44 protein-coding genes and 1 pseudogene (1 of these 45 running past the window's edge) are annotated in these 57,671 nt (G+C 65.1%); 22 read left to right on the top strand and 23 right to left on the bottom strand.

Annotated elements, in window-relative coordinates; translation table 11 throughout:
• The 5 genes from bchY to ACQY4S_RS08085 form a co-directional block, all read right to left on the bottom strand.
• On the bottom strand, positions 1-59 hold the 5' end (the start) of the coding sequence (gene bchY, locus ACQY4S_RS08105) for a chlorophyllide a reductase subunit Y (protein WP_428484700.1). The gene continues 1,441 nt to the left of window position 1, outside the view; the window shows 59 of its 1,500 coding nt (coding positions 1-59); its start codon is at positions 57-59; its stop codon lies beyond the left edge, outside the window.
• 1 nt (position 60) lies between these two features.
• Positions 61-1,053 (bottom strand): chlorophyllide a reductase iron protein subunit X, encoded by a 993-nt coding sequence (locus tag ACQY4S_RS08100; RefSeq protein ID WP_428484699.1) that lies wholly within the window; start codon positions 1,051-1,053, stop codon positions 61-63.
• Positions 1,050-1,985, bottom strand: a complete 936-nt coding sequence (gene bchC / locus ACQY4S_RS08095) for a chlorophyll synthesis pathway protein BchC (RefSeq protein WP_428484698.1) — start codon at positions 1,983-1,985, stop codon at positions 1,050-1,052. The genes ACQY4S_RS08100 and bchC overlap by 4 nt, the downstream gene beginning before the upstream one ends.
• Positions 1,986-2,121: 136 nt before the next feature.
• Positions 2,122-3,303 (bottom strand): methyltransferase, encoded by a 1,182-nt coding sequence (locus ACQY4S_RS08090; protein ID WP_428484697.1) that lies wholly within the window; start codon positions 3,301-3,303, stop codon positions 2,122-2,124.
• A gap of 441 nt (positions 3,304-3,744) precedes the next feature.
• On the bottom strand, positions 3,745-4,611 hold the full coding sequence (locus ACQY4S_RS08085; RefSeq protein ID WP_428484696.1) for a polyprenyl synthetase family protein: 867 nt from the start codon (positions 4,609-4,611) through the stop codon (positions 3,745-3,747).
• Between the two features lie 178 nt (positions 4,612-4,789).
• On the opposite strand from ACQY4S_RS08085, the gene crtD reads away from it, so the two are divergent.
• The 6 genes from crtD (at position 4,790) to ACQY4S_RS08055 (ending at position 14,454) form a co-directional block, all read left to right on the top strand.
• Positions 4,790-6,271 (top strand): 1-hydroxycarotenoid 3,4-desaturase CrtD, encoded by a 1,482-nt coding sequence (gene crtD / locus ACQY4S_RS08080; protein ID WP_428484695.1) that lies wholly within the window; start codon positions 4,790-4,792, stop codon positions 6,269-6,271.
• Positions 6,272-6,342: 71 nt separating this feature from the next.
• The gene (locus tag ACQY4S_RS08075) at positions 6,343-7,266 is read left to right on the top strand and encodes a carotenoid 1,2-hydratase (protein ID WP_428484694.1); all 924 of its coding nucleotides are present in this window, start codon (positions 6,343-6,345) and stop codon (positions 7,264-7,266) included.
• Between the two features lie 595 nt (positions 7,267-7,861).
• Positions 7,862-8,503 (top strand): DedA family protein, encoded by a 642-nt coding sequence (locus ACQY4S_RS08070; protein WP_428484693.1) that lies wholly within the window; start codon positions 7,862-7,864, stop codon positions 8,501-8,503.
• A gap of 355 nt (positions 8,504-8,858) precedes the next feature.
• Complete coding sequence (locus tag ACQY4S_RS08065; protein ID WP_428484692.1) at positions 8,859-10,226, top strand: TolC family protein; 1,368 nt, start codon at positions 8,859-8,861, stop codon at positions 10,224-10,226.
• Positions 10,223-11,413 carry an efflux RND transporter periplasmic adaptor subunit gene (locus ACQY4S_RS08060; protein WP_428484691.1) on the top strand — a complete coding sequence of 397 codons (1,191 nt, stop codon included), beginning with the start codon at positions 10,223-10,225 and terminating at the stop codon, positions 11,411-11,413. Before ACQY4S_RS08065 ends, ACQY4S_RS08060 begins: the two co-directional genes overlap by 4 nt.
• Positions 11,410-14,454 (top strand): efflux RND transporter permease subunit, encoded by a 3,045-nt coding sequence (locus ACQY4S_RS08055; protein ID WP_428484690.1) that lies wholly within the window; start codon positions 11,410-11,412, stop codon positions 14,452-14,454. The genes ACQY4S_RS08060 and ACQY4S_RS08055 overlap by 4 nt, the downstream gene beginning before the upstream one ends.
• 99 nt (positions 14,455-14,553) lie before the next feature.
• Here the strand turns inward: ACQY4S_RS08055 and ACQY4S_RS08050 are convergent, their stop codons facing one another.
• The 6 genes from ACQY4S_RS08050 to ACQY4S_RS08025 form a co-directional block, all read right to left on the bottom strand.
• Complete coding sequence (locus ACQY4S_RS08050) at positions 14,554-16,182, bottom strand: ATP-binding protein (RefSeq protein WP_428484689.1); 1,629 nt, start codon at positions 16,180-16,182, stop codon at positions 14,554-14,556.
• A gap of 275 nt (positions 16,183-16,457) precedes the next feature.
• Positions 16,458-18,419 carry a prolyl oligopeptidase family serine peptidase gene (locus ACQY4S_RS08045; protein ID WP_428484688.1) on the bottom strand — a complete coding sequence of 654 codons (1,962 nt, stop codon included), beginning with the start codon at positions 18,417-18,419 and terminating at the stop codon, positions 16,458-16,460.
• Between the two features lie 74 nt (positions 18,420-18,493).
• On the bottom strand, positions 18,494-19,117 hold the full coding sequence (locus tag ACQY4S_RS08040; protein ID WP_428484687.1) for a 2-hydroxychromene-2-carboxylate isomerase: 624 nt from the start codon (positions 19,115-19,117) through the stop codon (positions 18,494-18,496).
• 4 nt (positions 19,118-19,121) lie between these two features.
• Positions 19,122-19,865, bottom strand: a complete 744-nt coding sequence (locus ACQY4S_RS08035; protein ID WP_428484686.1) for an SDR family NAD(P)-dependent oxidoreductase — start codon at positions 19,863-19,865, stop codon at positions 19,122-19,124.
• A 113-nt stretch (positions 19,866-19,978) separates the two neighbouring features.
• On the bottom strand, positions 19,979-20,503 hold the full coding sequence (locus ACQY4S_RS08030) for a phosphate-starvation-inducible PsiE family protein (protein ID WP_428484685.1): 525 nt from the start codon (positions 20,501-20,503) through the stop codon (positions 19,979-19,981).
• 362 nt (positions 20,504-20,865) lie between these two features.
• On the bottom strand, positions 20,866-21,288 hold the full coding sequence (locus tag ACQY4S_RS08025) for a GtrA family protein (RefSeq protein WP_428484684.1): 423 nt from the start codon (positions 21,286-21,288) through the stop codon (positions 20,866-20,868).
• Between the two features lie 169 nt (positions 21,289-21,457).
• Between ACQY4S_RS08025 and selB the strand changes: the two genes are divergently transcribed.
• The 5 genes and pseudogenes from selB to tnpC (ACQY4S_RS08000) all read left to right on the top strand — a co-directional run.
• The gene (selB, locus tag ACQY4S_RS08020; RefSeq protein ID WP_428484683.1) at positions 21,458-23,392 is read left to right on the top strand and encodes a selenocysteine-specific translation elongation factor; all 1,935 of its coding nucleotides are present in this window, start codon (positions 21,458-21,460) and stop codon (positions 23,390-23,392) included.
• A 3-nt stretch (positions 23,393-23,395) separates the two neighbouring features.
• Positions 23,396-24,001: a histidine phosphatase family protein gene (locus ACQY4S_RS08015; RefSeq protein WP_428484682.1), complete on the top strand. Its 606-nt coding sequence runs from the start codon at positions 23,396-23,398 to the stop codon at positions 23,999-24,001.
• 266 nt (positions 24,002-24,267) lie between these two features.
• On the top strand, positions 24,268-24,660 hold the full coding sequence (gene tnpA / locus ACQY4S_RS08010; RefSeq protein WP_428484681.1) for an IS66-like element accessory protein TnpA: 393 nt from the start codon (positions 24,268-24,270) through the stop codon (positions 24,658-24,660).
• A complete protein-coding gene (gene tnpB / locus ACQY4S_RS08005) occupies positions 24,657-25,004 on the top strand; it encodes an IS66 family insertion sequence element accessory protein TnpB (protein WP_428484680.1) in 348 nt (115 codons plus the stop codon). Before tnpA ends, tnpB begins: the two co-directional genes overlap by 4 nt.
• Positions 25,005-25,156: 152 nt before the next feature.
• Positions 25,157-25,996: pseudogene (gene tnpC / locus ACQY4S_RS08000) on the top strand (IS66 family transposase); the annotation flags it as partial.
• Here the strand turns inward: tnpC (ACQY4S_RS08000) and ACQY4S_RS07995 are convergent.
• Positions 25,988-27,649: a recombinase family protein gene (locus tag ACQY4S_RS07995; protein ID WP_428484679.1), complete on the bottom strand. Its 1,662-nt coding sequence runs from the start codon at positions 27,647-27,649 to the stop codon at positions 25,988-25,990. The pseudogene tnpC (ACQY4S_RS08000) and the gene ACQY4S_RS07995 overlap by 9 nt on opposite strands.
• Positions 27,650-27,981: 332 nt before the next feature.
• Between ACQY4S_RS07995 and tnpC (ACQY4S_RS07990) the strand changes: the two genes are divergently transcribed.
• A complete protein-coding gene (gene tnpC / locus ACQY4S_RS07990; protein ID WP_428486243.1) occupies positions 27,982-28,569 on the top strand; it encodes an IS66 family transposase in 588 nt (195 codons plus the stop codon).
• Between the two features lie 227 nt (positions 28,570-28,796).
• On the opposite strand, the gene ACQY4S_RS07985 is transcribed toward tnpC (ACQY4S_RS07990), so the two are convergent.
• The 3 genes from ACQY4S_RS07985 to ACQY4S_RS07975 form a co-directional block, all read right to left on the bottom strand.
• A complete protein-coding gene (locus ACQY4S_RS07985) occupies positions 28,797-29,555 on the bottom strand; it encodes an SDR family oxidoreductase (RefSeq protein WP_428484678.1) in 759 nt (252 codons plus the stop codon).
• 82 nt (positions 29,556-29,637) lie between these two features.
• Positions 29,638-29,931, bottom strand: coding sequence for a putative quinol monooxygenase (locus ACQY4S_RS07980; RefSeq protein ID WP_428484677.1), 294 nt, complete (start codon positions 29,929-29,931; stop codon positions 29,638-29,640).
• Between the two features lie 271 nt (positions 29,932-30,202).
• On the bottom strand, positions 30,203-30,556 hold the full coding sequence (locus tag ACQY4S_RS07975) for a winged helix-turn-helix transcriptional regulator (protein WP_428484676.1): 354 nt from the start codon (positions 30,554-30,556) through the stop codon (positions 30,203-30,205).
• Between the two features lie 339 nt (positions 30,557-30,895).
• Here ACQY4S_RS07975 and ACQY4S_RS07970 point away from each other — a divergent pair, with 339 nt between their 5' ends.
• Positions 30,896-31,471, top strand: a complete 576-nt coding sequence (locus tag ACQY4S_RS07970; protein ID WP_428484675.1) for an HdeD family acid-resistance protein — start codon at positions 30,896-30,898, stop codon at positions 31,469-31,471.
• A gap of 64 nt (positions 31,472-31,535) precedes the next feature.
• Here ACQY4S_RS07970 and ACQY4S_RS07965 read toward each other — a convergent pair whose 3' ends face one another.
• The 3 genes from ACQY4S_RS07965 to ACQY4S_RS07955 form a co-directional block, all read right to left on the bottom strand.
• Positions 31,536-33,047, bottom strand: a complete 1,512-nt coding sequence (locus tag ACQY4S_RS07965) for an MDR family MFS transporter (RefSeq protein ID WP_428484674.1) — start codon at positions 33,045-33,047, stop codon at positions 31,536-31,538.
• Between the two features lie 271 nt (positions 33,048-33,318).
• Positions 33,319-34,863: a peptide ligase PGM1-related protein gene (locus tag ACQY4S_RS07960; RefSeq protein WP_428484673.1), complete on the bottom strand. Its 1,545-nt coding sequence runs from the start codon at positions 34,861-34,863 to the stop codon at positions 33,319-33,321.
• Positions 34,864-35,111: 248 nt separating this feature from the next.
• Positions 35,112-36,443, bottom strand: coding sequence for an ATP-grasp domain-containing protein (locus tag ACQY4S_RS07955; protein ID WP_428484672.1), 1,332 nt, complete (start codon positions 36,441-36,443; stop codon positions 35,112-35,114).
• Positions 36,444-36,619: 176 nt separating this feature from the next.
• Here ACQY4S_RS07955 and ACQY4S_RS07950 point away from each other — a divergent pair, with 176 nt between their 5' ends.
• On the top strand, positions 36,620-37,537 hold the full coding sequence (locus tag ACQY4S_RS07950) for an enoyl-CoA hydratase/isomerase family protein (RefSeq protein ID WP_428484671.1): 918 nt from the start codon (positions 36,620-36,622) through the stop codon (positions 37,535-37,537).
• Positions 37,538-37,787: 250 nt separating this feature from the next.
• A complete protein-coding gene (locus ACQY4S_RS07945; protein ID WP_428484670.1) occupies positions 37,788-38,378 on the top strand; it encodes a Uma2 family endonuclease in 591 nt (196 codons plus the stop codon).
• An 80-nt stretch (positions 38,379-38,458) separates the two neighbouring features.
• On the opposite strand, the gene ACQY4S_RS07940 is transcribed toward ACQY4S_RS07945, so the two are convergent.
• Positions 38,459-40,627 carry a CoA transferase gene (locus ACQY4S_RS07940; protein WP_428484669.1) on the bottom strand — a complete coding sequence of 723 codons (2,169 nt, stop codon included), beginning with the start codon at positions 40,625-40,627 and terminating at the stop codon, positions 38,459-38,461.
• Positions 40,628-40,757: 130 nt separating this feature from the next.
• Here ACQY4S_RS07940 and ACQY4S_RS07935 point away from each other — a divergent pair, with 130 nt between their 5' ends.
• Complete coding sequence (locus ACQY4S_RS07935) at positions 40,758-42,398, top strand: long-chain fatty acid--CoA ligase (protein ID WP_428484668.1); 1,641 nt, start codon at positions 40,758-40,760, stop codon at positions 42,396-42,398.
• Between the two features lie 7 nt (positions 42,399-42,405).
• Here ACQY4S_RS07935 and ACQY4S_RS07930 read toward each other — a convergent pair whose 3' ends face one another.
• Complete coding sequence (locus tag ACQY4S_RS07930; protein WP_428484667.1) at positions 42,406-43,530, bottom strand: ring-opening amidohydrolase; 1,125 nt, start codon at positions 43,528-43,530, stop codon at positions 42,406-42,408.
• 339 nt (positions 43,531-43,869) lie between these two features.
• Here ACQY4S_RS07930 and ACQY4S_RS07925 point away from each other — a divergent pair, with 339 nt between their 5' ends.
• From ACQY4S_RS07925 to ACQY4S_RS07915, 3 genes are all read left to right on the top strand, one after another.
• On the top strand, positions 43,870-45,603 hold the full coding sequence (locus ACQY4S_RS07925; protein WP_428484666.1) for an MFS transporter: 1,734 nt from the start codon (positions 43,870-43,872) through the stop codon (positions 45,601-45,603).
• A gap of 517 nt (positions 45,604-46,120) precedes the next feature.
• The gene (locus tag ACQY4S_RS07920; RefSeq protein ID WP_428484665.1) at positions 46,121-47,392 is read left to right on the top strand and encodes a hypothetical protein; all 1,272 of its coding nucleotides are present in this window, start codon (positions 46,121-46,123) and stop codon (positions 47,390-47,392) included.
• A 166-nt stretch (positions 47,393-47,558) separates the two neighbouring features.
• Complete coding sequence (locus tag ACQY4S_RS07915; RefSeq protein WP_428484664.1) at positions 47,559-49,880, top strand: xanthine dehydrogenase family protein molybdopterin-binding subunit; 2,322 nt, start codon at positions 47,559-47,561, stop codon at positions 49,878-49,880.
• Positions 49,881-49,994: 114 nt separating this feature from the next.
• On the opposite strand, the gene ACQY4S_RS07910 is transcribed toward ACQY4S_RS07915, so the two are convergent.
• The gene (locus ACQY4S_RS07910; protein WP_428484663.1) at positions 49,995-50,510 is read right to left on the bottom strand and encodes an ester cyclase; all 516 of its coding nucleotides are present in this window, start codon (positions 50,508-50,510) and stop codon (positions 49,995-49,997) included.
• A 299-nt stretch (positions 50,511-50,809) separates the two neighbouring features.
• Between ACQY4S_RS07910 and ACQY4S_RS07905 the strand changes: the two genes are divergently transcribed.
• The gene (locus ACQY4S_RS07905) at positions 50,810-52,312 is read left to right on the top strand and encodes a flavin-containing monooxygenase (RefSeq protein ID WP_428484662.1); all 1,503 of its coding nucleotides are present in this window, start codon (positions 50,810-50,812) and stop codon (positions 52,310-52,312) included.
• Between the two features lie 289 nt (positions 52,313-52,601).
• Positions 52,602-53,544, top strand: a protein-coding gene (locus tag ACQY4S_RS07900) for an IS630 family transposase (RefSeq protein WP_428483280.1) whose coding sequence is annotated in 2 segments (ribosomal slippage) — positions 52,602-52,937 and positions 52,939-53,544 — 942 coding nt in all. Because the reading frame shifts where the segments join, the coding sequence is not laid out codon by codon here.
• Positions 53,545-53,556: 12 nt separating this feature from the next.
• On the opposite strand, the gene ACQY4S_RS07895 is transcribed toward ACQY4S_RS07900, so the two are convergent.
• Together ACQY4S_RS07895 and ACQY4S_RS07890 are read right to left on the bottom strand one after the other, a co-directional pair.
• Positions 53,557-54,933: an NAD(P)/FAD-dependent oxidoreductase gene (locus ACQY4S_RS07895; RefSeq protein WP_428484661.1), complete on the bottom strand. Its 1,377-nt coding sequence runs from the start codon at positions 54,931-54,933 to the stop codon at positions 53,557-53,559.
• Between the two features lie 183 nt (positions 54,934-55,116).
• Positions 55,117-56,424: an NAD(P)H-dependent oxidoreductase gene (locus ACQY4S_RS07890; RefSeq protein WP_428484660.1), complete on the bottom strand. Its 1,308-nt coding sequence runs from the start codon at positions 56,422-56,424 to the stop codon at positions 55,117-55,119.
• A gap of 281 nt (positions 56,425-56,705) precedes the next feature.
• Here ACQY4S_RS07890 and ACQY4S_RS07885 point away from each other — a divergent pair.
• The coding region (locus ACQY4S_RS07885; protein WP_428484659.1) for an ISAs1 family transposase at positions 56,706-57,671 on the top strand (966 nt) is incomplete at its 3' end.

The raw sequence follows: 57,671 nt of genomic DNA, 5'->3' as shown, positions 1-57,671 counted from the left end.
GTCTCCCGGCCACCGTGGCAGCCGGATGCGGTGTCGGGAGGGATGATCGATCCGTCCATCTCAGGCGCCTTCGTAGATTACTTCGAGCGACGGCTTTTCCAGGATTGTCGCCGCGCACATGTCCTCCAGCGTTGCCGGGTCCAGCACCACGTCGCGGCCGACGGCATCGCCGGCGAACAGGCCGAGCAGGGCGTCCTGGGTCAGCGGCGAGGGACGCACCGGGGGGGCAAGGGCGACCTGTTCGGCGAGCTGTTCGAACACCGAGGCCCAGCGGCCGCCGGGCTTGCCGATGATCTCGTAGCTGGCGCTCTTGCGGCGGATGTCGTCGTCGGCGGGGATCGCCGACAGCACCGGGATGCCGACCTTGCCGGCGAAAGCCTGCGCCTCCCCGGTGCCGTCATCCTTGTTGATGACCATGCCGGCAACACCGACGTTGCCGCCCATCTTGCGGAAGTAGTCCACCGCGGAGCAGACGTTGTTGGCGACATACAGCGACTGCAAGTCGTTCGAGGCGACAACGATTACCTTCTGGCACATGTCGCGAGCGATCGGCAGGCCGAAGCCGCCGCAGACCACGTCGCCGAGGAAGTCCAGCAGGACGTAATCAAAGCCCCAGTCATGGAAGCCGAGTTTCTCCAGCAGCTCGAAGCCATGGATGATGCCGCGGCCGCCGCAGCCACGGCCGACCTCCGGGCCGCCCAGCTCCATCGCGAAGACGCCGTCGCGCTTGAAGCAGACATCGCCGATCTTCACCGCCTCACCGGCCAGCTTCTTCTTCGACGACGTCTCGATGATGGTCGGGCAGCTCCGGCCGCCGAACAGCAGCGACGTGGTGTCGCTTTTCGGATCGCAGCCGATCAGCAGCACGCGCTTGCCCTGCTGCGCCATCATGTAGGACAGGTTGGCCAGGGTGAAGCTCTTGCCGATGCCGCCCTTGCCGTAGATCGCGATGACCTGGGTTTCCTTCTTTACCGGACCGCTCGCCGGCGCGTCCGGCTCGATCGCCGCTTCGGAGCGGAGCCGTGAAAGGGCCGCATCGAAAGGTGCGTTCATGCGCTGGCTCTCCAATTGAGGATCATTTTCAGGCAGGTCGAATCGTTGAAGGCGGTGCGGTAGGCGGCCTCCGCCTGGGCGGCTTGCATGCGGTGGGTGATCAGGCCGTCGAGCGACAGGCTGCCATCAGCGATCAGGCGGCGGACGGCCGAGAGGTCGTCGGGCTGCCACTGCGCGGCGACGCGGAACCGGGCTTCCCGCATGAAGGCCATGGGAAACGCGAAGGACAGTCGTTCGGCGTAGAAGCCGGCCAGGACGATCTCGCCGCCGGGGACGAGGCGCTGGACCAGCGTGTCCAGCAGGTTGGCATCGCCGCTGGCGTCGCAGATGCAACGGTAGTCGCGGCGCGGATCGACGTCCGGGTGCAGCACCTGATAGCCCTGGGCGCCGTCCACCCGCCGCGGGTTGATTTCCCAGACCATGGGCGGCGCACCGCCGGCCGCCAACACGAGGCGGGCGAGCAGCCGGCCGACGACGCCGTGGCCGACGATCAGGTCGGGCAAAATAGTGCCGGCGATCGCATGTTGGGCGGTCGCGGCCAGCGCCAGCAGCACGCCGTGTTCGGCCAGATCCGGATCAATCGACAGCGCCCGTTCGGACCGGACAACCAGGCGGGAGGCGGCGCCGCCGAACAGGCCGCGGACCTCGCCAAAGCAGCTTGCGCCGGGCACGAAGACGGTCTCGCCGACCCGTCCGGCGAAGTCGGGTCCGGCGGCGACGATCTGGCCGACCGACTCGTAACCGGGAACCAACGGATAGCCCATGCCGGGGAAGGCTGGCATGCGGCCCTGCCAGAGCAGACGCTCGGTGCCGGTGCTGATACCGCTCCAGGCGATGTCCACGACCACGTCCGCATTGCCGGGTGGCGTCAGGACGAGACGGTTGACCGAGAGAGATTCAGGTTTGCTCAGCACGACAGCCAGCGCTTCCATCCTAGGCACCTCCTGCCGGGCCCATGCGGGCTAGACTTTTACGACGTCGGCTTTCATGACGTCCCGGCCTTTGTGTCATCCTAGATTGACATTTAAGACTGTCAACTCCGATTTACGACCGGCGAGGTATTCCGGGTCATGCGTCTGGTTTCGTGGCAACCATGACGCGTACCAGCATGGGCCGGCGGGTTGGCAGCAGGCGCATCCGGGCAAATCCCGCCTTTGCCATCAGGCCGGACAGTTCTGCCGCGGTGCGCGGCCGGCCGCTGCCCATGGCGAGCAGGTAGAAGCCGAAGTAGGCGCCGACCGACTCGGCGCCGGCGGTGCCTGCCATCGGTTCCGCCAGCAGCAGCGTGCCCCCTGGCGGCAGCGCTCGGCAGGCGGACCGCAGGATCGCCAGCGCGATGTCGTCGTCATGGTCGTGGATGACGCGGATCAACGACACGATGTCAGCACCATCAGGCAACGGACCGGTGCGAGCATCACCGCCAACCGCCTCGGACCGGCCGCTCAGGCCGGCTTTGGCAAATCCCGCCTGTGCCCGCTCCGCCACCGCTGGCAAGTCGAACAGGATCAGCCGCAGCTCTGGTGCCGCAGCGGCAGCCTGGGTCAGGAAGCTGCCGTCGCCGCCGCCGACGTCCAGCAGGCAGCGATGGCGGTCGAGCCGATACGCCGCCAGGATGTCGGCCGCTACCAGGGGCTGCGATGCCGCCATCAGCGCGCTGTAGGCGGCGACCTCCGGTGGCCCCAGCGCCGCCGAACGATCGCGGGCGGCGTAGGGCCAGAGGCGGCCGAGCGCGGTATCCGGCTGCTCGCCACGTAACAGCGCCACGGGATCGCGCAGGTCGGCATAAAGCGCCGTATGGTGCTCGATCATGGCCGCGATCGCTGGGTTGCCGTGCAGCGCGGCGCCCAGAACACCCAGGCCGAAGCGGCCGCCACGGCGGTGTTCGGCCAGCCGCAGCGCCGCTGCCGCCGTCAGCAGCCGCGTTGTCGCGTCAACTGAAAGTGACAACTGGGTGGCGAGGCGGTCCAGAGTCTGCGACCCCTCCGCTAGGATGTCGAACAGGCGCAGCCTGACGCAAGCGACCAGCACCTGGCTGTAGACGAACCCGGCTGTGATATCGAAAAGCGCCCGTGCTCGGCGGTTGGCGATCGGCCGGGTCAATGGGAAGCGGACGGCCCAGCGTTGGAACGCCGGACTGGCGAGCAACCGGTTTCGCAGCGCGAACCAGTGGTCGCCGAAGCCTCGCCCGGGCCGTTCCGGTTCGGCATGAGGCGGCGTGTCCACAATGCCGAGAGATGTCCGCACGGACATTTAGACCATAATCGTTTGAGATTGCTTCATAACCGGTGTCCGATCATGGTCTAATTCCTTGCTTGATCGCGTGCTTCACGCCTTATGACCGGTCAGTCTCAGGCGATCACGCGGCGCCACAAGCCGGGAGGGGCCGGCGTGCGCCCAATGCACATCGAATCCGAGAAGCATGTGCATCGGTCAGGCGCTGCCGCGTGACCGGGCTGCTGACCACGCGGGGGACGAGCGGCCTTGATACCGCCGACTTGTGGGAACGGTTGCGGCAAAGGCGTGGAGGGCGGGCCTTCGCCGGCCATGACGTGCGGGCGTTTAAATCGCCTCCGAGGCGCCATTTCAGCGCACCATGGCACCTCCGCCTGGCATGACGAGGTAGAGACGGTGCCCTTCTCCACGCGGTGGCGTCAGACCGTGATGGCGGCGCGCTGCCATGACAAACCCGTGTCACGCGGCCCGCTGCGACAGGTCCTTTGGCAGCAGCCGACGAGCTTCGCCGAGGGTCAGCGCCCGCAGCGCGGCGGCACCCTGGCATGGCGGAATGGAGTCCGCCGCCGCCGCCGCCAGCGACTCCAGGTGCCGCATGGCGCTGTCGATGCCCATAGTCAACGCCGCATTCGGCCGGGCCAGCGCCTGGTCGCGGCCGGTGGGCTTGCCCAGGTCGGATGCCCCGGACAGCACGTCGGCGATGTCGTCGGCCACCTGATAGGCCTCGCCCAGACGCTCCCCCAGTTCGCGCCAGGGTTCGGGTTCGGCGCCGGCGGCGGCGGCGCCCGCCACCGTGGCGGCGGCAAACAAGGCGCCGGTCTTGGCGCGCTGATACTGGCCAAGATCAATCCTGGGTTCGGATTCCCAGGCCTGACCGGCGGCGATGCCGGATGGCATGCCGGTGGCGCCGGCCACGGTCAGGATCAGCGCCGCCAGACGTGCGGGAGACCGTGCGGCACCCCAGGCAATGGCTTGGAACGCCAGCACGATCAGTGCGTCGCCTGCCAGCACCGCCAGCGGCTGGCCAAAGGCGTGGTGCACCGAAGGCCGGCCGCGCCGCGTGTCGGCATCGTCGAAGCAAGGCAGGTCGTCATGCACCAGCGATGCGCAGTGCATCAGCTCGATTGCGGCGGCGGCGGCGTCGGATGCCGCCGGGTTGTCATCCCCGCAGGCGGCGGCGACAGCCAGGCACAGCCGAGGCCGGATGCGGGCACCGCGGGGAAACACCGCGTGACGCATGGCAGCCGCGAGCAACGGCGGGCCGCCGCTGTCGGCATGATCCAGCGAGGCGGTTAGCGCCTTCTCGATCCGGATGACAGCATCCATCGCATTTCCCCCTCGTGACCTGTGGCAGGCGTGATCCGTGACAGGTGTGACCTGTGACAGACCTCATGTGTGACTCGTGCGGCGTGTGTCTATTCTGGTTGTCAACCTTGAGTGTCATGTTATATTGACACTCAAGTCAACCACGAAATTGGACACCAGCCCGGTGCGGACACCTCGCGTGACAGTGGTCGGTGCCGGCGCCGGCGGCCTGGCGGCGGCCATCGATCTGGCGACGCGCGGTGCGGCCGTGACGCTGCTGGAGCGTGCCGCCATTCCCGGCGGCAAGCTGCGCCAGATGCGGGCTGGCGGGGTCGCGATCGACGCCGGACCGACCGTGCTGACGATGCGGTGGGTGTTCGACCGGTTGTTCGCTGACGCCGGATCGTCCGTCGAGGCGCATCTGACGCTGCATTCCGCCGACCTGCTGGCCCGCCACGCCTGGAGCGCCACCGAACGGCTGGACCTGTTCGCCGATATCGAACGCTCGGCCGAGGCGATCGCCGGCCTCGCTGGCCAGAAGGAGGCGGACGGCTACCGCGCCTTCGTTGCACGGACGCAGCGGGTCTACCGCACACTGGAGGGTCCGTTCATCCGCTCGCCGCGGCCCACCGCGTTCTCCCTGACCGCTGGGCAGGGGCTGCGCGGCCTGACCGAGCTGTGGGGTGTCTCGCCGTTCGCCACGTTGTGGAAGGCCCTGGGCGAGCATTTCCGTGATCCCCGGCTGCGCCAGTTGTTCGGGCGTTACGCCACCTACAGCGGGTCCTCACCGTTCCAGGCGCCGGCGACGCTGATGCTGATCGCGCATGTCGAGCAGCAGGGTGTGTGGCTGGTGGCAGGCGGCATGGTGCGGCTGGCCGAAGCGCTGACCGCGCTGGCCGAGCGGCAGGGCGTGGTAGTGCGGGCCGGCGCGGCGGTGGCGGAGATCGTGGTGCGTGATGGCCGTGCCGGCGGCGTGGTGCTGACGACCGGCGAGCGGGTCGAAGCGGATGCGGTGGTGTGCAACGCCGATTACGCGGCCCTGGCGGCCGGCGCATTCGGTTCGGCCGTTGCCGGCCTGAAGCCTGTGCCGAAATCGGCGGCGCGGTCGCTCTCGGCGGTGACCTGGGCGCTGTCGGCAGCGACCGAGGGGTTTCCGCTGACCCGCCACAACGTGTTTTTCTGCCGCGACTACAAGGCGGAATTCGACGATATATTCCGCCGCGGCCAACTGCCGGCCCATCCCACGGTCTATGTCTGCGCGCAGGATCGCGGCGGGCCAGGCGCGCCGCCGGATGGCGGACCGGAGCGGCTGCTGGTCCTGGTCAACGCGCCGCCCATCGGCGACCGGCACATCTTTACCTCAAGCGAGATCGAGCCATGCGCGAGACAGACCTTCGGCCTGCTGGAACGGTGCGGCCTGACTATACATTACCGTCCGGAAGCGACGGCGATCGCCACACCGACCGACTTCGCGGCGCTGTTCCCGGCGACGGGCGGGGCGCTGTACGGCCAGGCGGTGCACGGCTCGATGGCGGCATTCCGCCGGCCGGGCGCGCGCAGCACGATGCCGGGCCTGTATCTGGCGGGGGGCAGCGTGCATCCGGGCCCGGGGGTGCCGATGGCGGTGCTGTCGGGCCGGCTGGCGGCGGCAAGCCTGCTGCGGGACCTGACTTCGGGGTAACGCCGCCGGCCGGCGGCTATGTCTGGTGGTATGTCGATGCGCTGAGCGACGATGGCGCCCATGGCATCACCTTGATCGCGTTCCTCGGCAGCGTGTTTTCTCCCTATTACGCCTGGGCGCGCCGGTCCTGGGCACGCGGGCAGGGCGGCGGCGATCCGCTGCGCCACTGCGCGCTGAACGTGGCGCTGTATGGGCAAGGGCGGCGCTGGGCGATGACCGAGCGAGGCCCGCGATCGGTGGCGCGCGGCGCCGATTTCCTGTCGATTGGCCCCAGCGCGCTGTCGTGGGACGGCTCCGGGCTGACGGTGCGGATCGACGAGATCGGCGTGCCGGTGCCGCGACGGGTGCGTGGAACGGTGCGGCTGTATCCGTCGGCGGTCGAGAGCCGGACGCTGGCGCTGGATACCGCCGGTCGGCACCGCTGGCGGCCGATCGCGCCGTGCGCCCGCGTGGAGGTCATGCTGGACCAACCCGGCCTGTCGTGGTCTGGCCCGGCCTACTTCGATACCAACAGCGGCGATCGGCCGCTGGAGGCGGACTTTCTGCGGTGGGATTGGAGTCGGGCGGCCGTGCCGGGCGGCACCGCCGTATTGTACGACGTGGTGCGGCGGGATGGGGCGCTAACCCTGGCCATGCAGTATGCCGCCGCGGGAGGTGTCGAGGATTTTGCCGCGCCGCCGCCGGTGGCGCTGCCGCGCACGCGGTGGCGGGTGCCACGGCGGATTTGCGCCGCAGCGCCGCGGGTGACGGAGACGCTGGAAGACACCCCATTCTACGCCCGTTCCGTCGTGCAGGCGGACCTGCTCGGCCAACAGGTCACCGCGATGCACGAGAGCCTGGCGATGGACCGGTTCAGTGCGCCATGGGTGCAGGCAATGCTGCCGTTTCGAATGCCGCGGGCGCGATCAAGGTCGCCGGCGATCGGCGCAGGCCCGATCAAGGCAACGGGAGCGGCCGAAGCGGATGAACAAGATCCATGCAGGAACCGCCGGTAGGTTAAGCACCGATGAAAGCCGCATGAAGGGATGCAGAGGCGTGAGTCATAGCGCCCAGCCATTCCATAGTCGCTCGCCGCCCCGGCGCATGCTGGCGCTGCCTATGTTGGGAACTGCTAACTTTCCATCCACGGGGAACCAACGTATCGGCGCCTATAGCGCCCTGGCATGAACATAATGTCGCGGCGCTCAGAAAGGCACCACTTGAGTGATTCGCGAAACTGGTATCCCACTGAAATGCTGAACAAAGTGATCGTCCGAGTTTCCTGCCCAGGCGTCGTTGCTTGGTTTCTTTAACCGGCCACGGCCGAATCCATCATGTCGATGGCAAGCCGGACGCGGCACCTCCAGACCGCCTGGGCGATATCCGTGGTGTTCAATCGGCGGCATCCTGCTCGTCCGGCAGAACACGCGAATGACGCGGGCAAGCGACGGAAACGGGTGCGCAGACGAATAGCCGATGCGGGTCAGTCACGGTCACTCAATCTCCTCATGACGGGCCTGCGTCAGTTATAATGTTGAACGCGTGCCGCGTCAGTGTACACAAAGCGTCTGCTGATGAGCAGAAGGCCGTTCGACGGCGGGAGCAGCACCGATGGACGGCAGTCTTGCCTCGCTTGGCGGCTGGGTCGTGACGATTATCTCGTCGGCGGGTTATCTAGGAGTCGCTGGGCTGATGGCGATCGAGTCCGCCTGCCTGCCGCTGCCCTCCGAGATCATCATGCCTTTCGCCGGGTATCTGGTCTCGACAGGCCGGTTTAATCTTGTGTTCGCGGCGACGGCTGGCGCCGTCGGCTGTAACGTCGGCTCTACCGTCGCCTACTTCATCGGCGCCCATGGTGGCCGCCCCCTGGCCGAACGTTGGGGGCGCTATGTCCTGCTTCGCCGCGAGCATCTGGATCGCGCGGACCGCTTCTTTCATCGGTTCGGCGGCCCGGCGGTGCTCATCGCGCGCGTGTTGCCGGTGGTGCGCACTTTCATCGCGCTTCCAGCGGGGATCGCCCGCATGCCGCAGGTGCCATTCCAGTTCTACACTTTCGTGGGCTCCTGGCCCTGGTGCTACGCGCTTGCCTATGTCGGCTACGTACTGGGCAAGCGGTGGAACACCGACCCGCGGCTGCAGGCCATCATGCATCGATTTGACTTCGTGGTGATTGGGCTGCTCGCGATCGGCGTCGCCTGGTTCGTCTGGCGGCAGCTGCGCGGCACCCACCGCGCGTGCGACCTGGAGCGTTGAGAATGTCGTCCCTCGCCGGATGCGGGGCATCACATCCGTTGTCGGTTCCGTCCGAGGCGAGGGCACATCCGCCGAGTGCCAACGCCGGCATCGCACGATATTGGCTCACCGGTGGCGTCATCGCAGCCGGCGTATTCGCCAAACGAGCGGGGAGCAACGCCGGTGCAGCCGCTTATCAACCGGCCGATCGTCGAGCCGGCGGCGGCGCCGTCATGTCAGGGCGGCCCCCGCGGCACACCGCGGCCGGCACTGCGGTATCAGCGCCAGACGGCATGTTGGAGGGCACGGTGGCGGACATTTCTGGTGGACGGAGCACCGCAGCCAGGGGATTTGCGCCCCATTGCGCGGAGTCGCCTTGAACCAACGTCCTGCCGGCCTGAATCCCGCCATCCTGCTCATGGCCAGCGTTCTGCTGGCTGCCTGTGCCAGCGAGCGTGCGCAACCGTTGCCGGTGCGGCCGGGGCTCGCCGGCAGCGTCGCGCAACTTGACCGGTCGCGGCCGGATGCGGCACCGATCCCCGCGGACAGGCCGCTCACGCTGGGCGAGGTCGGGCTGCTCGCGGCGCAGAACAGCCCGGACCTGCGAGCGTTGCGGGCGCAGCAAGGTGTTGCACGGGCGCAGGTGATCCAGGCTGGGCTGCTGCCCGACCTGACGCTGTCCGGCAGCTACAATGTGCTGCTGGCCGGACCGGCTGTGGCGAACGCGATCGGCGCCACCCTGACAGGCGACATCACGTCGTTGATAAGCCTTTCAGCCCGTCGCCTCGCGGCCAGCAAGCTCGCCCAGCAGGTGGATGCCAATACGGTCTGGCAGGAATGGCAGACGATCAGCCGCGCCCAGACGCTCACCATTGACCTGATCGAGCAGGGTCGCCTGCTGCACAGCCTCCGGCAGACGCTCGCCATACTGCAACGGCGTGCCGCCACATCGCAGCGCGGGGTGGCGCAGGGCAACGCGACGCTGCAGACGCTGGCTCCCGACATCGCCGCGGTGACCAGCCTGCAGACGCAACTGGATGCGGCCGTGCTTGCGCAGGACGAACGCTGGCAGAGTCTTGACGCGCTGCTTGGTCTGGCGCCAGACATCCGACCGATGCTGAACACGGCCGTGTCCGTCCCGGCGATCTCAAACGCCGACGCCGCCGCCATGGTTGAGAGCCTGCCGACGCGCCGGCCCGACCTGATCGCGCTGCAACTTGGCTACGCATCGCAGGAGGCGAGTCTGCGCGCGGCCGTGCTCGGCCAGTTCCCGGCGCTCATGCTGGGGCCGAACTACGGCGACGATACGTCCCGCGTGCAATCCTTTGGGCCGTCGGTTTCGATCGGCCTGCCGATCTTCAACCGCAATCGTGGCGCTGTCGCCGTCCAGCGCGCCACCCGCGAACAACTGCGCGCCGAATATGAGGCGCGCCTGGCGACCGCCGCGGCCGGAGCGCGGGCGCTGCTCGCCAACCTCGCGCTGCAGACGGGCCAGCTTGCCGCGGCCAAGGCTGGGCTCGCTATGGCCCAAAGGCTCGCCGCCGATGCCGAGGCGGCGCTGCGGGCCGGGCTGATCGACGAGTTAAGCTACGTCCAGCTCGTGGTCGCGCGGCTGGAGAAGGAGCGTCAGGTGATCGGCCTGGAACAGCAGGTGCTCGACGGGCGGACCGCGCTTGCCACGCTGCTCGGAGCTGGCCTGCCGCCGGTTCACCTGACCGTGCCGAAGCAGCCGAGTCTGATATGAGGCGTTTGGCCAGCCTCGCGTTCGCCGCGTTACCGCGCGCGGCGCGGGCTTTGGCACCGATCACGAGGCGGGCTTTGTCGCTGGTCGCATCGCGGGCTTTATCACTGGTCGCAGCGCTGGCGCTTTTCCCGGCCGCGGGGCTGGCTCAAGGCGGCAGCCCGCAGCCCAGCGTCCTGGTCCAGACGGCGGTGCCACACCACGGCAACCTGCCTCGCACGCTTGAGGCGTATGGCACGATGCAGGCGGCGCCCGATGGCGGCAGCGAGACCATAAGCCTGCTGCGCGGCGGTCAGTTGGTCTCGGTCATGACATTCCTGGGGCAAGCGGTCCGCAAGGGGCAGCCGCTGCTCATCGTCCGTATCGACCCGTCCGCCCTCGCCGGATACCGGCAGGCGGCTGCCGCCCTGGCCCTGGCACGCGGCGATCGAGCCCGCGCTGCGCAGATGCTGGCCCAGCATCTCGCCACACGTGACCAGTTGGCGCAGGCGGACAAGGCGGTTGCGGACGCGCAGGCGACGCTGGACGCGCTGAACCGCGCCGGCGGTGGGTCTGCGGAACAGACCGTCGCCGCCCCATTCGATGGCGTCGTCGCGAACCTGCTGGTCTCGCCCGGCGCCAGGGTGGCGGCGCAGGCGGCGCTGCTCACGGTCGTTCGCTCCGGTCGGCTGGTCGCGACGGTCGGCGTGGAGCCGGCGCAGCGGGCTCTTGTCGGCGCCGGGCAGCCGGCGCGGATCGTGCCGTTATACGGCAGCGGCGGCGAGCCAGGCAGCGTTGTCTCCATCGGGGCGATGCTTGATCCACAGAGCCGCCTGGTGCCGGTGATCGTCGATCCGCCGGACCCGCCCGTGCCGTCGGCGACCGACCCGGCGGCGTCCGCCACCGGCCTGATACCGGGCGACCCAGTGCGGGTGGTCATCCAAGTGGGGCAGATGACCGGCTGGCTGGTGCCGCGGGACGCGGTGCTGACGGACGGGAAGGGCGCCTATGTCTTTCAGCTCGATGGCGACAAGGCCGCCCGCGTCGCCGTGACATTGGTCGGTACGGTGGGCGACACCACCGTCATCGACGGCCCGATCGTGCCGGCGCGTCCGTTGGTGACATCCGGCAACTATCAGTTGCAGGATGGCATGGCCGTGCGGACCGACCAGGCCGCACCGCCGGCAAATCCCCCGCCGGCGAAGCCATGAGCGGCGATGCACCGCGCCGGGGCTTCGTGGCGCGGCACACGCGCTCGATCCTCGCCGTGCTGCTGGCACTCGCGGCGGCCGGCGGCTTCTCGGCCGTGCTGCTGCCCACTGGGCTGTTTCCCGTGGTGCAGTTCCCGCGAATCCTGGTCAACGTCAATTCCGGGGCGCGGCCGGCGGACCAGACCGTGCTGCTGCTGACCATCCCGCTCGAGCAGGCGGTGCGCGGGGTGCCCGGCGTCATCAACATGCGCTCGACCACCAGCCGCGGCTCGGTCGAGATCGCGCTCGACTTCCCGTGGGGCACCGATATGGTTGCGGCGACCACGCAGGTGGACGCGGCGGTCGCACAGACATTGCCCGGCCTGCCGCCGGGGGCCTCCTATGAAGTCCGCCGCATGGACCCAACAGTATTTCCGATCATAGCCTATTCGTTGTCGTCCACCACGGTCAGCGCGGTCGCGCAGCGCGACCTGGTGCAGTACCAGCTTGTGCCGCTGCTTACCGCCATCACCGGCGTCTCCCATGTCTCGGTGCAGGGCGGCGAGGTCGCGGAGGTGGAGGTGCTGGTTGACCCACACGCCCTGACGACGCGCGGGCTGGCGCTGTCCGATGTGGCGGCGGCGCTCGGCAAAGCCAACGTGCTTACCGTTGTGGGCCGCATGCAGGACCACGACAAATTACTTCTGCTGGCGCTCGACGACACCATGCGCCAGGCCGAGCAGGTCAGGGACACGGTGGTGCGGGGCGGCGTGGGTGGCGTTGTCCGCGTCGGCGACATTGCCGAGGTGCGGACCGGCGCGGTGCCGCAATGGATTCGGGTGGGCGAGGACGGGCACCCTGCGGTGCAATTCCAGGTCTATCAGCAGCCTAACGCCAACAGCGTCGCGATCTCGGCGGCCGTGCGCGAGGCGCTCGCGGATTTCCAGCCGCAGATGCCGGCCGGCGTGACGCTGGCCAACTGGTACGACCAGAGCACGCTTGTCACGCAATCCGCCAGCAGCGTGCGCGACGCGGTGCTGATTGGGCTGGCACTCGCGGGCGTGGTGCTGTTCGGCTTCCTGCGCAGCCTGCGGGTGACGGCGGTTGCCATGCTGGTGGTGCCCGCGACGCTGGCCATCACGGTGCTGTTGCTGCTCGGACTTGGCATGACGTTCAACATCATGACGCTCGGCGGGATCGCCGCGGCAGTGGGCCTGGTCATCGACGACGTCATCACGATGGTCGAGCACCTGGCCCGGCGGGCGGACGCCAAGGCCGGTCCGGATGCCGTGCTTCGCGCTGGGCGGGAGTTCCTGCCGCCGCTCACCGGATCCAGCACGGCGACGCTGCTGGTGTTCCTGCCGCTGGTGTTCCTGGGCGGCGTGACCGGCGCGTTCTTCAAGGCGCTGTCGCTGACGATGGCCGCGGCGCTGATCATATCCTACGGGCTAACCGCGCTCGCGGTTCCGGTATTGGCCCGGTTGATCGTCGATTTCGACAAATGGAAGGACCCCGGCACCGGGCCGGAGGGACGGGTCGGGCGTGCCCACCGCTGGCTGCTCGTCCGCCTGTTCGCGCGGCCCTGGCTGCTTGCATTCGGCCTGGTCCCGCTGCTGGTGCTGGGCTACTTCGCCTACAGCCACGTCGGCAGCGGCTTCATGCCGCAGATGGACGAGGGCGGTTTCGTGCTGGACTACCGTTCGACCCCTGGTACCTCCCTCAATGAAACCCAGCGCGAGCTGCGGCAGGTCGAGGCCATCCTCAAGTCGGTGCCCGATGTGCAGACGTTCTCCACCCGCGTCGGCACCGGCCTGGGCGGCGGCCTGAGTGAACCCAACACCGGGGACTTCTTCGTTCTGCTCAAGCGCGGCCCGCGCCGGCCGATCACCGCCGTGATGGAAGAGGTGCAGGACCGCGTGGACCAGGCCGTGCCTGGGCTGGACGTGGCGCTCGCGCAACTCATGGAGGACCTGATCGGCGACCTGACCGCCGTGCCGCAGCCAATCGAGATCAAGCTGTTCGCCAACGATCCGGCGCGGCTGGCGCCCGCCGCACGCCAGATCGCCGCGGCCATCAGCAAGGTTAACGGTGTCGTATCGGTGCTTGACGGGATCGTCATCGCCGGGGATGGGCTGAACATCCAGGTGGAGCCTGCCCGCGCCGCGATCGAGGGCGTCGACAGCGCCGAGGTCGGCACCGCGCTGAACGAGTATCTCACGGGCACCGTGGCGACTGAGTTGCCACAGACGGTCAAGCAGGTCGGCGTCCGCGTCTGGCTGCCGCCGGCGATGCGGCAGTACGACGACCAGCTCGCCCGGTTGCCGATCCGCGCGCCGGACGGGCATGTTTTCGAACTCGGCCGCGTGGCGAAGGTCTCGCCGGCGCCGGGCCAGGCAGAGGTCGAGCGCGAGAACCTGCAGCGCATGGTCGCCATCACGGCGCGGCTGCAAGGCCGTTCCCTCGGCGCCGCCGTCGCGGATGTCAAGCAGGTACTCGGCCGCGACGGCACTGTGCCGCACGGCATTCGCTACGAGCTTGGCGGCCTGTACGCCCAGCAGCAGATCGCCTTCGCCGGACTGACGCGGGTGTTCGGTGCGGCGTTGGTGGCCGAGTTCGTGCTGCTGCTGTTCCTCTATGAGCGGTTCTGGATACCGCTGATCGTGCTGACGGCGGCGCTGTTCTCCACCACCGCGGTGTTCGCCGGGCTCTGGTTCACCTGCGTGCAGCTCAACATCACCGCCATCATGGGGATGACCATGATCATCGGGATCGGCACCGAGATGGCGATCTTCCTGGTGTCCGAGTACATCGACCTCGAGCGCGAGATGCCGCCGAGACAGGCGCTGCTGGAGGCCGCGCGAAATCGCTTTCGCCCGATCGCGATGACCACGCTCGCCGCCATTCTCACGCTGATGCCGCTGGCGCTGGCGCTTGGCGCGGGCTCCGGCATGCAGCAGCCGCTCGCCATCGCGATCATTTCGGGGCTGCTGGTGCAGTTTCCCCTGGTGCTCCTGGCGATGCCCGTGGTGATCGGATTGACCTTGCCACGAGAAGATGCCTGAAAGAAGCGATTCAGGTTATGGCCCGATGAATCCGCGGATGAGGCTCCTCCCCATGCCACCAACCATACCCGCATGACCTCGCCGGCATGACGCTGAACGTCAGCGGGCCGCTTCGCCTTGGTCGAGCTGCCTTCGCGCGATCATCGCCTGCACCCGCTTCACCAGAACCGCCAGATCGAACGGCTTTGCAAGCAGCTCCATTCCAGCGCCAAGCCGTCCCTGGCCGGCGATGGCGTCGCCGGCATATCCGGTGATCAGAAGAACCGGCAGGTCGGCGCTCAATGCGCGCGCCGCATCGGCGAGCTGGCGTCCGTTCAGGCCTCCAGGCAAGCCCACGTCTGTCACCAGCAGATCCACGCCGTCTGTCTTCAGGCTGCGTAACGCGGCTTGCAAGGCCGCCAGACCCGACGGGCCGTCCTCGGCTTCCACGACCTGAAATCCGGTTTCTCGAAGCGCCTCCGCCGTGAAGCTTCGGATCGACGCTTCATCCTCAACCAGCAGCACCCGCGAGGCGTCGCTTATGGGCTGGACAAGCTGTCCTCGATCCGCTGCCGCGGTCGTCACATCGCTAGGCGCATCCTTACAGCGCGGAAGATATAGCCTGACGGAGGTGCCCGAGCCGACGGTGCTGTCCAACCGCATAACGCCCCCTGACTGACGCACGAAGCCGTAGATCTGGCTCAAGCCAAGCCCGGTGCCCTGCCCATTTGGCTTGGTCGTGAAGAATGGTTCCAAGGCATGTGCCAGCACGTCGGGCGACATGCCCGTCCCGGTGTCGCTGACGGTGATGCAGACGTAATCGCCAGGCGTGGCGCCCTCCCAATCTTGTGTGTCCGCCGCATCAAGGGTGTCGTGCGTGGTTTCGATCCGCAGGCATCCGCCGTTCGGTGACATGGCATCCCGGCCGTTGATCGCGAGGTTGAGCAGCGCGTTTTCCAACTGGTTCGGATCGCATGTCACCGGCCAACAGCCGTCCTTGAGCTGGAGGTGAAGCTTGATCGCCGGGCCGATCGTACGCTCGATCAGTTCCCACATGTCGGGAATCAAGCTGTCGAGCATCACCGGCTTCGGGTTCAACGTCTGGCGCCGGCCAAAGGCGAGCAGCCGCCGCGTCAACGCCGCCGCGCGATCGGCCGCCTCGACCGCGGCGTCGAGGAATTTGGACGCCTCCTCAATCCGGCCGGATCCGATACGTCGGCGCGCAAGCATGATTCCGCTGGTCACACTTTGCAGCATGTTGTTGAAATCGTGGGCAATGCCACCCGTCAACTGGCCGACAGCCTCCATCTTCTGGGCTTGGCGGAGGGCTTCCGCCGTCCGCGCGAGCGCCTCCGCCTGCGTCTTCTCGGTGGTGATGTCGCGACCCACGCCGTAGATACGGCTGCCCTCGGCGACGGCCGTCCAGGAGATCCAGCGCCAGGAGGCATCCCGGTGACGATAGCGATTCTCGATCTGCCGCACGCTCTTGGTGATCAGATACCCGAGACGGGCAAAGGCCGCGGCCTGGTCATCGGGGTGAAGAAACTGGGAGAAGTGCCGCCCGGCCAACTCGTCTTCACGATATCCCAATGTCGCTTGCCAGGCCGGATTGGACGCCTGGATGACCCCGTCGAAGCCGAGGACGACGAGCAGGTCGATGGAATTCCGCCAGATCTGATCAAGCTCCGCGGTTCGCTGTGACACCTGCGCTTCCAGAGTGGCGTTGAGCGCCTGTAGTTCCTGTTGCATCTTCTTCCGGCCTCGATGTCCTTTGAAACGCCGATGCGCTCAAGACGCTTCCCTTCTCGTCGCGCCAAGGCGTGACTGCGATAGGATTAGACGCGGCAGGTCGCTCGGCGTTCCGTCGAACGCGCTGAACACATGCGTGACATGCTTGGCTGGCACGCGCTGGTTGTTCCGGATCCTAAATCGGCCCGCAGTGCGTGTGCGGGCCTGCCTGATCGGCGCGGCCGCCGGAGGATAGCATGCAGCGACCGGCCGTTCGGGGGCTGCCATGATGCAGGCTAGTCATCGCCATTCCGGGGTGCGCCAGAGACGGCTGCGCGCCGAGAGAGACTGGGCGGGTCAAAGCCGAAAAGCCTGCCATAGAAGTCGAGCTCGAGTTCCATGACGCTCGCGATCGTCGCCGCCTTGCGAAAGCCATGACCCTCACCCGCGAACTCGTAATGCGCCACCGGCAGGCCCTTGGCTTTCATCGCCTCGACCATGCCGCGAGCCTGGTTTGGCGGCACCACCTTGTCATCGAGGCCTTGGAAGAAGATCACGCCCGCGGTCATCGCGTCCATGTGCCGGATTGGCGACCGCTGATCGTAGAGAGCGTCCGTCTCCGGCAGCGGTCCGACCAGGCGGTCGAGGTAGCGAGCCTCGAACTTATGGGTATCCCCGGCCAGCAGCCTGAGGTCTCCGATGCCGTAAAGGCTGGCACCTGCCCGGAACACGCTGGACGAGGTGAGTGCCGCCAAGGCAGTGAAGCCGCCGGCGCTGCCGCCCCTGATCGCCAGCCGGTCCGGATCAACGAGCCCGCGTTCCGCCAGCGCGGACGCCGCGGCAATGCAATCCTGCACGTCGGCCACGCCCCATTCGCCCTGCAGCGCCTGGCGATAGAGGCGGCCAAATCCGGTCGATCCGCGGTAGTTCACATCGACCACACCGAACCCGCGGCTGGTCCACCACTGCACGCGGGTCGACAACGTGTTCGACGTCATTCCGGTCGGGCCGCCATGGATCATGACCACCAGGGGCGGCCGTTCGCCCTCGGGTCCCTCGAAGGAGCCGTTTTTCGGCGGGTACCAAAATGCGAACGCCTCGCTGCCGCCCGCCGTGGCGAATGTGAGCGCCTCACCCACGGAGATGTCCGCTTCCGGGAAGACTGTCGGGGACGCGGCGCGGATCACCTCGATGGTCGCATCACGGCGATCTGTCAGGGTGGCCAGGACAACCGATGGCATCCGATTGACCGACACCGAGACGTAGGCGAACGCCAGATCCGGTCCGGCGAACGGGACCGGGCATTCGGCGGCACGTCCCACCCCGAGCGGCCTGAAGCCAGCTTCATCGACCGTGACCGCGGTGGTGGTCGCGTGGCTCGACAGGTTGGCGACGAGCCTGCCATCCGCCAGAAAGTCGAAGTAGCGCTGCCCGAAGCTCCAGTGCGGACCGCCAATTTCCGCGTCCACCGGACAAACGGCTTCAACCACACCGTCCTGCTCACGGTAGATATTCCACCATCCGCTGCGGTCGGAGGAAAAATGCAGCACGCCGGCGGGGGACCACAGCGGCTGCACGATTGCCTCCGGCATCGCGCCAGCGACCGTGCGCGATGATCCGAGGATCAAACCGTCATCTACCTCGGCGACATGGAGGCACGTCGCATCCCACGGCATGTCCGGATGTTCCCACGAGAGCCATGCCAGCTTGCGCCCGTCAGGGGACGGCCGCGGACTGGAGAGGAAATCGGCTCCTCGCACCAGCACCGTCCCGGCCTCGTTGGGATCGCCGTCCACCGACAGCGCCACGATGCTCGCCTCCGGGTCGGTCGGCGGCCGGTCGCAATGGTCTTCCCGCACGCACAGCAAGGTTTCAGTGCCGGGAATGAACCGGAAATCGGCGTAACGCCGGTCGCGGGCGCGCGTGACAAGCTTCGCGTCCGCGCCCGGCGCGATGATCCACACCGAGCCGTCCAGCTTGTGGCTGAAGACAACCCTGCCACGATCGACCACATAGGCACCGCCGCCGTACTCGTGCACCTGCGTCCTCACGTCGAACGGCGGCGGTGTGACATCACTGACGGCGCCATCGTTGCCGCGGCGCACCAGCACCGTGCGCCCGTTTTCCTGCGGTCGCCCTTCCAGCCAATAGATGTCGGAGCCGTCGACGGAAACCTCGGACAGCGAGACGGCCGATCCGATGACCACCTCGACCGTGAACGGTGAAGGCCATGTGCCGTACGGGGCGGGATGCTTCATGGTGCTCTCCGGAAGTCCAGGCGGAGCGTGCGAGCCTGACGGGCGGGAACGTCGGTCGGCGATGTCCTGCCGCTCTACTTGCCGCCCTGGCCGCGTTTCATCTCGACAATGGCTTCCTCGACATCGCGCAGCCGGTCCTTGCCGAAGAAGATCTCCTCGCCGACGAAGAACGTGGGTGAGCCGAACGTGCCGCGATCAACCGACCGCTGGGTATTTGTCAACAGCTCGTCCTTGACCTCCGGCGTCTGCACCAGTTCCAGGAGCCGCGCACCGTCCAGACCGGATAAATTGAGCGCCGCGGCGAGCACCGCCGGATCATCCAGCTTCTTTGGGTCCGCCCACATGTGCCGGAAGATTTCGTCGACATAGCGGTCGAACACGCGAAGCTTGCGCGCGGCGACCGCGCCGCGCATCAGCACGAGCGTGTTGACTGGAAAGAACGGGTTGGACCTGAAGCGGGTGATGCCATGGCGCCTAATGAAGCGTTGCATCTCCAGGCGTTGGTATTCCGGCTTGTTCCTGATGCCGGCGAAAGCCTCGAGTGGCGAGCGGTTGCCGGTCGACCTGAACACGCCGCCGAGGAGAACAGGCACATAGTCGAACCTGGCCCCGGTCCGGCGCTCGATGTCCGGAATGACGAGATGGCTGAGATAGGCATTCGGGCTGCCAAAATCGAAATGGAACTCGATGTTGTCCATGGTCTCACCATTTCTCGCCAAAAGGACGGATCTCGAGCTCAAAGGTCCAGGCATCGCGCGGCTGCTGGTAGAGCCGCCAATAGGTCTCCGCGACCGAGTCTGGCTGCATGAGACGATTGGGGTCAAGGTTGCGCAAGGCGTCCTCGCCTTCCCGGTCCTTGATCCGCCCGCGCACCCAGGCGGTGTCGACTCCCGCGTCGATGACCAGGTGGGCGACATGGATGTTCTTCGGTCCCAGTTCGCGCGCGGCACTCTGCGCCACCGCGCGCAGGCCGAACTTGGCGGCGGAGAAGGCGGCGTAACCGGCGCCCCCGCGCAGGCTGGCGGTGGCGCCGGTGAAGAACAACGCGCCGCCGCCATGCGGCAGCATCAGGCGCGCGGCTTCCCGGGCGGTGAGAAAGCCAGCGTAGCAAGCCATCTCCCACACCTTGCGAAACACCCGATCGGTGGTGTCGAGGAGGGGAAAGTTGACGTTGGCGCCGACATTGAAGATGCAGACCTGCAGCGGCGCTTGCCCGTCCGCCTGCCGCAGGAAGGCGGCGATGTCGGCTTCCCGGCGCGCGTCAAGCGACCGCGCCATGATACGGCCGCCCGTCGCCTCAATCTCCGTCACCAGCGGCGCCAGCTTCTCGCCATTGCGCCGCCCGGCGAACACGGTGAAACCCTCGGCGGCGAATTTTTTGGCGATCGCGCCGCCGATGAAGTCGCCGGCGCCGATCACCGCTGCCGTCGCATGTCTGGGTTCCACTTCGACCTCCTGTCGTGCTGTCGCCGGGGCGAGCGGTTTCGACGAGATTGCGCTTTACAATCGTCCCGGTCGAGTTCGCCGGCAGCAAATCCGGAATCCGATTTGGGCGCGATTCAATGCACCGAATCAGTCGACGGTTCGTCTTCGGCGTTTCCCTGATGCGCCCGCCGCAACAGGTAGATCGAGGCGACCATGACCAGGATCAGCATTCCCAGCACGCCCAGTTCGATCATCGAGGTGCGAAACAGCGTCTCATTCACCTGCACGGTATTGCCCTGCTGCTTGACCTGAGACGATTCGAGCGTAATGACCAGTACGCGCCGGATCGAGGCGATCAGGCCGACGATCAGGAACGGCTCGCAGGTCAGCGTGCCTGACCGCACCGACACACGCACCGTATGCAGGATTTCGATCAGCATCAGCACGACCAGCAGCCGGTCGATGACGGTGAAGACCGTGTCGGAGTGCGTCCAGTCGCCCAGTCCGCCCCATAGCATGACCGCCGCGGCGCCGAGGGCCAGCAGGCAGGTGACGCAAAGCAGGATCGCGAGCGCTGCGTAAAGGCCAAACTCGACCAGGACGAAAATATTGTTGGAGTGCGGACGCCAGCCGGTCCGTTCAAGTAGCTCACGTGCCATCAAGCCTCCATGTCGCGCGTCTTCCCGGTTACCGGCACATCCACCGACGCACCATCTCTTTAGAGAGGTTTCCGTAGACCATCACAAGCTTCGACAATTCAGGCCGTTCGAGGGTGTTTCGCCGCGGCTTCGACTTCCAGAAAACGGTCGCGGAGGCATAACGACCCAGATGACAAGGCAGGCGGCGCATTTGCATCGGGCGGCTTCAATAAAGGCGATCCTGGTTCCGTCGGCAATCTCTGTGCGGGTGCCGGCGACACCGGCGCTTGGCGACCGATCAGCCGAACGCCGAACTGATCGCCGAGGGCAGGTGCTGTGGCAAAGCCCGCGCAAGCCGGCCGCGACTGGCCACGAAGCTTACCTCAACGAAACACCATCCGACGGGACAGGCTGAAATTCACGAACATGCCGGCGATGGCGCCGGCCGAGGTCGCAATCACCGGTTGTGCCGCCGCCGCCGGCATGAAGGTCACCAGAAGCGCATAGGTTCCCCGATTAAGGACGAAGCCGACCATGTTCGCCGCCAGGAACTTGATCCACTGACGATGGGCCGGTCCCGATCCGTGGCCGCGAAAGGTCCACATCCGGTTCAGCGCCCAGTTGCCGCTCGCCACCACGAAATAAGACACCAGGCCAGCCCCATACAGCCCCAACGGGCCGCGCAGGCCATAAACCACCGCGGTATCACCAACCAGTCCAGCCAGCCCAACCACGCCAAAGCGAATGAACTGTTCGACCACGAGCAGGCGCGCCGGCGTTGCCACCCGGCGCAGCGGTGACGGCATCAGGCGGAGTATCATCGTCTGCATCGGTCTCTTTCGGCTGGGTTGACGAACCCAGTAGGGCGGGGCCGGTGCGGTTTGCAACACCCAACGATGTGTGCCTTGACAGGGCGCCGCCGGCAGGCACCCTGACTGTTGGCTGGAGCACCGACCGCGAGTCGAACACCTTATCATGATCATTGGCACCGCCGGCCACGTGGACCACGGCAAGACCGCGCTGGTGAAAGCTCTTACAGGCGTCGACACCGACCGGCTGGCCGAGGAGAAGCGGCGCGGCATCACCATCGACCTGGGCTACGCCTATGCCGGCGACCTCGGCTTCATCGACGTGCCGGGCCACGAGCGCTTCGTTCATACCATGCTCGCCGGTGCCAGCGGCATCGACACTGCGCTGCTGGTGGTGGCGCTTCCCGAAGGCATCCGGCCGCAGACGCGGGAGCACCTGCAGATCCTCTCGCTGCTGGGGATCGAGCATGGGGTTGTCGCGCTGACCAAGGCGGACCTCGCGACCGACCGCGTTGCTGACGTCACGGTCCAAATGAACGAACTGCTGTCGGCGACGCCGCTTGCTGGTGCGCCGATGATCCCGGTCGCGGCGCCGACGGGGCAGGGGATCGAGGCGCTGCGGGCGGCTCTGCTCGCGTCGGTCCCGGCCGCTCGCGGCTCCGGCGGACATCCCCGGCTGGCGGTGGACCGCGCCTTCACCCTTTCCGGCGCCGGCCTGATCGTCACCGGTACCCTGGTGTCCGGCCGGATCGCCGTGGAGGACCGGCTGGTGCTGTCGCCTTCCGGGCTGGAGTTGCGCGTCCGTGGCCTGCACGCGCAGAACCAGCCGGCGGATCACGCTGTCGCCGGCCAGCGGGTTGCCCTGAACATCACCGGCCCGCGACTGTCCAGGGACATGGTGACACGCGGCGACTGGGTGCTGCACCCGGCTATCCACGCGCCGACCGACAAGATCGACGCGCGGATCACGCTGCTGCCGGATTTCCGCCTCGGGCCCGACTCGGTCCGCGGCCCCGACTCGTTCCGCAGGATGGCGCCTGGCGCTCATGCGCTGCGCCAGGACGCCGAGGTGCATCTGCACCTTGGCGCGGCGCATGTCATGGCCCGCGTCTCCCTGCTGGACACCGACCGGCTGGAGCCAGGCGGGGACGCGCTGGTACGGCTGACCCTGCGGCAGCGCATCGGCGCGTTGGCGCGCGACAGGATCGTGCTGCGCGACACCGGCGCCACCCGGACCATCGGCGGCGGCATGCTGCTCGATCCGTTCCCACCCAGGCGCGGCCGGCGCACGCCGCCGCGCCTGGCGCAACTGGCGGCGCTGGAGGCAGCCGATCCAATTGCCGCGCTAACCGGCCTGCTGTCCGTGCCGCCAGGCTGGACCGATGCGGCGGCATTTCTGCGCGCCCGCAACGTCGGCGCGGATGAGCAGCTGGATTTCGGTTCGTTCGTGAGGGCGGGCGGACTATTTCTGCTAGCGAACACCTTCGATCGGGTTCGCGATTCCATTGTCGCTGTTCTCGGCGCTCATCATCGCGCCGCGCAGGAACTGCCCGGCCTGCAGGCGGAGCGGCTGCGCATGGCGCTGCCCGATCGACCGCCGGTCGCAGGATTTCGCGGCATTCTGGATCGGCTGCTGGACCAGGGTGTGATCGCGCAGGATGGTCCATGGCTGCGCCTGCCGGCACACCGCATCAGCCTGTCGCCGCAGGACGAACGGATCTGGGCCGCCGTCATGCCGCTGATCGCGGGCGAGCGGTTCCGGCCGCCACGCGTGCGGGATCTGGCGCAGGCGCTGAAGCTGCCGGAGGCGGCGATGCGCATGACGCTGAAGCGGCTGCAGCGGATGGGCAAGGTGACCGAGGTGGCGCCTGATCACTTCTTCCTGCGCGAGACCATGGCGGAGATGGCAGCGATCGCCGCGGCCACGGCGGACGCGGATGGACTGCTGACCGCCGCCGCCTTGCGCGACCGGCTGGACAACGGCCGGAAGGTGGCGATCCAGATTCTGGAATTCTTCGATCGCATCGGCGTCACGAGGCGGTCGGGCGACGTGCGGCGGATGAAGCCGGATTGGCCTAGGTTGTTTGGCGGAGGCGGCTGAGCAATGGGAAGCGACGCGGCGATCGTCTACTTCATGACGCATCCAGAGGTGGTGATCGATCCCGGCAAACCGGTGCCGGACTGGCCGCTTTCCCTCCAGGGGATCCGGCGCATGAAAGCGGCGCTGGGCCGGCCCTGGCTCAACAGCGTCGGCGCCGTGTTCAGCAGCGCGGAGCGGAAGGCGACAGATGCGGCGCAAATGGTCGCCGACCATTGCCTGCTGTCACCCATCATTGTCGATGACCTTGGAGAAAATGACCGTTCCGCGACCGGCTATCTGCCTCAGGCCGAGTTCGAGGCGGTGGCAGATAAGTTCTTCGCGCGCCCGCAGGAGAGCATATGCGGATGGGAAAGAGCCGTTGATGCTCAGCGCCGGGTGGTGGAAGCGGTGGATCGCATCATCGACATGGCCTTGTCGGATGAGGCTGCGAAGAATAGGGACATCGTCATCGTATCGCATGGTGGTGTCGGCGCGCTGCTGCTGTGCCATCTGAAGTGCATACCGATCAGCCGGGTCGAGGATCAGCCAAACAGCGGGGGCGGGAACGTCTATGCCTTTCGTGCGGCGACCCGTCGGCTGATTTCGGGTTGGTGCCGGATCGAGGATTGATGCGTCGGCCGCACCATCCGGCAAACCTCAGCTGCGTATCCGCGAATGTTGCCCCAATCCCGGTTCTGATGCTGGGAACGGCGACGAAGACGATGAAACTGTCGAGATTTGGTAAGCGTCGTCTTCGCCCCACATAGCGGCTCGGACTGAAAATATGCTGCGTTTGGCTCATGGAAACGGACGCAATACCAGCAGATCAGCCGGCACAGCCTGAGAGCGCTCGTACGAGTAGTCGTACGAGTAACGGCGGTAGTTCCCGTATCGAGTTGATCACCCGTGACGAACCGCGCCGTCGATGGTCGCTGGAGCAGAAGCAGGCTATCGCGGCGGAAAGCTTTCAGTCCGGCGTGTCGCCCACGGCGGTTGCGCGCCGATACAGTATCAGCAGCGGCCTGCTTTATACGTGGCGCAAGGCCTTGCTGGCGGCGCAGCCTGCCGCGGCATCCGGTTCCGGCACGCAGTTCGCCCGTGTCGAGGTGGCACGAAGGGTAAAGCGTGCTGATCCGGGTGCGAACGTGCCGCTGCTGCTGCCCGGGCCTGCGGTTCAGCCGGCCGGGCTGATCGAGATCGTGTTGTCTGACGGCATCACTGTGCGGGTGGACCAGCAGATCGACCCGCGCGCCTTGCGCCGTGTTCTGTCCGTGCTGGCCAAACGATGATCGGACCACCATCTGGCGTGCGCGTGTGGCTGGCCTGCGGGCGGACCGACATGCGCAAGGGCATGGATGGCTTGGCGATGCTGGCCCAGCAGGTGCTGAACGAGGACCCGTTCGGCGGTGCGTTGTTCGCCTTCCGCGGCAGGCGTGGCGGGCTTGTCAAACTGCTCTGGTATGACGGGCAAGGGGTGTGCCTGTTCAGCAAACGGCTGGAGCGCGGCCACTTTGTCTGGCCGGTGACCGACACCGGCCGGGTGTCGCTGACGCCGGCACAGCTGTCGATGCTGCTGGAAGGGATTGACTGGCGGATGCCGCGGCGTGTGCAGCGCCCAGAGTTGGCGGGCTGAGTGGATGCTCACGCCGGATTCATTGGCATCGATGCGCTACGGTGATCCAGCCTTCGGGTGTGTTCACCGTCCCCACCGATCTGCCCGACGACCCGGCGACGTTGCAGCTGATCCTGCGCGCGGCGCTGGCCGAGCTCGAACGTCTGCAACTGATGATCGCCGGGCTGCAACGCAATCGGTTTGGCCGTCGGTCGGAGCAACTCGACGACGAGGCCTTGCAGCAAGGGGTGGAGGATCTGGAGCAATCGGTGGCCGAGCAGTTGGCCGGGCTGGAGGCGGCGGCCGCGCCGCAACGGGCTCCCAAACCGGCCAAACGCAACCGCGGTGCCTTGCCGGCGCATCTGCCGCGGGTCGAGGTCATCGTCGATGTCGGCGACAAAGCCTGCCCCTGTTGCGGCGGAACGCTGCATCGGATCGGCGAAGACAGCGCCGAGATGCTGGACTACGTCCCCGCCCAACTGCGGGTGCGCGTGATCCGCCGGCCGCGCTATGGCTGCCGGGTATGCGAAGGGGCTGTCGTTCAGGCGTCAGCGCCGGAGCGTCCCATTGATGGCGGCCTGGCCACCGAGGCTCTGCTGGCGCAGGTGCTGATCGGCAAATACAGCGACCACCTGCCGCTGTATCGGCAATCGCAGATCTTTGCCCGCCAGGGTGTGACACTAGATCGCTCGACGTTGTGCAACTGGGTCGGCCGTGCCTGCTGGTGGCTGGCCCCGCTGCACGAACTGATGCTGAGCACCGTGCTGGCCTCGCCCAGAGTGTTTGCCGATGATACCACTTTGCCGGTGCTCGACCCCGGCCGCGGACGCACCAAAACCGGACGGCTGTGGTGCTATGCCGTCGACAATCGGCCCTGGCAGGGACCTGGCCATTCCGCCGCGGCTTACGTCTACAGCGAAGACCGCAAGGCGGATCATCCGGCGGTGCATCTAAAGGGATTCCGCGGTCTGCTCCAGGTCGATGGCTATGCCGGGTTCGGCCGTCTAGTCGCCGCGACCGCGGACGGCGCAACCCAACTGGCTTTCTGTTGGGCACACACCATCCGAACACAGTCCAACTTTGGCAGGCGATGCATTCCCTGGCGTATGCCCTTGCAGAGGGATGACATGCTGGATCTCCAAGCTACCGTCATGAACGATGATGCGCTCGATCACCAATTGCAGGATAGCTTGGCGTTCGGTGATGCTGGCGGTCTGCAGCCTGGAGCCGACGCGGTGCGTGAAAGCTGTCAAGCTGGCCAGTATCTCCTGAGCCTGAAGCTTTTGCGCACGCAGACGAAGGCGTTGCTCATGTTGTTGCTCTGCCCGCTGACGCTGCTCGGCAAGGGCTTTGCGCTGGCCGGACAGCTCGTCCAGACTGATAACTTCGGCCTGGTAAGCGTCGAGCAGTCGCTGGTCCGCACGGTTTAGCCGCTCGATACGTGCACGCAGTTGGCTGGCGCTGCTGTCTTCTCCATCGCCGGCAGCCTGAGTCACGAAGCGCTCGAACTGAGCCAGCACCTGACTGGGGTCTTCGAGCAGGCCAACCACATGGTTCCAGATCGCCTGCTCCAACCCGTTCGCCTCGATGCGCGCTTGCGGACATTTTGCTTCACGACCCGTTGTCAGCGGGTCCGTTCCCGCACAGCGGTAGTAGCGCCGACCAGGCCGACCGCCCTGTGCAGGGAAGTAACAGCCGTGAATACCCAATCCGCATCGACCGCATTTGAGCAGACAACGCAGGAGGTAGTCGTGCTTCTTGTTGCGACGAAATGACAAGGTCGCGTTGCGTGTCAGCGCAGCCTTCACGCAATCCCACACCTGCTGTTCCACCAGCGGTGGGGCGGGAATAGCGATCCATTGTTCCGATGGCCGGGGACGCCGGCAGGTGCGCTCCGTGCTGCGGCGTGACCGCCGTCGCGGTTTTTTGGGAACAACATAGTCGAAGCGATTGGCATAGGCGGTTCCGATATAGACGGGATCAGTCAGAATGTGGTGCACGACGGAAGATGACCACTGCCTACGGCCTGATCGGGTGACCCATGGGCCGTCATTCAGGCGCTTGATACACTGTCGGATGGTGAGCCCCTCATCGGCCACCCAAGCGTAAAGTTGGCGGATCATGGATGCCTCTGCATCGTCAACGACGAGACGGGCTGGCACGGCGCCACAACGGGTCTTGTATCGATAGCCATATGGAACCTTGGCGCTGATGATGTTGCCGTCACGCGCCTTCTGCAGTTTGCCGCGCCTAAATCGCTCGGCCAGCACGGCACGCTCGTATTCTGCAATCGCACCCTGGATCTGCAGCAGCAACTGGTCATTGGGGTCATCCGAGATTGGATGATGCAGAAATACGACCTCGCAGTCGGCCCGACGAAACTCCTCCATCAGCAGCACCTGATAGGCATATTTCCGCGCCAGACGGTCCGGGTTGAACACGACCACCACGTCCACAACGCTGTCGCGGATCGCATCCCTCAGCGCATCCAAAGCGGGCCGATCCAAACGTGAGCCGCTGAAGCCTTCGTCGCGAAAAACATGGGCATCAGCCAGAACGTGACCTTGAGCACTTACCCAGCCTCGTAAGGCTGAGAGTTGGCTGTCGATGGTCTGCTGTCGTTCTTGGCGTTCGGTCGAGACGCGGGCATAGATCGCGGCGCGCATGTGTCATCTCCTGAGTTTGGGGACAATATCGGGCTTGCCACGCTCGACTGGGCATGCGGAGCAAGCTTTGGCTGATCACACGGAGTGTCAGCGATAAGACGGCGATAAACCTGGTCGAGCCGTTCAGCACCGTCGCGGGTGCGCACCGTGACGGAGCGGATTGCCCAGGTCGGCGCCACCATGGAGCGCGAACCAGAAGGCATCGGGGGATCCTCCATTGGAACCACCCCAACAACCCCTGAGTGTCGATCTCAGCCGGCCGGCCGCACCTTCCGTTGCCGGTATGACATGAGAGCGGCAGAGAAGGAGAGCGAGACAGCAAAACGCAGACCATCGATTGTGTTCGGATGGTCCACACACGGCGCAAGTTCTACGACCTCCCTCTCGCCACGAAGTCACCGCTCGCTGAGGAGGCACTGCGGCGGATCGCTGCCCTCTACGCGATCGAGGCCGATATGCGTGGCCAGTCCGCCGACGCACGCCGTCAGGTGCGGCAACAGCACAGCCGCCCGCTCGTTGTCGCGATGCACACCTGGCTGACCGAGCAACTTGAGCGCATCTCGGGCCGCTCCGGCTTGGCGCAGGCGATCCATTATGCGCTCAACCACTGGGCCGGATTGATCCTGTTCCTGGACGATGGCCGCATCGAGTTGGACACCAATACGGTCGAGCGCGCCATGCGACCCGTTGCCCTCGGGCGAAAGAACGCATTGTTCGCCGGCGCCGATAGCGGCGGCCGGCGTTGGGCCATCATCGCCACGCTGATCCAGACGGCGAAGTTGAATGACGTCGATCCGCTGGCATGGCTGACCGATGTGCTGGAACGCATCGTGTCAGGCCGCACCAAGCGGAATGAACTACACAGCCTGCTGCCGTGGATCTGGAAAAATACCGAGCCGTCCGGTGTCAACACAGGGTAGCGTTAAAACAGGGGTGGGGTCGCCACAACGGTTACGAGATTTGCCACGAAAATGCCGGTGAGAAGAACGCACAGTGCTGCCCAGCACCGTGCGGTCCTTACCGGGCGCGACGCCGCCTCCAGATCAGAAACATCAATCACTTTGAAACCCCGAAAGACGCTCTTTGCCCCGCGGCTTTGGAGACACGGAGGCCAGGGCACATCAAGGGACCGGGCAACGACTGCGCGTCACCAAGGCAGACGCTCACCGAGGTAGAAGAACCCCCCGGTTGGCCCATCGTCGGCCAGAGACGCGTACATCAAAGTCGTGCGGGCACCTTCTTCAACATCGAGATGGGCCAGCGAACTTCCCATGTCGGTCCGCACCCAGCCGGGATGGACCGCGTTGACCTTGATCGGCGTGCCACGAAGTTCGTCAGCGAGTTGGATTGTGAAGGCATTGAGAGCCACCTTCGACGTGTCGTAGGCCGGCGCTTTGAACGAATGGAAGGGTGAGTCCGGATCTGACTGATGGGCCAGAGAGCCCCTGATACTCGACACATTCACGATACGCGCCGCCTCGGCGAGACGGAGTAGAGGCAACAGCTGCTGGGTCAGAAAGATCGGCCCAAAGAAGTTCGTCTCGAAAGTTCTGCGCAGGACGTCCGGCTGAAGTTCACTTGCCAGTCGAGACGGCGGCGTCGCCGCATTTTCGCTCTCCAGCCAGATCGCCGCGTTGTTGATCAGAATGTCGAGGACACCGAAGGTCCGCTCAACGGAGACCCGAGCGGCGTTCCGGTCATCCTCATTCGTGACATCGAGTTTCAGGCCATCAGCTTCGTATCCGATCTCCCGAAGCCGATTGGCTGCAGCGTCAGCTTGTGCTCCGTCGCGCGCTCCGATGAGCAGACGAGCCCCGGCCTCAGCGAAAAGACGACTGGTCGCGAGACCGATACCGCGCGCCCCGCCCGTCACCAGCGCCACTTTCCCGTCAAGGGGACGCTCCATAACTATCACCTGACGAGTTGCGATCGACGCGTTTACTGTTCGGCCAGCGACATATTACATGCTAAGTTTTGCTGGCTTTCGTTCAGGAAGCGAGGGTGCGGCCCTCGGACTCAGAGACGTAGATTTCGCGGCTGAGAATGCGCAGCGTCATCGCCTTCTCAAGCATCGCTTTGAAATCTGGGCTGTTCATATGCTCGTCCAACGCTGCCTGACGCGCCCAGCCCTCCGACAGATGAAACACACCTGGCTGCCGCAGATCTTGCGATGCGATGTAATACAGGCAGCCTTCTTTTTGCGAGATCACGTCGACCGAATCCGCCGCGAGCTTGGCAAAAGCCGCCGCGTCGGCGGGGTCGACCTTGTAGGTGCCAACCACGCTCAGGAAGCTGTCCGTAGACGTACTCATGATTTCTCTCCGAAAGGAATGGCAAGGCAGACCAGCGCGTCTCCGCCAGCGCCTCACACGCGAACGATAGCGACGCTGTCGCGCCCAAGAGCAATCCGGGCCCCAACATCGAAACCCAACCTATGTGCTGGCCACCGAATTGCCAATACGCACCATTTAGTAAGTATCTATAACCCTATTCGGCCGGGCTCAGGAGGACAAAGGACGCGGCGAAGCGGCGTTCTACGCGAGCTAGCAGAACTTATTGATTGCGAATGGCGCGCGCCGAGGAGATAGCGGTGATCTCCTCCATGTTCCGGCTGCCCCACTCACAGATCGGTTGCAGGGCGCTGGAGAAATCCTTGCCGAACGCGGTGAGTTCGTACTCGACGTGCGGCGGTATAGTCCGAAAATCTTTGCGGCGTACGAGACCATCCACGGCCATTTCCTTGAGTTGCTGGCTCAACATCTTCTCGCTGACGTCGCCTACCAAGCGCTTCAATTCACTGAAGCGACGCCGCCCACCGACAAGATGGTACAGGATCAGTATCTTCCACTTGCCTCCGAGCAGGTCGAGGACGGCTTCCACTCCGCAAGTATACGAGACGCCTGACATTCCAAACCTCCGATTGCCGACACTTACCAAATGGTATGTTCCTGATATTATTCAAGTTTAATCCCACTCTGCTTGCGAACGGCTGACGATGAACACTGCTCCAAGGCGGCTGCCAAACGCGGAGTTGTTTGTTCCGCACGACCCTTCCTCGGCTAAAGGGGTAAAATGGTGGGGTGTGCCGCTCTGGGCGCCATCGATAAGCATGCCTCGATTGGATCGCCGGCAGCACTCGTCTTGATGGCGCCGCCACGCATCGGTTCCTCGCGGGGCAACCTGCCGCCGGCGATGATCAGCGCGACATACACTTTCCCGTAGACATCCCGGCAAGGAGAACAGGCTATGCCTTATACCAGCCAGAACAACCTAACCGCGGGGATCAACCGGTCCTTGCACCAGCATTGGCGGGTGTTCCTCATCGAGGGGATCGTTCTTCTTATCCTCGGCATCGCCGCCATCCTTGTCCCGCCGCTTGCCGGCATCGGGGTCACCATCTTCGTCGGCTGGCTGCTGCTGATCGGCGGCGTGGTCGGCATTGTCGCGACGGTCGGAGCACGCCAGGCGCCGGGCTTTGCCTGGTCGCTGCTGTCAGCCCTGGCGGCGCTGCTCGTCGGCGTCCTGCTGCTGTGGAACCCGCTGGCCGGGCTGGTGAGCCTGACCTATGTGCTGATCGCCTACTTCGTCATCGACGGCGTGTTGTCCATCGTCTACGCCATCGAGCATCGGCGTGAACAGTCGGGCCGCTGGGGATGGCTGGTCTTCAGCGGCGTGACCGATCTTGTCATCGCCCTGGTCATCATCTCCGGCGCGCCGGCTTCGTTCGCCTGGGCGCTGGGCCTGCTGGTCGGCATCGATCTGATCTTCGCCGGCGGTCCGCTGATTGCCATGGCGCTGGAGGCGCGCCGGTCGGAAGTTTGATCAGCGCCTGACGGGTGCGTCCGGCCGAAGGGTTGGCTACGTGTTGCCGCGACTGCGAATCCGGTCAGTGCCCCGAGGCCTCGTGCACCGGGCTCAGGCGGGCGGGCAATTGCAGTGCGATCACCAGCGTCGCCACGGCGAAAGCGGTTGCCAGCAAATAGGCATTGTGCAGCGACTGCGCGACGACATGGGTCAGGTTCGCAAGCTCGGCCAAGGTCATGGCCGACCGCGTGGTCGGGTCAAGCAGGCTGGCGACCTTCGCCACGGCGGCTGGATCCAGGTGCAGGACCGTTGCGTTCAGCACCGCGCCGCAGCCGGCTACGCCGATGGACTGACCAATGAAACGAAGGAACATTGTCGAGGATGTCGCCGCGCCACGCTGGTGCCAGGGCACCGAGGCCTGCACCGAGACAATGAACACCGTGCTGCAGAAGCCCATGCCGATGCCAATAACGAACGATCCGGCAGCAGCCCAGACCGGTCCGTTGGCCGGTGTCAGCAGGACCAGAATCAGGCATCCCGCGACCAACAGGGCACCACCCAGCGATGCGACCAGTCGATAGCTCGTACGCACCATGATCCGCCCGCCGACGATGCTGGCGAGCGCCCAGCTTACTGACATGGCGCCCAATACCAGGCCGCCCGCCAGGGCGCTGCGCCCCATTGCGCCCTGCACGTAGGTCGGCAGGAACGCGGCGACGCCTGTCATCACCGCTCCGGCGCTGCCGTTGCCAAGGCTGCCAACCACGATGACCCGGATGCGCCATAGTTCGAGCGGAAGCATCGGCTCGCGTGTCGTCCGCTCATGCAGGTACAGCGCGGCCAGCGCGGCGATGCCGGACGCGGATACCACGGCCAAGGTGAAGCGGCTGAAGGTGCCTCCCTGGACCAGCGCCAGCAACAGCGTGCTGATCGCCACCAGCAGCAGCAGCGACCCCAGCCAATCGATCTGATGCGGACGTGGCTGCACGTGCTCGCGCAGGAACACGGCGATCATCACGATCGCGAGGGCGCCGATGGGCAGATTGACCCAGAACACGACGGGCCAGCTCATGTGTTCGATCAGGAAGGCGCCGAGGGAGGGGCCGACCACCGCGGAGACACCGAACACGCTGGCGACCAGACCCTGCACCTTCGCCCGTTCGGCGGGGGTATAGATGTCGCCCAGGATCGTCGCCGCGATCGGCTGCACCGCGCCGGCGCCAAAGCCTTGCAGCGCGCGGAAGCAGATCAACGGCACCATGCCCCAGGCAAAGCCACACAAGGTGGAGCCGGCCAGGAACAAGCCCGCGCCGAAGAAGAACACCTTCTTGCGCCCGTGGAGGTCCGCCAGACGGCCATAGATCGGGATGCTGACCGCCTGGGTCAGCAGGTAGACGGTGAAGACCCAACTGAACAGGCTGAACCCACCTAGATCGCCGACCAGCGTGGGAATCGCCGTGGCGATGATGGAGCTCTCCACGGCGGCCATGAAGGTCGCCATCAGGCAAGCGGCCAGCACCAGTCTTCGCCCCGCCACGGGGACGTGCGGCAGGTTTCCCGCCGGCGCCTTGGCCCGCGGTGCATCGTCCGGCATGTTTCCTCCCTTCGGTTACGCCCCAACGCAGCATCCTGCGTCGACGCGCCCGCGAGGGTTGGTTCTGTCATCCTGGTTGAGGCGCGACAACAGCATTGGCGGAATACCGGCGGTGCGCCTGAGGCGTAAACCGCCGCCCGATGCCGCCAGACCCCATTCAGACTGGCTGTGCGGCCTGAATGTGATCCGGCGCCTTGTTTAATCGCATGGTTCGCGCACCTTGAAGGTTTTAATCGGCGCGATCGTGCTCTGGCGCCACCGCAGACAACCGTCAGGTCATGCGGTGCTCGCGGTCGAGGATCTCGACAGAGCGGCGATACAGGGCTTCGGCGCGTTCCGGCGATGCACCGACGCAGACGACGCCGAGCTTGCCGAACTCGGACAGGGCGCTGATCAGGTGGAAGACCACGCCCTCGTGCGTCGTGCCGTCGTAGTGCAGGCCGTTCAGCACCGCGATATCGACTAGGTCGTAGGGCGTCAGGCCCTTGTAGTGCGGCGCCTCCAGATTGTCTGACGCGTAATAGAAGCGCGGCTGCCCGGCGGGCGTGCGAAATAGGCCGGTATCCGGATCATAGGCGCCGCCGGTCAGGAACTGCAGCATTAGGAACGGGTGCGTGGTGCCGCCCTTGCGCAGGTTGATCTCGATGGCGAAGTGATGCCAGGCGCCGCCACGGCGCACCGAGATGAAATCCACGGCGAAGCGGCCGAGCACACCCCGCCGGCCCAGCAATTCGGCCACCTTGGCGGCCTCGGCCTGGATTGCCAGACGGTAAGCCTCATCGGCGGGAAAGCGGCAGCCGATGTAGACCTGGCCGCCGGGCCCGCCCAGCACCTGGTCGTGGGTCGAGACGAAATCGATCGCGCCGAGCGGGTCGATGTGGAACTGGACCGACGGCGACTGCTTCTCGTCGCCCTCGATAAAGGCCTCGACGATCGCGCCCATCTCTTGCACCTTGGCTTGAAAGGCTTCCCAGGTCATGTCGCGCGCCTCGAACGCCAAATGCGGCAGTCGGTCCTGGATCCAGGGTAATAGGTCGGATCCCTCAGGCGCGTCGGCGAAACGGAACAGCGCGTTGCCTTCGCCCGACAGTCCCTCGTTCAGCTTCACCGCGGCGCGGCGCAAGCCGGGGTCGCGCGCCTTCAGGTCGGCCAGCGCCGCGGCGATGCCGGCTGCATCCGACAGGTTCTCGGCGCCGTCCGGAATCGCCACGCCCGCTTCCCGCAACGCCGTCCGGCCGCCACTCTTCGAGCCCAGGTGCTGCAGGTCCGGATCGCAGCCATACAGCGGGACGCCGAGACGCACCGCCAGAGTGCGTTCCAGCGCGGAAACCGTGTATGCCGAGATGTGGGCGATGCCTGGGTCGCCGATGGCGTCGCGCAGCCGCGTGAGCAGGCGGGGCCGTGCCAGGATCTTCTCGGTCAACGGGCGGACGCTGCTGTCGAAGCAGGTCAGCAGCGTCAACCGTGCCCGCGCGTGCTGTGCCGGAACACCTTGCAGCAGATGCAGGTAGTAGTCGATGATCGTCTCTGGGATCGGCTGGCTGGTGAGATAGATCAGCCGGGTGCGCGGCAGGCGGAGCAGCATCAGCATGCCCAGCATCCGCTCCTCGTAAAGATGCGCCCCGGTGATCTTGGACATCACGTCCTGATCAATACTCATGCTCGGCAGCACGACGACCGTCCGGGGCGCCGTGCGGTCTGGAAAGATATGACGAAACATGTCGGGCAGCGTCGTCTGAAGGCGAGCGAACGCGGCGCGCTCCTCAGCCAGGTCCGCCACGAAATCCTGGCTCTGATCGCCGGCTGGTCCGGTCATGGCACCGCTTGCCTTGCGCGCGCGGGATGATCGGATCTCGACCATTGTCCGTCAGACGCATTGGGTTGTCCGTCGCCGAAATGGACGGCTCAGCCAGACTTTCCGCATGACGTTGTGGTCGTCAAGCCGGCACGTTGAAATTCCGCGAGGCGGGGCGCCGCGCGTCGAGGCTGGCCGGGAAACGCCAAATGAAGCAAGGCTCTTCGTGTTGACCTGCGTCAAGCGGCGCGTCCCGGACAGGCACCCGGTCAGCGGCTAGACAGGTGAAGCGCCGCAGGTGGCGGAATCGACCGGCGGAATGCAGGATCATTCACGTCCTGCGCTGCCATCCCGGCAACACAAGCTCGTTTGCGAAGCATCTCGTCGAACGCCGTGAAGACCCGGCGCATCTGCGGCGGCTTGTAGGGGAACATGTCGGGCGGGTCCATCAGATGGATGATGGCGGCGGTATCGGCCTCGAACACCAGCAGTTGCCCGTCGCGGGTCTCGGCGCAGTCGATCGAGTAATAGTCAAAACTCAGACGCTGGTGCAGTTCGCTAAAGGCGGCGGCGTGGCGGCGGGCGAAGCCCTCGTCGAACTCCGCCATGGCGCGGGCTTCCTGGCCGCGCTTTTCGGCACAGTCCGTCATGCCTGCGTTGAGGTAATGCACCATCCAGTGCTGCGAGATCGCCATGTGGCACAGGAACGGCTGGCGATCGATGAAGGCGATCCGCGACTTGCGGTACAGGCCGTCGGGACTGCGATAGTCCTCGAACGCGGTGATGAAGAAATTCCGCTCGAACGATAGCCTCAGGTAGTCCGCCAGTTCAGCCCGTGTCTCCATGCGGGCGAGGCCGATGCCGGCATGCGAACTGGCCGGGCGGATCAGGCACGGATAAAGTCCCCGCGCCGGATCGAACCCGAGGATCGGACGGCCGGTATGCAGATGGGCTTCAACCTCCGTCCGCGTCACCGCCACCGCGGTCGGGCTGCAGATGCCGGCCACGCCGGCCAGTGATCGAGCCAACGTGTCGCGCCCCAGCGCCGGCAGGAATTTCGGATTGTTCAGCGTCGGGCGCGGCCAGCTGTCGAACAGCCGCCGCAGGCGTTGAAGGGTGGGCGCATCGGCTTCTCCCAATGCGAAGAATGCCACGTCGTGATCGGGAAGCGCCGGCGGCAGCGGCCGGTCGGGCAGCAGGTACAGCAGGTCCAGCCGGACATCGAGGGTATTGGTGAGGAAATCCAGCGGCGTGTTCACCATCAGGTCACCCGGGCCGGCCAGGGCCAGCAGGCGCAGCGGGGCGTTTCGCGAAGGCTTGTCGGGCCGCGTGGTGTTGCCGCCGACACGGAAAACCTGGCTGCGCTCCAGCGCCTCGTCCTGCGAATTCAGCCCCTCGGCTCTGCGGAAGGCAAGCTGGCAGGCGATCGCGGTGTCGTACATCCGAGCCGCGACATCGCCATGGGACTGGCCGATGCGGTCGATCAGGCTGTCATACCCATGCCCTTGGTAGGCGAACTCCGTGAGGTCGGCGGTGCCCCGGACGACCGGCGGCATGATCGCCTCGCTGAACACGGGCAGCTCTTCGTACTCGAAAGACATCGGTGATCCGCGTCAGGTTCAGCGGCAGAATGGTCGCTAACGGTTAACACTTCCTTACCGGCGGCAAGAGGTGGGCGTACCGGCTACGAAGGCTTAGGATCAATGCCTTCGTTGCAGTGACCGGCATGGAAGACAAGCACGCATCGGCCACTCATAACCCGCAGGAGGATCTAGGCATGCCGATCGACTACGAAAAGCGAGAGGGGGTTGCCTATATCACCCTGAACAATCCGGCCAAAGCCAACATCCTTGACAAGCAGACATCGGACGCGATTTCGGAAGCTTGGGTCGACCTGTGGGAGGACCGGGACATCCGCTGCGCCATCGTCACCGGCGCCGGCGACCGGCACTTCTGTGGCGGCCACAACCTGGCGCCGCGCCCGGACCTGACAGCGGAGGATCGGGAATATCTCCGCACCCAACGCATCTTCTGGCCTCTGGCCGGAACAGTGCATGGCCAGAAAACCGGCGTGGATGGGAGGATGGGCGACCACTACCCGCGGGTCTGGAAGCCGGTCATCGCCGCGATCAACGGCTGGACCGCCGGGGCAGGGCTGTACATGCTGCTGACCTCCACCGACATTCGCATCGCCAGCGCCGAGAACGCGCGGTTCAAGTTCTCCCTGCTGACCCAGGGCTGGATCGGCAACGGCCCCGGCGCCAGCATGCTGGTGCGGCAGCTTCGTTATGTCGATGCGATGAAAATCCTGCTGACCGACGAGGCGTTCGACGCCCAGGAAGCGCTGCGAGTCGGGCTGATCAACGAGGTCGTGCCGCATGCCCAGCTTCTGGCGCGGGCGGAGGCACTGGCGCGGCACATCGTCAAGCTGCCGCCGGTCGCGGTGCGGATGATGAAGGAATTCGTTGTCCGGTTCGGCGACCTGCCAACGGATCAGGCCTGGCATGTGCAGAACCTGATCAACTCGCTGCTGATCCAGACCACGATGGATGGCGAGGAAGGCCGGCAGGCGTTCAACGAGAAGCGTCCGCCGGACTTCACCGGCACTCTGCGGCGGCGCGGCGAGCCTTGGCCGGAACCGTCCGAGGAAGACGCCGCGCGGTTGGACGACGCCTATCGGAGCGGGGAGTTCTGAGACAGCGACCCGGTCGGACCGGCTTATCGGCCTGAGCTAGAAGCAAGACCGCTCCGTCGGCACCATGCCACCGACGCGCTCGCTGTCGGATTTCAAGGCTTTTGCTCGGCGATCGATAGCGACATGATCCATCGATCGCCAGTCGGCACGCCGCCGCTTGCTGCTTGCCAAAGCATCATGGTGTTACGCGCCTTATCGATTTACTCTATCACTTTTCCTGCCATCATCGAAGCCGAGGAGGAGTTGGACGATGGACTTTGGCGAGACCGGTCTGCTGACCCGCAATCCATGGGTTGCTCGGCGCCCGCTCACCGTAGCCGAGTACCATCGCATGGGTGAGGTCGGCATTCTATCCGAACGCGACCGGGTCGAGCTCATCGAAGGAGAGCTTGTGGCCATGTCGCCTATCGGAAGTTCGCATTCGGGTACGGTGAACGGGCTCACTCGCCTGCTGGTCACGGTGGTGGGTGAACGGGGCGTCGTGTCGGTTCAAAACCAGATTCAGCTTGACGACCATAATGAGCCTGAACCCGACTTCGCCGTGCTTAGGCCGAAGGCCGATGACTATCGGGGCGCAACGCCACGACCTGAAGACGTCCTGCTCGTGATCGAGATCGCCGCTTCCGGCCTGAACTACGATCGCGCCGTGAAGAAGCCGCTCTATGCCCGCCATGGCATCCCAGAGTTCTGGATCGTGGACCTCGCCGCTGGCGAAGTGGAAGTTTGCCAAGCGCCGGCCGGTGATCAATACGCGTCGGTTGCACGGATCGGGCGTGGAAGCGTTCTGGAGCCTGTGAGTCTCCCGGGAGCGGTGATCCCGGTTGCCACGCTCCTCGGCTAGTAGCCGTACCTGCTAAACGGCGAAGGCCGACCGCCGTCTTCATTGGTACGAGCCTAGATCGTTTCTTCAACTATCAAGATTTACCTGACCGTCCCAACCGTCGACGTGTGCGCGATCGCCGCCGGTTCCATTTCCAGAACATCCCGCAGCACCGCATCGGTATTGGCGCCCAGTTCCGGCGCCGGTCCGCTTGCCCGTCCAAACGAGGCTCGCCATGGCAATCCAGGCATGACGGCGGCATCGGCCGTATTGGTCGCGGTTTCCCAGAACCCTCGCGCCCGCAAATGCCGATCCGCCACCAGCTCTGCCGAGGTTGCCGCCACCGCCGCCGGAACACCGGCCCGCACCAGTGCATCGACTGTGGTTCGTGCGTCCCGCGGCCGAAGCCACGCCCCAAGTGCCTGGTCGATCGCTAGCCGCGCCGTCACCCGTCCGGCCAGATCCAGTCCTGAAAGACCCGACAGGGCAGGGATCATCGAACACAGCGCCCGCCACGCCGCATCGTCCGGGGCAACCAAGGCAAGCCAATCGTCCTCTCCCGCGCAGCGCCAAACCCCATGCGGCGCACACCTTGCCGCCTCGTTCCCCTGCGGCCCTGATGGCTGCCCAAGCTGAGCGGCCAGCAGCGGTTCGGCCATCGTCCACAGCATTGCCTCGACCATCGAGAAATCCACCCGTGCCACGCATCCTGAACGCCGCCGCTGCCACACCGCGGCGGCGACAGCAAAGGCCAGCATCAGCCCGCACATCGGGTCCAGCCACGCCAAGCCCACCCGCGGCGGCACGTCCGGATGCCGGTTCAACCCGGCAAACCCGGCGAAGCATTGCAGCAGCGTCCCATAGGCGACCGCATGTGCGTCCGGTCCCGTCCGCCCCAGCCCTGACGCCGAGACATAGATCAGCCCTGGATTGACCGCCCGCAGCGCCGCCACACCAAGGCCGAGCCGGTCCATCACGCCGGTGGCGAAATTCTCCACCAGCACATCCGCACGGGCCGCCAGGGCGCGCGCGGCCGCGACCGCCTCCGGCTGCTTCAGGTCCAGCACGATGGCCTTCTTGGCCTGACCCAGAACCGCGTGCAGCTCGGACATCCGTCCCGGATCGCCGCGCCCCGGCGCCTCGATCTTGATGACCTCCGCCCCCATCGCCGCCAGATACCGCGTCGCTGTCGGTCCCGCGATCACCCAACTGAAATCCAGCACCCGGACGCCTGACAGGGGCAATCCGCCCGTGCGCGTGGGCATCGGCCTACCTGGGGTCAGTTCAAGTCCGAACGGCGGACCTGGCGCCTTGACTGGCGTGCCGCCTAGCGTTTCAACATGATAGAACTGGCGATATGCCAACTGCGGCGTCTCCAGCATCTCCGTCACCTCACGCAACGGAAAGCTCGGCACGTGCGCCGCCTGCGCCGTGTCGGCGATCCATTGCTTGCCGTGCTGGCGGCTCCAGTCCGACATCAGCCGGTGCAGCGCGTCCCAGTTGGCGATGCGGTCCGTCTTGCGCGCGAAGCGTGCCTGCCTGCCCCAGGCCGGCGAGCCCATTGCCTTCAGCCACGCCGCCCACTGCCGATCTTCCCGCGGGGAGATCGCGGCGTAGCCATCGCGCGCCGGCAGGATGCAGACCGTCGCACCGTTGCCATCCGCCACCCGCCGCCGCGACCAGCCTTTCCCTCGTCGCCCGGCACGGGTCAGTTCGGTCATCGCAAGGGTCGCCAGCGCCTCCTGAATTGATACATCGACCAGCGCGGGTTGTCGCAGTAGGGCCGCATGCATACCGGCACAGGCGGCGGCAATGCCACCGAGGAACGCTGATTGCGTACCCACCGGCCGGACCGGCGCCTCCGACAGGTCGTCCACCTGTCCGGTCAGCATTCGGGCAATGCCGCTGGCGAAGCACAGGGTCAGGTCGGTGGCCGGTTCCTCGGCGCGTGGCCCGGTCTGGCCGAACGGGGCGATCAGCACCACGGCTGCGCGCGGATTGATCCGGCGCAATGAATCCGCGTCGTACCCCGTGGCGCGCAAGGTCGCGGGACTGCCCTCGCAGATGATCAGGTCCGCCGCTGCCAGGTCCGCCTCCGCCAGCTCTGTCGTCTGATCGTCACTGCGATTCAGATGTTCGGCAAGCCACGTCGACCTGTCCGGGCCGATACGGCCGACCGCCGCTCCGACATCGGCGAGCACACGGCCGCAAACTGCGGCAGCCAGGCCCGAACCGACCTGCACCACGCGGAACCCGTTCAGCAGCGACATCCTGGCATTTCCCGGCATCTTGACGAAGGATGCACAGGGCGACGAGGGTTTACAAATCGGCGGCGGTGGCTACGGCGGCGGCAGCACGTCCAGGATGTTACTTCGTTACCAGTAGCAGGGAGCAAACGACATGCTTGGATTGATGCAGAATCGTCCATTGCTGATCTCCACCATCGTCGATTACGCGGCTTCGTGCCACGGCGAGCGAAACATCGTATCCCGCGACGCGGATGGATTAATCCACCGCACGACTTATGCCGTGGTAGCGGAGCGGGCCAGACGGCTTGTCAGCATCCTGAGGACATTGAACGTCAATTTTGGCCAGCCTGTCGCGACGCTCGCCTGGAACAATTTCCGCCACCTGGAGCTTTACTATGGTGTAACAGGCGCCGGCCGCATCCTGCACACCGTCAACCCGCGCCTGTTCGCCGAGCAGATCCAGTACATCATCAATCATGCGGAAGACGGCTACGTCTTCTTCGACCCCGCCTTCGTGCCGCTGGTCGAACAGCTCGTGCCTTTCCTGCCGCAGGTCCGGGGCTGGATCGCGCTCTGCGATGCGACGGACATGCCGGCGGTGAAGGTCGAAAACCTGCTTTGCTATGAAGACCTTCTCGCCGCGGCCGAAGCCGATCGGGATTGGCCGGTGTTTGATGAAAACACCGCCGCGACACTTTGCTACACGTCGGGAACAACCGGCAACCCGAAGGGTGTGCTGTATTCCCATCGTTCGACCATGCTGCATGCCTTCGGCGCCTGCGCGACCGATTCGCTTGCGTTTTCCGCCTGCGATTCCATCCTTGTCATCGTGCCGCTGTTCCACGCCAACGCCTGGAGCATTCCGTTCGCCGCCGCGATGTGTGGCGCCAAGCTGGTGCTGCCAGGCCCCAGGCTTGATCCGGAGAGCATCTATCGGCTGCTGGAGCAGGAAGGCTGCACCACCGCCGGCGGCATCCCCACCATCTGGCTGAACTTCCTGGCCTGGTTGGAGCCAAGACGATCAAGCCTCGACCTGTCGCGGCTGAAGCTGAAGCGCGTGCTCGCCGGCGGCACCGCGCCACCACGTGCGATGATCGAGAAATTTCGGGACTGGATGGGGGTGTTCCTGCTGCATGCCTGGGGCATGACCGAGACCAGCCCGATCGTGACTGTCGGCGCGCCGCTGGCCAAGCACGACGGCGCGGCGCCGGCTGAGATCCTTGATATGCAGGTCAGGCAGGGACGCCAAGTCTACGGCATCGAGCTGAGGATCGTCGATGCCGAAGGCCAGGCGCTGCCGCACGATGGCCAGTCCGTTGGCGAACTGAAAGTGCGCGGCAACTGGGTGATCTCGGGTTACTTCAAGGCGGAAGGCGGTCGGGTGCTGGACGACGACGGCTGGTTCGCCACCGGCGATGTCGCAACGATCGACCCGGACGGCTACGTGCAACTGACGGATCGGCTAAAGGACGTCATCAAGTCGGGCGGCGAATGGATTTCCTCAATCGAGATCGAGAACCTGATCGTCTCGCATCCCGATGTGTTCGAGGCCGCCGTCATCGCGGTGCACCATCCGGTCTGGCAGGAACGCCCGCTGCTGCTGGTGCAGCCCAGGCCCGGCAGCAATCCGACGAAGCAATCGATCCTGGACTTCCTCTCGACCCGCATAGTCAAATGGTGGATGCCGGATGACGTAGTGATCGTCGAGAGCCTGCCGCACACCGCCACCGGCAAGCTTCTGAAGACCGAGCTGCGGGCGCGCTATCACGGCCATCTGGCGGTCAGCGACTGACCGCGCTTCACCGACGGCGAGCGATCACCGCCACCGGTCCACCACCATCGGGTCCCTGGTGTTCGGCGCCGCCCGAGACGAACAGGTCGGTCCGTCCTACCACCCCCGCCAGCACGCCACCGACCAGTGCTCTGGCGTGCCGCGTTGCGTTGATGTCGCTGTCGTCCAGCATGATGTGCCTGGCACCCCGGATGCGCCCCGTGCTGGACGGATCGGCCTTGGCCAGGACAGCCAGCACCGCGTCACGCGCGCCCTGGTCCAGTTGCCCCGCTGTCGGTACCGATCCGACATCCGCCAACGCGCCCACCACCGCCGGCAGGTCGATGGCATCGCGCATCACCCGGTGCGCGATGACTGCCTCGCTGGCCCAGGCCGCGCTGTTGCCGAGGACGATGACGGCGTTGTGCATCAGCTCGATCCCGGCGCTGGTGCTGGCCCGGCCTGACCACAGATCGAACCGCCGGCAGACCGCCGCGTCGTCCAGCGCGTGACGCGGAACCTCGTTCAGCGCCAACGCCACGCCGAGTGCCGAGGCGCCGCGGGCGTAGCCCATCGATGGGTAGGTCTCGGTGGTTACCACCGTCTGTCCGCGCGCCGCGGCGTCCCGCACACGCTCCCCGGTCAGCAAGGGGCACTTGACCTGGACGTAATGGACGTCCTCGGGGACTGTGATACCGGCCCGGATCATGGCCGCGGCCACCGCCTCGGCCGTTGCCTCGATCTGCGGCATCCGGCCGAGTTCCTCCGGCAGGAAGTCGCGGGTGAAGGCGGTGCCGATTGCCAGGCTATGGCCGGGTCTGGCGCCCGCCGGGGCATCACCAGCGCAGAACACCAGAAGGTGCGGGGACAAGCCGCCTTCGGTGCCGCCGGACATCACCATGGCGATGCGATTGCCAACCTCCGCCGGTGTGCAGCCGAGGGACGGAGCCAGGCCCGCCTGCAGCGCGGTGGCGGCATAGGCCCGGGTAAAGTCGTTGACGCAGCCGTTGCCCTCGGTCTTGCCGAAAATCGCCATTATCTCGGCGGCGGTGATGGTGCCGGATGCGATTAGCGTAAGCACGCCGGCGATGTCGGCGGGATGCGCGGTCGGCACACGGAACACTTGGCAGCGCCGTGGCGTGACGTCGTTCAAATCGGTCTCCTGCACAGGCTTCATGCGTCAAGTTAAGCGCCTGGATCGAGGCCCGGTAGTGGTGAGCAACGGCCCTGCGCTGCCCACCACGGCTTGGACAAAGAAGCTGCACCGCCCGACCGAACTGATGGTCCTTCAACTCACGTCAGTCAGATTGAATGCAAGTCGAACTGTTCAGTGCCAAGAATGTGGTCAGTCCGCCTCTGTTACCCAAATTAGATTTCAGGTAAGCAGTGTTTCACCGGTCATTCAAGACGATGGCAGGTGTTCGACAGCGTTAGGCGCCGAGAAACGTCATCCGGTTCGAACGATACAAATCGAAAGGGAGGCTTCAAGGCAATGAGTGCATCCGCGACACCAGCGGGCGTGATCGCCCCTGCCGCTCGCCCGATGACGCGTGACGAGAAGAAGGTCATTTTCGCCTCGTCGCTCGGCACCTTGTTCGAGTGGTATGACTTCTTTCTGTACGGCTCCCTGGCGATGATCATCGGTGCCAAGTTCTTCGGCCAGTTCGATGAGAACACCCGCAATATCTTCGCGCTTCTCGCCTTCGCCGCCGGCTTCCTGGTGCGCCCGTTCGGCGCCCTTGTATTTGGCCGTGTCGGCGACATGGTTGGCCGCAAATATACCTTCCTGGTGACCATCCTGATCATGGGATCGTCAACCTTCATTGTCGGCCTGCTGCCGACCTCCGACCAGATCGGCCTGAGCGCGGCGGTGATCCTGATCGGGTTGCGCATGCTGCAGGGTCTGGCTGTGGGCGGCGAATATGGCGGGGCGGCGACCTACGTGGCGGAACACGCCCCGCGTGGTCGGCGCGGTTTTTACACAAGCTGGATCCAGACCACCGGAACGATGGGCCTGTTCCTGTCGCTGCTGGTCATCCTGCTGACCCAGTCGGTCATGAGCGCGGCCGATTTCCGCGCCTGGGGCTGGCGGGTGCCGTTCCTGCTATCCATCATATTGCTGGGCGTCTCGGTCTGGATCCGCCTGCGGCTGAGTGAAAGCCCGGCGTTCCTGGCGATGAAGGCCGAAGGCACACGCTCCAAAGCGCCACTGACCGAGGCGTTTTTCCAGTGGAAGAACGCCAAATGGGCAATCCTGGCGCTGTTCGGTCTGGTCGCCGGGCAGGCGGTGGTCTGGTATGCGGGGCAGTTCTACGCGCTATTCTTCCTGACGTCGGTGTTGAAGGTGGATGGCTTCACCGGCAATCTGCTGGTGGCCTGGTCGCTGGCGCTGGGCACCGGCGGGTTCATTCTGTTCGGCTGGCTGTCCGACAAGATTGGCCGCAAGCCAATCATCCTGGGCGGCTGCATCATTGCCGCGCTAACCTACTTTCCGGTGTTCAAATACATGGCCGATACCGCCAACCCGGCGCTTTCGCGCGCGCATGAGATGGTGAAGGTGGTGGTGCTGGCTGATCCGGCCGACTGCTCCTTCCAGTTCAATCCGGTCGGGACCGCGAAGTTCACCAGTAGCTGCGACGTGGCCAAAGGCGCGCTGGCGCGGGCGTCAGTGGTCTATTCGCAGCAGGACGCGCCGCCGGGCACCGCCGCGACGGTGCGCATCGGCGACAAGTTGGTGGCCGTGAGGGGGGCAACGTTCGCCAAGGATCTGGCGGACACGCTGACCGCGGTGGGCTATCCCGCCGCGTCCAATTCGTCGGTGGTGAAGATGGCGCATCCGTGGGACATCTTCCGGCCGCAGCCACTCACGCTGGTGCTGATCCTGACCTTCCTGATGGTGCTGGTCACCATGGTTTATGGACCGATTGCCGCCGCGTTGGTGGAATTGTTTCCGACTCGAATCCGCTACACGTCGATGTCGCTGCCATACCACATCGGCAACGGCTGGTTCGGCGGCCTGCTGCCGGCCACCATGTTCGCAATGAACGCCCAGAATGGCAGCATATACTTTGGGCTTTGGTATCCGATTGTCATCGCCGCTGCCACGGCGGTCATCGGGCTGCTGTTCATTCCGGAAACCAGGAATCGCGACATCTTCGCGAATGATGCCTCGGTTCATTTCGGCGATACGAACCTGGCTTTTGACCGGAACGCGGCAAGTTACTGAAGTCTGCTCTCCGAGGGCCGGCGGAAACGCATTGCTTCGCAATGGATTGTGGTGAAAGCGAGGCGTCGTTGAGCGCGGGTTGAACGCCGATCCTGAATACGGATGAACAACAGTGAGATAATGAGTGATTCCGGCAGTTCTTGTAGGTGGAGAAGGCAGTCGGGAGCGTCGGCAGACGCTGTTCAAGGTGGCTGCGCAAGTTTCCGAAAAGGCGTAGCGTAGTGGCATTGGCCGTTTGTCGTCGGCTCTCGATCAGGCATTGCGAGCTGTGTCTGAAGCGGCGGCGCAAGCGTTGCTAATCAGCGGAACGCTACAGGCTATCAACGGGACCTGTGGCGAAATGCGGCAGTCATTAATTGTACCTATTAACGATCGGTGATGATAAAGTGTTGAAACTAAAATGTCTTAAACTTGATCAACACTTCCGCTCCATACCATCGTAGTATTTCAAGTGACGTTAGAACGGCGGCCGCAACCGCTGCTCACCGAACGTCATCGATGGGATAAGGGGAAACAAATGAGACTTCACGCAACACATCCATTGGCAAGACGTTGTGGAATTGCATCAACTTGGCTGGGCCCGATTGCCGCGGCGCTGCTGGTTGCCGGCGGCATCCCGGCACGTGCCGATGAACACATGGTCCTGGTTGACAAGATCGACGTCGGCGGCGCTGGCCTCGGCGCGTTCGACATCAGTTTCGACGATCCCAAGATCGACCTTTACGTCCTGGCCGATCGGACCAACGGCTCGGTGGATTTCTTCGATGCGAGCGACGACACGTTCACCGGTCGCGTGGGCGGTTTTCAAGGTGTCGTGCTTAACGCGAACGGCACGGCGAACAACGGCCTTTCGGGTCCGGACGGCGTTGTCATCATCAACCACAATGAGGTCTGGGCGGGTGACGGGAACAGCACGTTGAAGGTGATCAGCATCGCGCAGTTCGCGGTGACTGACACGATCCCGATCACCGATCCGACCAATCCCAGCGTGAAGATGCGCGTCGATGAGATGGCCTGGGACGCCACCGATCACATCATGGCGGCCGCAAACAACGCCAACACGCCACCGTTCATCACGATGATCAATACCGACACGCACCAGATCCTCGGGCAGATCGTGTTCAACGGCAAGAACGGCACGCCGGACGCAACCACCACAGGGATCGAGCAGCCGCAGTGGTCGCCGAAGACGGGCTTGTTTTATGCATCCGTGCCGCAGATCTCGCCGAGCGATCCCACCCAGGGCGGCGTCGCCGTAATCGACCCCATCAGCATGAAGGTCACTGCGATCTATCCGGTAACGAACTGCACGCCGGGCGGCCTCACGCTCGGTCCGCGCCATGAAGCCATGATCGGCTGCAGCGGAATATTCGGAAAAGCACCGAATGTCATCTCCCAGTCGCTGATCATCAATCTTGATAACGGCGACATCAAGGCCGCGATCACCCAGGCTGGCGGGAACGATGAAGTCTGGTACGACAAGGGCACGCAGCATTATTACCTGGCGGCACGCAGCAATGAAACGCCCGACGGCGTTGCCAAGCCGATCCTCGGCACCGTCGATGCCAACTCGTACGCCTATGACGGCGGCGTCGCGACATCCACCACCGCACACTCGGTCGCGGCCGATAGCCGGTCGCATCATGTCTTCGTGCCGATCGGGTTCGTGCCGCCGGGCAGCCCAGCCGGAACCGACACCACCAATCCCTGCCCGACGAAGGGCTGCATCGGTGTCTACCTGCCATCGTCTATCGACGATGACGACGGCGGCAAGCTGGCGAAGCACTGAACCGTCAGGTCAGCCGAAACGCCTGACGTCCCGGACAAGGCCTGACCAGGCGGCCTTGTCCGGTGCACGCCAACCGGCACCGGGCATGACCGACTGGCATGACCCGAATCGCACTTCCCGCCAAACCCGCTATGCTGCCCGCCGACAACAACGGGGAGCACAGGCAATGGCCACAATGCAGGCAAAATCCGTCCGGCGACGCGAAGACCTTCGGCTGCTAACCGGCCAGGGCAACTACGCCGCGGATGCCGCGCCGACCGGACTGGCGACGGCGGTGTTTGTCCGCTCCCCCCACGCGCATGCACGGATCGAGCGTATCGACACCGCCGCCGCCGGTGCGCTGCCCGATGTCCTGGCGGTCTATACCCACGCCGATCTGACCGATGTCGCGCCGATCGCCGGTGGCATCGGCTTTCTTCGTCCCGATGGTGGCCCCGCGCCGAAGACCGACCGGCCGCTGCTGGCGACCGGCAGGGTGCGCTTCGTCGGCGAACCCGTGGCCATGATTGTTGCCATGACCCGCGCCGCGGCCTTGGCGGCGGCCGAGATGGTCGCTGTCGACTACAGCAGCTTGCCGGTCGTCACCGAACCCGCCGCCGCGCTGGCCGCCGGCGCCGCGGTGGTCTGGGACGACGTGCCGGACAATATCGGCTTCCTATGGCAGCGCGGCGACGCCGCGGGCACCGATACGGCACTCGCCCGATCCGCGCACGTCACCACCCTGGACTTCACCGTCTCCCGCGTCACCGCCAACAGCCTGGAGCCGCGTGGTGCCTGGGCCTGCATCGCCGCCGACGGCCGGATCGAGGTGCATGCGTCGCACCAGTCGCCCTTCGCACTGCGCAACGGCATGGCGAGCGGCAACTTCGGCATCCCGAACACCGAAATCCGAGTGCTGCCAGGCGATGTCGGCGGCTCTTTCGGCATGAAATCGGGGGTGCATCAGGAATCGGTGCTGGTCGCCTGGGCGGCGCGCCGTCTGGGGCGCCCGGTACGCTGGATCTCCGACCGCACCGAAGGTTTCCTCACCGACGAACAGGCGCGCGAAATGCGTGTTTACGCTTCGCTTGGCCTGGATACGGACGGCAAATTCAGTGCGCTGAAGCTGCGCTGGGATGTGAACCTGGGTGCCTATGTCTCCGGTCGCTCCGCCTGGGGCGTCGGCAACATCGGCGGCATCGCCGGGGTCTACGTCATCCCCTTCATCGAGGCCCAGGTCTGCGGCGTGCTGACCCACACCGTGCCGACCGCCGCCTACCGCGGTGCCGGCCGGCCGGAAGCCACCTACGCCATCGAGCGCCTGATCGACGTCGCCGCTCGCGAAACCGGCATCGATCCCTACGAACTGCGTCGTCGCAACCTGATCCCACCAGCGGCAATGCCATACAAGACTGCCCTGACCTTTACCTACGACTGCGGCGAATTCGAGGGCAACATGCGGGACGCCACCGCGCTGGCCGACTTCCACGCCTTCCCGCACCGCCAGGCTGAAGCCGCGCGAGCCGGCAAGCTGCGCGGCATCGGCCTGTGCAACTGCATCGAGGTCGCCGGCGGGCCGTTCCTGCGCCCGGCCAAGGACACCGCCAGCCTGCGCCTGACGGAAGACGGCGGCCTGCTGCTGCGCTCCGGCTCCATGTCGGTCGGACAGGGACTGGAGACGGCTTTCACCCAGCTCGTCGCCGCCCGCTTCGGCCTGTCGCCTGACCAGGTGCGCTGGCAGGGCGGCGATACCGACCTGCTGCCCAGCGGCAAGGGCAACGGCGGATCGGGCGCTTTGTGCATCGGCGGATCGGCGGTGACCCTCGCGGTAGACAAGGTGATCGAGAAGGCTCGGCGCATCGCGGCCGAGATGCTGGAAGCCGCGGTGGTGGACGTGGAACTGGCCGATGGCCGGTTCACGATCGCCGGCACCGACCGCTCGGTTGATCTGGCAGCGGTGGCACGCTGGACCCACGATCCGGCGCATGTCCCGCCAGGCGAGGAGGGCGGTCTGGTCGAGAGCGGTGAGTTCTCGCCGACCGCCGTCACCTTCCCGAACGGCACCCATATCTGCGAGGTGGAAATCGACCCGGATACCGGTATGACCGAAATCGTCGGCTACAGCGCGGTGGAGGAACTCGGCAGGGTGCTGAACCCGATGCTGGTCGCCGGCCAGATCCATGGCGGCGTGGTGCAGGGCGTCGGCCAGGCGCTGGGTGAAGCAATCCTGCACGACGCCGAGTCCGGACAGATGCTGACCGCGTCCTTCATGGATTATCAGATGCCGCGCGCCGACGATTATCCCGAATTCCGTCTGGCAACGCGGGAGGTGCCGACGGCGGTCAATCCGTTAGGCGCCAAGGGTGTGGGCGAGGCCGGCACGGTGGGCGCCCTGGGTGCCGCGATGAACGCCATCAACGACGCGCTGGCGCCCTTAGGCATCCGGCATTTCGACATGCCGGCGACCCCGGCGCGGGTCTGGGCGGCGATCCAGGCGGCAAAGCGGTAAGCGGCGCGTTATCCTTCCCTGATTGGCGGCTGGCCCTGATTGGCAGATGTATGGCGCGCCGGTGCATTTTCCGGCAACGGCTTTCCAGTCATAAAGCCAACGATGGAATCAGTTTCATTGCATCATCGCATTGCTTGGCAGCGTCTTGTCAACGACCTTGCGGGCTTGTTCCGCGCCGGAAATCGGCAGACCGGTCGCATCCAGCAAGCCGATCTGTAACAGGACCGAGGCCTGATCCCAATAGATGTGCTCATGCACCAGCTTGTCATCCTGGAACTGCACGATCGCCACCATCGGCACCGCCACCGTGCGCCCGGTCGGGGCGATGCCGGGCAGCATCCAGTCAACGGCGGTCGTATGGGTAAAATGCAACACGAACTCGTCCACGACACGATCGGTGCCGACAGTGCGGCTGACCGGGGTCATGGCGAGATCCGGCGGGTTGGCACCAATGAAGTGGTTCGCGTAGAACCGCTTCAGTGCATCATGCCCGACACCGCCCGTCATGGTCGGGATATGGTTGACGTATGGTTCGGCAACCATCGTTGCCATCGTGGCATCAACATCTCTTGTTTCGAACTCGTAGCGGCAATGCGCCTCCCACAAGGTCACCAGATCATGATCCGCCATGGTAGATCCTCCTGATTACGAGAGTACATGACTCAGGCAGGCCTCGCCAGCCCTGCCCAACAGGCAGGCAGCGCCTGAACCGGCGCGTCGTGCATGGCGTCCGAATTGCTGTGACGTGGCAGGTGCGCGCGAACGAGTGGCCGCCGACGCGCAGGCCTGTTGCATAGTGAAGCGTGTCCACCTGGGAAAGCGGCCCTCGCGTCTGCCCAGCAAACGGGTTATTCTATTCATCTGTAACACCCGGCGGCCGGCTTTGCAGTCCATGGCAGCCCCGCCAAACGACAAAGAAGATCGACCCCATGTCCGAAACAGCCACATTGGCCCGACCCGCGTCGCGGACCGCCGAACACTTCGAAGTCCTGATCGTCGGGGCCGGCATATCCGGCATTGGTGGGGCCTATCACCTGACCAAGCAGTGCGCAGGCACCAGCTTCGTTGTCCTGGAAACCCAGGACAGCTTCGGCGGCACCTGGTGGACGCACCGCTATCCAGGCATCCGGTCCGACAGCGACCTGCACACCTTCGGCTACCGCTTCAAGCCCTGGACTAGCGCGCCGATCGCGACTGCGGCCGAGATACTTGCATATATGCGCGACGTCATCGCGGAGAACGACCTCGGCCGGCACATCCGCTATCACCACAAGATTGTCTCGGCCAGTTGGTCAAATGACCAGGCGCTGTGGGCGATCGAGGCGATCCGCACGGACACCGGCGCACCGGTCCGCTTCACCACCAACTTCCTGTGGATGTGCCAAGGCTACTACCGCCACGACAAGGGCTACACGCCCAAATGGGATGGGATGGAAAGCTACCAGGGCCAGATCATCCATCCGCAGTCCTGGCCGGACGATCTGGACTACAAGGGCAAGACCGTTGTCGTCATCGGCTCCGGCGCCACCGCGGCGACATTGGTGCCGGCGATCGCGGATGATTGTGCCCATGTCAATATGCTGCAGCGCTCGCCGACCTATTTCCGTGCCGGCCGCAATGCCATCGCGCTAGCCGAGGAGTTGCGGGAACTGGGCATCGAGGAGACGTGGATTCACGAGATCGTCCGCCGCAAGATCCTGCACGACCAGGACGCCTTCACCCGCCGCACCTTTACCGAGCCGGAGGTGGTGAAGCAGGAACTGCTCGGCGTGGTGCGGGCGTATCTGGGGGAAGACTACGACGTGGACACGCATTTTACGCCGAGCTACCGGCCTTGGCGGCAGCGCATTGCGTTCATTCCAGATGGGGATCTATTCCAAGGCATCCGCCGTGGCAAGGCGTCGGTCGTTACTGATGAAATCGAGCGGTTCACCGAGACCGGCCTGCTGCTGAAGTCCGGCAAGCTGCTGGACGCGGACATCATCGTGACCGCCACCGGATTCAACCTGAATGTCCTCGGTGACATCGGCTTTACGATCAACGACAAGCCGCTGGTGTTTTCCGATACAGTGACGTACCGCGGCATGATGTTTACTGGCGTGCCGAACATGGCCTGGGTGTTCGGCTATTTCCGCGCGAGTTGGACGCTGCGGGCCGATTTGGTGGGCGACTTCGTATGCCGGTTGCTGATCCACATGAAACAGAAAGGCGCCCGGATGGTCACGCCCTCGCTGCGGCCGCAGGACAAGGACATGCCGTTGCTGCCTTGGATCGATCCGGAGAACTTCAATCCGGGCTACATCATGCGCGGCATGCATCTGCTGCCGAAGCGCGGCGACAAGTCGGAGTGGCAGCATACGCAGGATTATTGGGCGGAAAAGGATGAGTTTCCGGAGATTGATTTGAATGATGCGGCGTTTGCCTATTCCTGAAATGCGCGGCTGTTGCGGTACCCTGCGTCGCCGCGCCTGATTTGCGAGTATTCCCTGGAACGGGCAGAATAGTGCGGTTCAAGACATCGACGAGGAACATGCCTAGTTTTGCATTGGATCACGTCACAACCGTATCTGGAAGAAGACAGATGTAGCAGGTATAGTCTCGGTATCAGTTCCTGCGCCACACTAGAGCATGATCGTTTTAAGTTGACTCCTGCGTGAGTAGGGGTTCCGGCGCGGCCTAAAATCTGATCCAAGCTGTGGGCTGGGTCGGAGGCCAGCATGGATGGGTGCTCCTTACACGTTGGATTTGCGAGAACGCGCTGTCGCGGCATTCCGCTCAGGCAGGAGCCGGCTTGAGACGGCGACCCTCTTCCAGGTCAGTGAGTCGTCTGTGCAGCGGTGGTCGCGGCTGGATCGACAGAAGGGCAGCGTGGCGGCGCAGGGGCTGGGTGGTCATCGGCCCTTCGCACTGGCCAACGAACGCGACAGGATTATCGAACGGATTGCGCAACAGCCGGATCTGCCGTTGCGCGCACTGCTCGCTGAGTTGCAAGACCGTGGCATCACGGTGAGCTATTTTGCTGTCTGGAACATCGTTGACCGCGCTGGTCTCAGCTTTAAAAAAAAGCCTGCACGCCAGCGAGCAGGATCGTCCCAATGTTGCCCGTCGGCGCCTGCAATGGCAAAAGCGGCAGGATAAAGTTGATCCCAGACGGCTTGTTTTTGTAGACGAAACCTGGACGAAGACGAACATGACCCCGATCCGGGGGCGGTGCCCGGTCGGCCAGCGTCTGCTCGCCAAGGTGCCGCATGGTCATCGCCAGACGCAAACCTTCGTTGCCGCCCTGCGATGCGACGGCATTCATGCGCCATGCCTGCTCGATCAGCCGATGAACGCGATCAGTTTTCGCGCCTATGTCGAGCAGTTCCTGGTGCCGACGTTACGACCGGGCGACGTTGTGATCATGGATAATCTGAGCAGTCACAAGGGCCCTGTCATCCGCAAGGCAATCCGGACAGCGGGTGCAAAGCTGATTTTCCTGCCACCCTATAGTCCCGACCTCAACCCGATCGAGCAGGTGTTCGCCAAACTCAAAACCCTGCTGCGCAAGGCCAACGCCCGCACCATCGACGCAGTGATCGAAGCGATCGCCAAGCTCCTCGACGAGTATACCGTCGAAGAATGCGCCAATTACCTCGTCAACTCCGGCTACGGGTCAACCTAAAACGATCATGCTCTAAAGAATGCTCTTGGTAGCATTCTCTTTCAGCTCCGCCATAAGCGCCTGGTCGTTGTAACGGCCGAGCGTGAACGCTGGTGCGTAGTCCGGCTGCGCCGCACCGGCGATCCAGGCGGCGCACAGGGCTCCCGTGGCGGTTGCACTCATGATTCCAAAGCCGGACAACGCCCCGGCCATGAAGGCGCCTGGTGTATGCATCGGCCCGATTAACGGCCAGTTCTCCGGCGTCATGGCATAGTATCCACCGTAATGCCGAGCGCCACGTGGCAGGCGTCCAAGGTAGGTTTGCAGGGCGGGATTGAGGCGGCTTGCTCCACGCAGCACCACGTCGGGAAAGTTTGGGTCGATTGGCGGCTCGCTGGCCGGGTCGCTGGCGGTCGCGTTGTAGGCCCAGCCGAGCGTGATCCAGCTTCCTTCGTCACCGGCCTCGGGACGCTGGTGGATGCCGCCGGGCATAGTTTCCAGCAATATGCTGCCTTCGGCTTCGGAGGATAGCAGCGCCCGTTCCTCGTCGGTCCAGAGGAGCATCTGGCCGTCGAGATCAATTGTGAATGGCAGTGTGCGAGGGATGGCCCGCGCGCGGTCCTCGAACGCAATCTTCTGTTGATAGATGCAACTGACCGGCAATGTCTCACCCAGCATTGCCGCGACCTCGGTGAAGAAGGGGCCTGCAGCATTGACCACGCGATCCGCGCGAAGACTTGCCGTCCCGTCCTTCTCCCGCACGGTCAAGGTGAACGCTGCATCCCTATCAATCGCCGTGACGCGTGCTCGGCGCACCTGGCCACCGGCGGCGCGGATCGACTCCAGCATGAACTGCCCGAGCTGCTGCGCACTGATATTCCCGGCCCGGCGGACGTGCAGGATGGCACCGATGTCGGGGGCGAGGCCGGGGAAGTGTTCCTGGATCAGCGCACGATCTAGCAGCACGTCGACACCGTCGGGCGCGGCCTTCCAATCGCTTGAAGTCGCCGGCCGGTAGCGACCTGCGCCGCTGCTCTCATGGGTGCGGATTAGGCTTGTGGCACGAACGCCGTAGCCACGGTGCAAATCGGCGAGAAGGTCCTCGGGCGTGCTGCGCCGCGTGGCCAGGGCATAGCCGCGCCGGGTCATGTGGATGCGGTTGCCGCTGGCGCGTGCGATATCTTCGAGCAGGTTGATGGCGTAATCGGTGAAGGCGGTCATGAACGGATGCGGCCACCAGTTGCGGTAGTTCTCACCCGACTGGGCTGACGTAAGCGCCATCGGGTCGCCGGAATCGAGCAGGACGATACGTTTGACTCCGTGATTGACGACCAGATAGTAGGCAACGGCAATGCCGATGTTGCCGGCTCCGATGATGGCGACGTCAGTCGAATCAGCAGGTCTGGTCATCTGTCTCTCGTTCAAGATGCGCCACATGTTATGACATAAGTGGACCGAGGCGAATGTCTCCCGCGGAAGGTCCGCCATGGGTAGGCTACGGTCCTACTCGGTGACCCAACGCCGTGCCGGTCGCTGGCGCCGCGGCGAGGCGGCGATGATAATCGCGAATGGCGGTCCTGGCGCGCGCGGGCGTTATTCCGCCGGGAACGCCGCCTCCGTCGCTCGCCGATAGCGATACGCCTCATCCGCCGCATCGATCCGCACGTCATCCCAGGTTACCGGCTGCCCCATCGGCACGTCGCGCAGCAACGGCACCCGGTTCGCCAGCCCGATCGGCAGGCCGCCGTGCTGAAGACTGTCCGCCGCTGTCATCAGCTTACCCCAGACGCAGGCGCCGCCCTCGCCATCCAGCACCTCGCCCGCGCGCAGGTCGCGCTTGGCGGTGGAGACGACATCGCCGCGGAACCCCGTCGGTACACCGGTCGCCTCCCGCCGCAGCGCCGCCGACAGGATTGAGATGTTGAGCTCCAGTCCGATCAGGTGGAACGGACGATACAGCGCCGAGATCCGTCCCGTGGCATCGGTGACCACGCCGTATTCCTGGAAGCAGCGGGCGGCGTAGTCGTTCGGCGCTTCGAACACCACGAACACGCCCCAGCGCAGATCGTTCGTCACCGGACTGCCGTCGCGATGGACGCTGGAGATCACCTCGACCTGGCCGGCATGGTGTAGCGTGCCGGCATTGCCTGGGCGCAGCATGTCCGCCATCTGGTGCGTGCCGACCGGCGGGAACGCCAGCCCGTCCGGCGGCGGCGTCAGGCCCGAGGCATTGGCCACCGCCGCCATCTCGATCGCCGATTTAGTGCCATCAAGAAATGAGTTGAACATCTGCGGGTTCATCCCGCCGCGGCGCGCCTGCTCCGCCGTCAGGCCATAATGGCCCCAGACCGTCTCCGGGGTAGAGGCGTGGTATTCGGGCCGGTATTTTGTGCCTTTGCCGGCGGCGATGATCGGAAAGCCGCAGGACCGTGCCCAATCCACCAGTTCACAGATCAGTGCCGGCTGGTCGCCGTAGGCCAGGCTGTAGACCACGCCGGCGGCCTCGGCCTCCCGCGCCAGCAGCGGGCCCGCCAGGACATCGGCCTCCACATTCACCATGACGATGTGCTTGCCCTCGCGGATCGCGCTGCGCGCATGGGCGATACCGGCGGGGGCGTGGCCAGTGGCCTCCACCACCACCTCGACCTCGGGCAAGGCGATCATGGCTGTCGCGTCATCGACGAAGCGGGTGGCGGCGATGCGTTCCGTTGTCCAGCCGACGGCGCGGCAGGCGGCGCGGGCCTGATCAGGGGACAGGTCGGCGATAGCCGCGACCTCCAGCCCCGGCGTGGTCGGCACCTGCGAGAGGAACATCGAACCGAATTTGCCGGCGCCGATCAACCCGACCCGCACGGGCTTTCCATGTGAGGCGCGCTTTTGCAGCAGCCGGTACAGGTTCATGGGTTTTCCTCCAAGTGCATGTCGAGAAACACTTTATATCTCAAGAACGAAGAATTGACACGGTCCGCCTGCACCGTTCGCATCCGAGACGCCCCTACGATACCAGCGGGGCGGAAACAGCTCCGTATCCCGCTTGGGCTTGTTTTTGTCCTTGATAGCAGCTCGACGTTTGGGCGGTCTAGCAGTCCCGCCGGCAACCCAGGGCGATCGCTTGAGTGGTTGAGGGATTCCCGTGCGGGCTAGAATCGGATTCATAGGAAGCCTCTCATCAGGAGGTCTCTATGTCCATGCCAAGCCAGCCCTGCTTCTTGTCCCACTTCGCGGCCCTCCGGGACCCGCGCCAAGCGACGAAGGTGCTATATCCTCTACCGGAAATCCTGTTGCTGATGCTCTGCGGGACCATCGCCGGTGCGGACGACTTTGTCGAAATCAGCCTGTGGGGCAGCGAACGCCAGGGCTTCCTCCGCCGTTTTCTGCCGTTCAAGCACGGCATCCCGAGCCACGACACATTGTGCGACGTGATCGCGGCGATTGATCCTGAGCTGTTCAAGACATGTTTCCTGACCTGGGTAGACGGGTTGCGGACTGACACGCCCGAGATTATCGCGATCGATGGCAAGACCTCGCGTCGCAGCCATGCCCGCGGCAAAGGGCGTCTGCCGCTGCATACGGTGTCCGCCTGGGCGACGCGTCAGCGATTGGTCCTTGGACAAGAGGCGGTGTCGGCGAAATCCAATGAGATCACCGCCATTCCTGTGCTGCTGCGTCGTCTGGAACTGGCCGGCGCGTTGGTGACCATCGATGCCATGGGCACGCAGAAGGAGATTGCCCAGACGATCATCGAGGGTGGTGGCGATTACGTGCTGGCCTTGAAGGAGAACTGGCCAGCGACCTATGCCGAAGTGGAAACCGTCTTTGCCGATCCACCACCAACGCTGACGCTGCAAAGCTTCGAGACCGTCGATGGCGACCATGGCCGGATCGAAACCCGCCGCCATACGATCTGCCACGACATCAACTGGCTGTTCGCCGAGCGGCGTCATCCGGGCGAATTTGCATTCCCTGGCCTGACCGCCATCGGCATGATCGAAAGCGAAACCGAGCGGGGCGGCGTTATCCAGACAGAAACCCGATACTACCTGTGCTCAACCAAACTCAGTGCCGAGACCCTCGCCAGGGTCGTGCGGAGCCACTGGGGCATTGAGAACCGGCTGCACTGGGTGCTGGATGTGGTATTCCACGACGAT

The sequence above is a fragment of the Rhodopila sp. genome, from assembly GCF_965276935.1.
GTDB lineage: Bacteria > Pseudomonadota > Alphaproteobacteria > Acetobacterales > Acetobacteraceae > Rhodopila.
Note: the sequence above shows the minus strand (reverse complement) of the source record. Positions and strands in the feature narration are given on the sequence as shown.

What these genes read in the sequence shown, in the direction of transcription:
- ACQY4S_RS08040 (WP_428484687.1), bottom strand. Translation starts at nt 19,117, where the DNA reads ATGGACAACATCGAGTTCCATTTCGATTTTGGCAGCCCGAATGCCTAT.
- ACQY4S_RS08070 (WP_428484693.1), top strand. Translation starts at nt 7,862, where the DNA reads ATGGACGGCAGTCTTGCCTCGCTTGGCGGCTGGGTCGTGACGATTATC.
- ACQY4S_RS07910 (WP_428484663.1), bottom strand. Translation starts at nt 50,510, where the DNA reads ATGGCGGATCATGATCTGGTGACCTTGTGGGAGGCGCATTGCCGCTAC.
- ACQY4S_RS08015 (WP_428484682.1), top strand. Translation starts at nt 23,396, where the DNA reads ATGGGAAGCGACGCGGCGATCGTCTACTTCATGACGCATCCAGAGGTG.
- ACQY4S_RS08025 (WP_428484684.1), bottom strand. Translation starts at nt 21,288, where the DNA reads ATGCCGTCACCGCTGCGCCGGGTGGCAACGCCGGCGCGCCTGCTCGTG.
- ACQY4S_RS08060 (WP_428484691.1), top strand. Translation starts at nt 10,223, where the DNA reads ATGAGGCGTTTGGCCAGCCTCGCGTTCGCCGCGTTACCGCGCGCGGCG.
- ACQY4S_RS08050 (WP_428484689.1), bottom strand. Translation starts at nt 16,182, where the DNA reads ATGCAACAGGAACTACAGGCGCTCAACGCCACTCTGGAAGCGCAGGTG.
- ACQY4S_RS07935 (WP_428484668.1), top strand. Translation starts at nt 40,758, where the DNA reads ATGCTTGGATTGATGCAGAATCGTCCATTGCTGATCTCCACCATCGTC.
- ACQY4S_RS07920 (WP_428484665.1), top strand. Translation starts at nt 46,121, where the DNA reads ATGAGACTTCACGCAACACATCCATTGGCAAGACGTTGTGGAATTGCA.
- ACQY4S_RS07895 (WP_428484661.1), bottom strand. Translation starts at nt 54,933, where the DNA reads ATGACCAGACCTGCTGATTCGACTGACGTCGCCATCATCGGAGCCGGC.
- ACQY4S_RS07915 (WP_428484664.1), top strand. Translation starts at nt 47,559, where the DNA reads ATGGCCACAATGCAGGCAAAATCCGTCCGGCGACGCGAAGACCTTCGG.
- ACQY4S_RS07945 (WP_428484670.1), top strand. Translation starts at nt 37,788, where the DNA reads ATGGACTTTGGCGAGACCGGTCTGCTGACCCGCAATCCATGGGTTGCT.
- ACQY4S_RS08030 (WP_428484685.1), bottom strand. Translation starts at nt 20,503, where the DNA reads ATGGCACGTGAGCTACTTGAACGGACCGGCTGGCGTCCGCACTCCAAC.
- ACQY4S_RS07995 (WP_428484679.1), bottom strand. Translation starts at nt 27,649, where the DNA reads ATGCGCGCCGCGATCTATGCCCGCGTCTCGACCGAACGCCAAGAACGA.
- bchC (WP_428484698.1), bottom strand. Translation starts at nt 1,985, where the DNA reads ATGGAAGCGCTGGCTGTCGTGCTGAGCAAACCTGAATCTCTCTCGGTC.
- ACQY4S_RS07925 (WP_428484666.1), top strand. Translation starts at nt 43,870, where the DNA reads ATGAGTGCATCCGCGACACCAGCGGGCGTGATCGCCCCTGCCGCTCGC.
- ACQY4S_RS07905 (WP_428484662.1), top strand. Translation starts at nt 50,810, where the DNA reads ATGTCCGAAACAGCCACATTGGCCCGACCCGCGTCGCGGACCGCCGAA.
- tnpB (WP_428484680.1), top strand. Translation starts at nt 24,657, where the DNA reads ATGATCGGACCACCATCTGGCGTGCGCGTGTGGCTGGCCTGCGGGCGG.
- ACQY4S_RS08090 (WP_428484697.1), bottom strand. Translation starts at nt 3,303, where the DNA reads ATGTCCGTGCGGACATCTCTCGGCATTGTGGACACGCCGCCTCATGCC.
- ACQY4S_RS07975 (WP_428484676.1), bottom strand. Translation starts at nt 30,556, where the DNA reads ATGTCAGGCGTCTCGTATACTTGCGGAGTGGAAGCCGTCCTCGACCTG.
- ACQY4S_RS07940 (WP_428484669.1), bottom strand. Translation starts at nt 40,627, where the DNA reads ATGTCGCTGCTGAACGGGTTCCGCGTGGTGCAGGTCGGTTCGGGCCTG.
- ACQY4S_RS07985 (WP_428484678.1), bottom strand. Translation starts at nt 29,555, where the DNA reads ATGGAGCGTCCCCTTGACGGGAAAGTGGCGCTGGTGACGGGCGGGGCG.
- ACQY4S_RS07890 (WP_428484660.1), bottom strand. Translation starts at nt 56,424, where the DNA reads ATGAACCTGTACCGGCTGCTGCAAAAGCGCGCCTCACATGGAAAGCCC.
- ACQY4S_RS07960 (WP_428484673.1), bottom strand. Translation starts at nt 34,863, where the DNA reads ATGACCGGACCAGCCGGCGATCAGAGCCAGGATTTCGTGGCGGACCTG.
- selB (WP_428484683.1), top strand. Translation starts at nt 21,458, where the DNA reads ATGATCATTGGCACCGCCGGCCACGTGGACCACGGCAAGACCGCGCTG.
- ACQY4S_RS07970 (WP_428484675.1), top strand. Translation starts at nt 30,896, where the DNA reads ATGCCTTATACCAGCCAGAACAACCTAACCGCGGGGATCAACCGGTCC.
- ACQY4S_RS08085 (WP_428484696.1), bottom strand. Translation starts at nt 4,611, where the DNA reads ATGGATGCTGTCATCCGGATCGAGAAGGCGCTAACCGCCTCGCTGGAT.
- ACQY4S_RS07955 (WP_428484672.1), bottom strand. Translation starts at nt 36,443, where the DNA reads ATGTCTTTCGAGTACGAAGAGCTGCCCGTGTTCAGCGAGGCGATCATG.
- ACQY4S_RS08045 (WP_428484688.1), bottom strand. Translation starts at nt 18,419, where the DNA reads ATGAAGCATCCCGCCCCGTACGGCACATGGCCTTCACCGTTCACGGTC.
- ACQY4S_RS07950 (WP_428484671.1), top strand. Translation starts at nt 36,620, where the DNA reads ATGCCGATCGACTACGAAAAGCGAGAGGGGGTTGCCTATATCACCCTG.
- ACQY4S_RS08100 (WP_428484699.1), bottom strand. Translation starts at nt 1,053, where the DNA reads ATGAACGCACCTTTCGATGCGGCCCTTTCACGGCTCCGCTCCGAAGCG.
- ACQY4S_RS07965 (WP_428484674.1), bottom strand. Translation starts at nt 33,047, where the DNA reads ATGCCGGACGATGCACCGCGGGCCAAGGCGCCGGCGGGAAACCTGCCG.
- ACQY4S_RS08055 (WP_428484690.1), top strand. Translation starts at nt 11,410, where the DNA reads ATGAGCGGCGATGCACCGCGCCGGGGCTTCGTGGCGCGGCACACGCGC.